The organism is Rhodohalobacter mucosus (assembly GCF_003150675.1).
Lineage (GTDB): Bacteria > Bacteroidota > Rhodothermia > Balneolales > Balneolaceae > Rhodohalobacter > Rhodohalobacter mucosus.
Genome location: NZ_QGGB01000003.1, coordinates 57,672 through 115,342 on the forward strand (window position 1 = coordinate 57,672; position 57,671 = coordinate 115,342).

The following is a 57,671-nucleotide window of genomic DNA, read 5'->3' on the forward strand; positions in this document are numbered from 1 at the left end:
CAGAGCTCAACGAAATGAATTTTCTTGAACTCTTTATCGAGGAGGAGCGACTTAAGGTGCTGGAGGCCATACAGAACGCCAACAACACGGGTGAACTGGAGGTGGAAACTGTGGTGCGATCGGGCGGTGAATTGTATGATTTCTATTTCAACGGAACCCTTATGACCATCGGCCAGCGCCGCTTTATCGTGGGTAACGGCGTCAATATTACCGAACGCAACCGGACACGGGACGAGCTGCAGCGTTCACTGGACGAAAAAGAAGTGCTCCTTTCTGAGATTCACCACCGTGTGAAGAACAACCTGGCCATCATCGCCAACCTGATCGATATTCAGCTCATCAACATCGATGACGAAACTATGACTGAGATCCTGCGCGAGACTCAGAACCGCATTTTTTCCATTGCGGGCGTTCATGAAATGCTCTACGATGTGAAAAACTTTTCTCAGATCTCTTTCAAGGAGTATTTGAGAAAGCTGTTTCGCCGGATTTTTGATCTTTATGAGGACAAACATCATCTCACCAGCTATGATCTGCGGGTAAAGGTAGAGTATCTGAATATCAACCAGGCAATACCGCTTGGGCTGCTGCTCACTGAGTTTATCACAAACTCCTTCAAGCATGGATTTGACAGAAATCATGCGGGACTCATCACCATAGAAATCACGGGCGGCTCCGATCTGATTCATGTGGTATACAAAGATAACGGGAAGGGATTTGAGACGGATATATTTGAAAACTCCTCATCAATGGGCATGATCCTGTCCCGCTCGCTGCTCAAGCAGCTGTCGGCTGAATACTCTGTAAACGGTGAGAACGGCTTTGAAATTTCCTTTTCCTTTACCACCCGCATGAGGGGGGCGCATTCGACGCTTAATTGATGGGGTGATAGTTGTCAGTGGTCAGTTGTTAGTTGTCGGTTGATTGTGGCATCAAAAATCAATTACTGACCACCAACAACAAACAACTGGCAACCAACAATTTTTTTGTCGGGATGATCCCGAGGCTTCGGGAAACCCCGAAGCACTGCTTCGGAAGAGAGGGTGGTAAGTGATCAGGTATAAATCACGTACTAAGGAAGGAATCTTGCGATCTAACCTATGCAAGTATAAGACCCTTCTCTTCGCAAGTTATAAAATTTGGTCGGGATGACAGGATTTGAACCTGCGACCTCTTCGTCCCGAACGAAGCGCGCTACCGGGCTGCGCCACATCCCGAGGGAAAAGACAGGACTTTATAATTAACCAATAGTCCTTTTATCACGAGAGAACTAAATATAAGAAACTATGCGCACTTAGGATAATGGGCTTCAAGTGTCAGCTGTCAGTTGATAATTGTATGTTGAAGGTTGCATGTGGAAAAACAGATTGGCCCTGGCATCAACCACCAACAACTAACAACCATAAACCAACAGCCATCAACCAACAACCATCCCATCCACACGCACTCAGCAATCACCCGTCAACAAACATGCTACTCACAGACCTCGGTGCAACGGGTTATCTTAACGGTACGTCTAAAACCGTTTGCCACATCGTGTAGGCTTCCTTTTCTGCTCCGTCTTCATTGATAATCCCAGTACTGATCCACAATTCTCCCAAATCCCTGACTTCAGCCGGAAAGGTTTCCCAAAGTTCGTCATAATCGCGGTGTGCCCACCAGATGACGTAACCGTACTCCTGCTCCTGTGCATTTAGAGCGAGTACTTCGAGGTACTCTTGTTGCTCCGGTTCATTTCCGGGAATAAATAAATTGAAGGATTCAACAGACAAATCTTCCGACAGATGACTTGTCTCAGCAAATACAATAGGCCTTTTGATATTTTCATGCAGAAAGTCGAAAGCGTTCTGGAAACCGTCCGCCGTATTCAGTCCTTTGAAAAAGGGGTAGAAGCTTATTCCCACAAATTCCATGGAATTTGCGTAGTCGCTGACTTCCTGAATATACTCTTCAGGGATCTGAACATCCGGCTGGTAGAAATTATGTAATGTAATGGACTCGGAAATTTGCAGCGCTGGAAATTCCCGGCTGATTCTCGTTTTAACGTTATCCATCAGCAATTTAAAAGAGTCCCACTTTTCAGGGGCATTTTTTAGCAGCTCATTCACTTCTATGGCAATCAGCAGATAGTCCGGGTTTAACTCCCGGGTGATGTAGGCAAGATGCTTTACATAGGCATCTTCGATATGCGTGTCATTCAGATCGATGTAGTCGGGGATGCTGCCGTCATAATCTGGTGCAAGATCCGCCCGGGCATTGTTCAAAATACTTACGGAGACGGTCAATTCAGTGCCGGGCAGCTTTTCCGTCTTTTTTGATTCAATCAGGTCAATGAAACCGTCAGGCAAGGGCAAATCATTGATCCATGCATTCCAGGGTATTTCGGAGTCGATATGTTCCGAGTAAATATCGGAATGGTCTTCAATAAACTGATATGTAGTGGAAACAGATTCAGACGAAGGTGCATAAGGCCAGGTGCTGAATCCCATGCTGAAGGCTCTTGAAGAATATTCACAAAAAAAGTCCTCCTCTTCACACACGGATGATGAGGTGATCTCTTCATTGCCGCATGCGGATACGAAGAGTATCAATGCAGCGGGTAAAAACAGTAGTAATACGATAGCTCTTTTCATGCCGGTGTGTAAAATAAGATCATTTTATCTGGTGTTTACCTTCATGTTATCGGCAATGTTCCGGAACCGGGCGGCTATTCGTTCACATCCGGAATTAATTCACCATCATAAAGCAGAAGGGGACCGAGAGAATCCCTGCTGCAATAGTCCGGCATTCAGCAGCTTTTTTAAGCCGAAAGAGTCCGAATTCAGTCGCATTACAGCATTTCAACGATCATCATGTAGTTACCGCATGTGTCGTCGAACATCGCAATTTTTGTAGTTCCCATTTCTGTGGGCTCCATGGTGAATTCAACCCCTTTGCCGGACAATCGCTCGTACTCTTCCTGTACATTATCCACTCTGAACTGCGTATATGGCATGCCGGCCTCTTTCACTGCGTTCTGAAAGACCTTTGCAGGCTCAAAATGATTGGGTGCAGGCTCAAGAAGCAACTCAGGACCATCTTGTTTTTCACCGGATACCACCGTTAACCATCTGTTTCCCTCACCCAACGGTAGATCCCTCTTCTTGATGAATCCCAATTTCTCTGTATAAAATTTCAGTGCTTTTTCCTGATCCCGGACTGGAATTCCTACAACTCTAATTTTCATGATCTTATGGATTATTGAAGGTTAATGGTGCAGGTAAAATTAAAAAGCAGCAGGAGATGTGCTTATTGAAAATTGCTGTTTTTGATATTCAGCGGGTGTAACGCCGGTTTTGGTTTTGAACAAAGTGATGAAAGAACTCAGGCTGTTATACCCTACAGCAAAACAGGTTTCGGTAACCGACATCCCTCTTCCCAGATACAATTTCGCATTTTCTATTCGGGTGTCAATCAGATATTGCCTGATAGTTATTCCGTAATATTGTCTGAAAAGTCGCAGCAAATGATACTTTGACGTTAAGTGCAGCCGGGACAATAAGTCTAAATCGACGTCTTTATGATAATTGTTTTTGATATACGCACGCGTCAAAATAACTGTTCTGATCTGTCCTTTATTGGAATAACAGTTCTCCTTAACTCTACCTATTTTTTCCAGGAAAAAACTCATTTCAGTCTGAGTTTCGTGAATGTTGTATCTGTAAGACGGTTCTGCAGCGTGCAACAAATAGTGAACGACAGAAAATGAAACCTTATCTGCTTACACTGTTTCTAACTATCGTTTTTTATGTATGTCTGATACCCGGGTAATGCAAAACAGTAAAAAACCAGGTGGTGCAATCGGATTTTGGCGAAACATCGACCGCATCAAATAGGGGGTAAAGCACCCACAGAATAATAACTTCATACTATTTTTCAAAGGTCTGCCAAATAAGGTTTTTGCTTTGATAGCGGTGATCATCTATATTAATGTTAACTACATTAACATCAATATAGCTCCATTCAATGGCCCGAACCTACGATATGTCCAGCCGTTCTCAGAAAGCTGCCGAAACTACGCAGAACATTATCGAGGCTACCGAGCGGCTTATTACAGAAACGTCATTGCAGGAGATCAGTCTTCGCTCCATTGCTCGGGAATCCGGGGTTACCGTTCAAACTGTGCTTCGTCATATGAAATCAAGAGACGGGTGCCTCCATGCTGTGGCAGAAAGGGTGTCATCCCGGGTAGAGATGCAAAGAGGTGTCTCTGAACCCGGAAATATTACAGAAGCCATTTCAAAGCTGGTTGAGCATTATGAAGAGGAGGGTAAACTGGTACTGAATCTGCTTGCTCAGGAACATAGCGGTGATTCCTTTGCCTCAGTCCTTACCAATGAAGGCAGGGCCTATCATCTGAAATGGGTGGAAAGATGTTTTGGTCCTCATTTATCTGGGAAGAGTTCTGAGATTTTTGATGGAATTGTGGTTGCCACTGATATCTATACCTGGAAATTACTGCGGCTCGATCTTGGCAGATCCATTGGCACGACAAATAAAGTTATCGTTGGCATGGTAAGAAGAATTCTGGGGGCGTCATGAAAACCGTACTGATCTACACATCTCCTGCGCGGGGTCACCTTTATCCGATGATGGATGTTGCCATTGAGCTCAGAAATGAGGGGTATGAAGTTATAGTTCAAACCCTGAGCAGTGAAAAAGATCATGTTGAATCCGAAGGCATCCAATTTGCACCCATTTCCCCGGATATTGAATCGCTGCATCTTCAGGATTACAGAGAAAACAACCCCATTTCACAGATCAGATCCGCTTTCAAAAGCTGGTTGTCAAGAGCCCCCTATGAAATTGAAGATCTCAGGACCAGCTGCAACGAATTTAATCCGGATCTGCTCATTGTAGATGTCAATACGTGGGGAGCCGGAGCCTATGCTGAAGCACGGGGCAATCCATGGGTTATGTTTATGCCGTATTGTCTTCCCATATTCTCTGATGACACCCCGGCTTTTGGGCCTGGATTTGCACCTCCCACCAATTTTCTGCATCGTTTCAGGGATCGTGTGGTGGATGGGCTGATTCAAAAAGCTGTAAAAAGCATTATCGACGAGTTGAATAACGTACGATCAAGCTTGCATGTACCCAGGCTTGAAAAATACGAAGATATTTTTTTCAGGCCTGACCTGGTGCTATACCGCACGGCTGAACCTTTTGATTACCCGCGAAAGGACTTCCCGGATAATATTCTTTCAATCGGACCCGGACTTTGGGCACCTCCGGGTAACAAGCCGGAGTGGATTGAGGATCTTCCTTCACCAAAAATACTGGTGAGCATATCCACAGAGATGCAGGATGACGGAGCCATCATCGAAACTGCACTGCGTGCCACATCCGGCCGGGAGGGAAGCGTAATTGTAACGACGTCTGCATTTGATCCTGACCGGTTTAATGCATCCCGTAATAATGTACATATCACCAAATTCCTGCCGCATGCCCAGGTTATCCCGGAAATGGACCTGGTCATCACACATGGAGGTATGGGGACCACACAGCGCGCATTGTCTGCCGGTGTTCCGGTTTGTGTGGTTCCATGGGGACGGGATCAGAATGAGACTGCCCGCAGGGTGGAGGTGAGCGGGGCCGGGGTCATGCTTTCAAAAAACAGGCTAAATAAGAAGCGACTTGGGAAAGCAATTCAAGAGGCCATGAACTGTTCGGAAGGAGCCAAAGAGATAGCTCAGGCCTTTAAGAGAGCCGGCGGCGCTAAACGGGCAGTAAAGGCTATTGCTGATTTGCATCCCGTTCAAAGCGTAGAAAAGTAATAATAAAGATGTGTAAGCCCTTCTTAAGTCAGGGAAATTCGAATCGGCAGGATTACGGTCCGTTTAAAATCCTTGTTATAGGTTTGAACTATTCAAGTTATTCACCGCCCCAACTCTAATCAGTTTCCCGGTACAGTGGGATCCTCCACATATTTTTTTCATAATCAATTTCTCCGCCTATCACTTCGGTTACAACCCGATCCGTAACAATCAGCCCTTTGCGGGCCATGTTTTCAAACGTGTCGATGCCATCATCTGGAAAGTTTTGCCTGGTTCTGTGAATATTGAAGCGATTGGAGAATGTTCTGCCGAAAGTTTCTTCAATTCCCTTCTTTCCGATCATAAACCCAATCAAACCACCCCACGTTGCGGTTGGATTATCAGAATCCCATCCCGCCAGGGTTCCAATTTTTATGGTTCTTTTTAAGTCGCCATCTCCATAGAACAGACTTACCAGGCTCGCTGCGAAATTTATTCCAGCCGCGAAGCAGCCATTGCAATACAAATTCTTTGAGGTGATATCATAACCATCTTCTTGATTTACCTGATATCTGTAATAGATTGAATCTCTTGCTTGTTCCCATGGAATTCCGGAATTGTACAGGTCCAATGAATAATCAAACATTTTTGCCGGATACGAATCATCGGGAAGAACCTCTCTCGCTTTCTGAGCCATCCATTGTATTCTGTGGCTCATAGCTTTATCGGTATTCAGTGACGCCAAAGAGTGCATGGTTACATAAAACAGGGCGATGTTTTCGGCTTCTTTCCTTGATGTGGTTTGTATGGGAAGGTGAGCCATTCGAGAAGCCACATCGGGCCTGGCCGGCGAGAACAGGCCGAATATCTCAGTGGTTAACTGAGCATCTATCATCGCATAATGTTCGTTCAGGTTCGGACTTCCCGTTTCGGGAGGAAGGATGCCATCCTGCATTAAGTCAAATGCTTTTTGATTGGATACCCATAAATAATTCTCTTCTTCAGACTTTATATGTTTTAACCAGCCATCCCGTATTTGCCCGGGAGACAGAAAGCTGCTCTCATGTGTATAGAGGAGATGTTGATACATGTATTCAATATCGGTATCGTCATCTGCCCCCCAGTCTTCATGAGTGTCTCTGAATACAAAATCAATTGTAGGGGACAATTCACTGGGAATACCTTCACTCCATATGCTGGGCTGATCGGGTTTACCCCAATCTGCACGCGTATAGAAATCTCCGGTTTTTATCTCTCCGACATTGCCAATTTTATCCATCTCAGTCACGAGCCCGGTCCAATTGGCAATAGACTGTCCCAACCAAAAGCCATATAGTTGATCTTTGTAGGTTTCTCTTGAGATCGTGACATATCTGTTTTTCTCTTGAAGAACGGTTGTTCCTTTTGTTTCCCCTTTTCCGGTTTCAGTTGTAAAGCCGGAGAATAAAAGAAGGAATAAAGAGAGTATGATATTGATGTTGAAAGCGGATCTTAACATTGCAATAGAACCGGTGCTGTTCAGGTTATGCGTTCATCGGGAATAAGATTACGGATTCTGCTTATGCATTTATCGGTTTGAAGTTTCTGCGTCGCAGGGAGAATTTGATTAAAGCATCGAAAATGATTCCGGGCAATCAATTTTCTGTCTAACCCTTCTGCCCGCAATTTAAAACGTATTTCCGGGTAATCATATGTTCCGATCAAAGACCGGATTAACGATCAATGAGCTGAAAATGGTTGACTCTCACCTCCATTTCTTTAGTAAATGTATCCAGGGAGAATTTGGTTTTTTCCGCAGATCCCGTGCTCATGGTGTTGATTGACTGCTGATTTTCCCTGATAGGGAAGAGCTGCGACTCCAATGTAAAGAAGGAAGTTGCACCCGTATTTTCAGTGCATACGTAAACGTTTGAACTCTGGAATTCATCAAAACATTTTTGGAAAAGTTTATCGAAACTTACATAGCGGGTTACCTCTGTTTTAAAGCCGGCAAGTTCTATCTCTTCAGCTTCTTCAAGGAATACGGTCTTACCTTCGTTAATTGAAATTTCTAAGCGGTAACTGCCTCCGGTACCCTCTGAAAAGTGAACTGTAAAACTGAACCCGTTCTGATCAAATTCATTAATTTCAATATGTTCGATGTGATGCATTCCCGCTGCCGGAGATTTCTGTAATTCTTCCTGATTTGATCTTTCTGATCCTGTATTGTCGGCCGACCATTCACTGATAATTCCGGATAAAATTAAGAAAATGATAAAGACGCCGAGTGCACCTAATGAGTATGTGGCTATTACGGTATAATTCTTCTCTTTACTTGATTTATAGCCTATCAGGATAAAATAAATGCCCGAAGCCACCAGCGGGATGCCTATAAAAACAAAAATAAGATACCAGTAGATGACAGACTGATCGGCTTTATCGAGGGCATCAATCACCGAATAGATGTAATAACCTATACTCGCTATTCCCAGAAAAAGCAAAAGAACACCCGCGGCTATAGAAATGACAATTATTGATTTTCGGGAGTGTGGCATCTTATTTGTGATATGGAAAATTCAGTCACGCAAAACCTGATGAAAACTTCAGTATAGTATTCACGATGAAGGTATAAACTAAATAAAAATATGACTACATGGCGGTTTGGTTTTCCCCTGCCGGGCCACTAACTCTGAAGTTCAGCAAAAAATCTGACCCGGTTAGCGGGAACCGGTGGTTACATCAATGGTTTTCATCAGGTGACACACTCTGTCGGATGAACGGCAATCTGGGATAATTCCCTTCTTCGTTGCGAATCAAACGACAGAAGCCGGAAACCTGGATCGCCTGGCGAAGCAGAGGCCTTTTGACAAATCCGTGCGTATATGGGTAACAGCAGCCGAAGCGCACATATTCTAACTCTGTTTAGTTATCAGACCATACAGCCAGTTCATTTCCAGATGGATCCATAAAATGAAAACGCCGGCCGCCCGGAAAAGAGAAGATATCCTTTGAAATGGTGCCGCCCGCATTTTCAATATCTGCTTTTATAGACTCCAGGTCTGCATGATATAGAACCACAAGTACCCCGTTTAGAATGGGATCTTCTGTCTTTTCAAACCCTCCATAGACACCGGAATCAGAAAAAGAGATGTAGGTGGGGCCGTAATTGGTAAACGTCCAGCCGAAGAGGCTATGGTAGAAGGTTTTGATCTGCTCCAGATCATGAGCTTTAAATTCGATATAGGAAATCTCATTGTTCTTCATAATGTGCACCCTCTGTTGTTTTGTTACATGACTCTTTGAAACATCTTATTGTGTATGAAAATGGCCGGATTGACCTGATAAGAAAACTCAATCCAGATCCATATCCAGACGTTGCCGTCGTTTCACCAGCGTAAGGATCGTGTACTCGGCCACTATCTCCTCATCCTGGTTGGTCACATGCACGTCAAACCATACCATGCCGTACGGTTCTTTATCGGTCTCGCGCTTCTGGCGAACGGTCTTCTTTTTTACAATCAGTTTGGCCTGAATGGTATCGCCTGGAAAGACCGGGGCTACAAACCGCAGGTCCTCCAGGCCATAGTTGAGCATTACGGGGCCGGGAGAGGGGTGAACAAACATACCGGCCGCTGCCGAGAGCACAAAGTAGCCGTGTGCCACACGCTTGCCGAAGAGTGAGTCTTTTGCCGCAACCTCGTCAAAATGGGCGTAGAAGTGATCACCGCTCAGGGATCCGAAATTCACGATATCGGCCTCCGTCACGGTTCGCCTGTGAGTGGTAAGTGCTTCTCCAACATGGAGATCTTCAAAATATTTCTTAAAAGGATGGATGTCGGCCTCCGTAGTTTCGGCTCCTTTCACATACTGATTGACGATATGCATCAGCGTGGTGGGCGATCCCTGCAGGGCTACCCGCTGCATGTTGTGAAGCACCGCCCGTGCACCGCCCAGCTCCTCACCGCCGCCGGCACGCCCGGGTCCGCCGTGCACCATGTGCGGCATCGGAGAGCCGTGCCCGGTCGACTCTTTTGCTGAATGGCGGTTGATGATCATAAACCGTCCGTGATAGGGGGCACAGCCCAATGTAATAATCCGCGCTGCATCATCATCGGCGGTAAATAGAGAGCCCACAAGCGAGCCGTCGGCCTTGTTGGCGATGGCGATCGCTTCATCCATATTTTTGTAGGGGAGGAGGGTGGTTACGGGACCAAACGCCTCGATCGTGTGCACGTCGTCCACTTCCACGGGTTTGTGGCACAGCAGCACGCGCGGAGTGGTGTAGGCGTCGGTGCTGCCATTGCCCGTGGTGTAGAGCGTGTCGGATACTTCCGTCAGCTTCTGCAGGTTTTGTTCAAACCGGCCGGCCTGATCGGCGCTTGCGAGCGGACCCATTTTTGTATCCTCCTTTGCAGGATCACCGATCGATGTTTTCTCCAGCCGTTTTTTCAGGGCGGCGGCCACGTCATCCACCAGCTCTTCCGGTATGATGGTACGACGGATGGCGGTGCATTTCTGTCCCGTCTTGACGGTCATCTCGTTGGCTACCTCGCGGATGAACAACCCGAATTCCTCCATGCCGGGGGTCACATCGGGCCCCAGGATGGAGCAATTCAGGGAATCAGCCTCCAGGTTAAAGGGTACGCTATGGGCAATGATGTTGGGATGGGCCTTCAGTTTTCGCCCGGTCAGCGCCGACCCGGTAAAGGAGACGCTGTCCTGGCTGCCCAGATGATCCAGCAAGTCGCCCGGCACATTGGCTGCAATAAACTGAACCGAACCCTCGGGAAGCAGCCCCGATTCGATCATCTTCTTAAAAACAGCATGAGCAAGATACGATCCGAGGGGAGACGGTTTGACTATGGATGGAACACCCGCAATGAAGGCCGGCGCAAATTTTTCAAGCATGCCCCAGACGGGAAAGTTGAATGCATTGATGTGAACGGCAACCCCGTGTTTGGGAACGCAGATATGCTGGCCGATAAACGTACCGCCTCGTGAGAGGCGCTCCATGCCGCCCTCCACATGAAAGGGGAGGTCGCTGAGCTCAATGCGGGCTTTGCTGGAGAGGGTGAACATGGATCCGATACCGCCTTCAATATCGATCCAGGAGTCCCTGCGGGTGGCTCCGGTATGGGTGGAGAGCGCATAAAACTCCTCTTTATGCTTCATCAGGTACTGGGCAAGAAACTTGATTTTAAATGCACGCTGATGAATGGTAAGTTCGCGAAGCGCGGGTCCGCCCACCGTTCTTGCATGCATGCACATCGCATCATAATCCAGGTCCGGCTCAACCAGCGTTGCAACCGGCTGGCCATCCACTGCACTGTGAAGTTCGGTTTCCTTTCCTTGTTCAATCCACTTGCCCTGTGCGTACGAGGTAACCTTCATGCTGTTAACAGATTTTGTGTTGGTAGACAGTTTATTTGCGGAAGATAGTAAAATAGGATGATCTCTGAATGGAGGTATACTATTTTTGAGTCTTGAGTATTGAGAAGGCTCCATTTCGCCAAGGCTACGAGGAGCAGGCAGGAGGCAGAAGGCAAAAGGCAAAAGGCAGAAGTGAATCCTAAACATTGTGCCTTGAACCCTGAAACCTGAAACCTGAAACTTGAAACCTGAAACTTGAAACCTGGGGCCTGAAACCTGCACCCTGCACCCTGCACCCTGAGCATCGCTCATCGCCAGTCGTGAATCATCTCTGTTCTTGACGCCTCAGCAGCTCAAAGTAGCGCTCAATAAGCCGCTGGTACTGTTCGGAAAAGCGTGTGTAGTTCGGGTCCTGAAGGCGGGAGCGAATCTCCTGTTCCAGCTCCTCCAGCGTCATCTCCGGTGGAAGCGTGCGGTCGTATGTGTTCGAAGCGGTACCTTCGCGCTCCTCCGATTCCCCGCGCTGCTGAAGCGATTGCTCGGTCTGCAGCATGCGTGAAAGGATGTTTTGCTGTCGCTGAACCATGATCGGATCACTTATGCCGCCCCTCATATCATTGATGGACTCTTCCATGTCTTCAACCATTCGCTGCAGATCGCTCAGTGCGCGATCACCGGGTTCGAGGGCTCCGCGCTGCTGCAGCTCCCTCAGCTGGCGGCGGATCTCATTCTGCTGGCGGGCCATCTGATCCAGCCGTTCCGACTGTTCACGCGTAAGGCGGTCGCCCTGCATATCGTTGATCATCTGCTGAAGCTGTTGGTTCAGCCTCATCTGGTCGCCCGACATCTGCTGAAGCTGTTCTGCCATCTGCTCCATGCTCATTCCCCCGCCGCCGGCCCCGCCGCCCTGCATATTCATCAGCTGATCAATCAGGGAAGCTATCATGGATGTGAGATCGTTCATCCCTCCGAGCGCTTCACGCGAGGTGACGCTTGATCCGCGTTGATTCCGCTCTACCATCTCGTCCAGGCTGCGCTCGAGCTCCCGCTCCACGTCGGCTTTTTTTTGATTAATGCGGTTGGGTATGCCGGGTATCTGCGATGAGATCGCAAAAAGAGTGTCGGCAACGATCGTAAACTGGTCGGATATGTTTTTTTGCTCCCGGGCCAGTTCCACAAAGCCCTGGCTGCGGCTTCTGGTTTCGGAAGCACTCTGGGTGAGGTGCTCCTGTGTTTCGGAAAGATCAAAAAGGGTGTAAAGAGCCTGCTGAAGGGCTGCGATATTAACCTGCATCTGCTGTCCGCTCATCTGCTGCATGGATGAACGGAACCGTTCCGACTCACTGCGCATCGATTCACTCAGTTGCTGCTGGCGATTTTGCAGCGACTCATCCGGTGCGGCATCGCTGTTCCCGCTTTGCTCTTCCGATTGTGCGGCCGCCTCACGGTTCAGATCCCTTGTTTCGTTACGAATCTGTTCCAGAGCAGACTGTGACTGCTCCTTCAGCTGCCGCAGGCTTTCTGCTGCATTTCGCGGTGGATTGCTGTCAAGTTCTTCAAGCTGCTCCTCCAGGCTTCCGAGGTCCGAGTCTACCGTCTCAAGCTCTTCTTCAAGCCGTTCAAGAGTCTGTCCTTCACGCGGTGCCGTCCGCTCAGCCAGATCTTCATAGCGGGCAGCGAGCTTGTCAAGGTCGCTGTTCATCTTGAGCCGTTTGAACAGCTCTGCAGTACGCTGAAGCCGTTCCTTATAGAGTTGTTCATTGAACTCCATGTTTTCAAGCGCCCGCTCAATCTCCTGCGGCGACATGTTTTCGAGCGCCTGCTGCATCTGTTCCATCGCTTCGCGCAAGGCCGGGTTGTCCAGCTCCTCCATCAGCTGCTGCAGTTCCCGGTAGGCCTGCCGGGTCTCTTCGGAAATGCGGTCGCTGCGGCTGAGTTCACTTCGTATCTGCTCAAACCGATTGGTCATCTCCCGTACAGACTCTTCGATCTCTTCACGGCGTTCGGAAATCTCCTCCATCATTCGCTGCTCTTCAAATCCGCCATCGGGGTTCTGTCTCAGTTTTTCAAGGAGCTCCCTGTATTCGGTCTCCATCTGTTCGAAATTCTCGCTGACCACGTCCAGGTCTTCCTGAACTGCACGTTCGTCCGAGTCAAGCTCGTCAAAAAATTCGGCAAGGGAAGGCACACTGAGAGTAAGAGTTTGGGATTCGCTCCACTTTGCTCCATTGTAACCGTCGTTATCCCATACCCTGACTCTGAATGTCAGTTCATCTCTGGGACGCAGTTCAAGATCTGACAGATCCCAGTCAAAACGTTCGGTTCTTCCGTTCCCGGGACGGTTCAGCTGGAGGGATCCTGAAAGAGGTTCATCCACAAAGGCCCTGGAAAGATCCCATCTCAACTCCGCCTGAGTAAGGCCAAAATCGTCAGACGCCCTGAAGAGAATTAACAGTTGCTCAGGGTTGGCGGTTACAACGGGTTCGTCCGGCTCCAGAATGGCTACGGAAGGGTAGATGTCGTCACGCATGGTAATGACAGTACGGAATCGGTTCGTGTTACGGAGGCCGTCGGCATCGGTAAGCCTGAACTCCAGAGTGTCACTATCAACCGGCGTCAGGCTTATGGTGTAGGCCCCTGCATTTTCAAGAGACGTTGGTTCCAGCTCCGTCCACTCTCCCTGAATGCGAATCTCTGCAGATTCAATTGCTTTGTTCGGTATAGCCTGCAGCTCGATTCGGGACCCATAATAGGCTGTTACCTGAGAAAAGGGATAGGAAAATTGTGACTGGTCAAGTGACGTGTAGGCGGGTGGTGTCACTGTTGCGGTAAGTTGTTCGAATCGTGGCTGCATTTCAACGGATGCCCGATAGGTTTCACTCAAAAAACCGTCCATTTCGAACCGATAGCTGATATCCGAGGTCAGCTCAAGGTTGTCTGAACGAAAAATGGATTCACTATTCGAACTGGCGGGTTCGGGATAAACCGGGCGGACCCGAAACTCCTCTTCCACATCAGTTTTAAAGGCAAGATAGAGTTCACGAGGCACATCACCGGAATGAAATAGTATGGAAGGAGCCACACTGGAGCCCTGCTCTATCGTTGTGTCGGCGGGTAATACCGTAAAGAGGTAGGGGTTGGGCCGTTCAAAATCCGCCCAGAACTGAACAGAACGGTCAAAGGCACCGCCGTATATGGAGGCGGATGATACCAGTGCCAGAAACCCGCCTGCAAAGAGAATCAGCCCCTTTTTAAACCGGATAACGGGCCGGGTGCCGTTTAAGAACCGCTTTAAGGATACGCTGAAAGTATTGCGGTCAAATCCTTCCAGATTGGTTTGAAGTGCTGATTGGTAAAATAAGGAGGAGTGCTCTTCCCGGCCCAGATAGAGATCAAGGGCGCTGTGAAGTTTCTTATCATGTATGCTTTCCAGAAACCGGCTGTAAAACGCATTGAATGATTCTGTTTTCCTGTTGTAATAGATTGTTGCTACAGATACGGCCGGAACAAGAAAGGCAAAGAGAATCCATCCGGTTTTAATCGTTGAGTCCAGGTACCATTCAGACTCCGCAAGGATGTATACAGAAAGCAGAAGCATCCATATTCCTGCACATATAAACATCGCAGCCTGCAGATAGCGCCGTCTGTAAAGCGAATGAGATTGGCGAAGCTTTTCAGCAATGCCGGATATCAGCTCTTCAGGTTGTTGGATGCCTTCGGGTTTCATGTATTGGTATTGGATTACATCTCCTCAATACGAGCAGGGTGTTCGGTCTTAACGTGGGCAGGCCGGCTTTATTCGATATCTGCCAGTGTTAGTGACCGGTCCATACTGAATTTACGGTCCTCTTTTTTTACGGTGATCACCTCATTCGAAGCATCATGCTCAAGAAAGAGAAACCAGCCTTTTTCGACTGCTTCATCAAGAAACGCCTCTTTCTCTTCCAGCGTTTGTACGGGCACCATGTCATACCCCATGACCCATGGCAGGGGCACGTGCGCAAAAGTGGGCAGCAGATCGGCCGCAAAGATCACGGTGCGTTTGCTGTCGGAAAGTACAGGCAGCTGCTGGCCGATTGTATGTCCGTCCATGGGCAGGGTTGTGAATCCATCTTCAAAAGTATGCCGGTCATTCACCAGATTCAGACGACCGCTTTTTTCTATGGGCTCCAGGTTTTCTGCAAAGAAACTGGCTTTTTCTCGGGCGTTTGGGTGATTCGCTGTTTCCCAGTGGCGTTTGTTGACATGGTATCTGGCGTTGGGAAATACTTCAGTCAGGTTCCCCGACTCATCGTATTCGGTTGTTCCACCGCAGTGATCAAAATGGAGGTGGGAGAATACCATATCCGTAACCTCTTCGGGTTGAACGCCCGCTTGACCAAGCGATGAAATCAGATCACTGTGTTCATAATCCAGTCCGTAAATTCCGATCATTTTTTCGCTAAACTTGTTTCCCGACCCGTTATCAACGAGATAGATTCTGCCTGTGTTCATCGATTTTACAAGCAGGCAGCGCATGGCCATGGGAATACGGTTCTTGTCGTCGGCGGGGATCTGCCGGCTCCAGAGTGTTTTTGGAACCACACCGAACATGGCGCCGCCGTCGAGCATGAAGCGGCCGCTTTCTATAGGATAAAGTTCAAGGTGTTCTAAAATCAGAGGTTTCATAGTGATCTGCTGCAAATTTGGCGTGGCTGATTAATTTAATTCTATGTCCAGCGGAATGGACGATTCATTTACGGCTGAACGTTTCCATTTATTCAAGTATCGAATACGCGCCTGCATAAATGTATTTCACACCGCTAAATGTAACGTTACAATAAGGTTTTTGCATAAAAAAAGCCGATTTCCTGGGAAACCGGCTTTGTGAAAATGAATCGGAAGATTGCTAAAAAGAGGGGATGGGATCGTCTCTGTACAGAGTGTCGAGCAGTGTGATGCCAATCATTAGTATGAAAAACGCTATGGATAAAAACAGCAGCATCAGGTTAAACTTGTCATCCCAGTATAGATTCATAAAAAAGAGAGCTACTATCGTGGCTTTTACAAGAGCCACCAGAATGGCCACTACAACATTCCACGGTCCGGGAATATGGATCCAGGTAACTGCCACCGTAATCACGGTGAGGACAAAGAGTGCGGCTCCGATCGTCCAGAGAAATTTTGCTGATGAAATATGATGTCCGCTCATAAGTTTCGTTGCTTTATCAGTCTTGGTTTCAGGTTAGTCGATGAGATACAGCAGTGGGAAAAGGAAAATCCAGATGATATCCACCAAGTGCCAGTAGAGGCCAGTAATTTCCACAGGAGTGTAGTATCCGCTGTGATAAACACCCTTTTTGGCTTTGTATACAAGCCAGATCATAAGGCCAATGCCGATTGTGACGTGAAGCCCATGAACGCCGGTCATCATGTAGTAGATACTGAAGAAGATATTGGCCTTCTCGTGTGCTATTCCCTCATATGTGTAATATTCACCGGGAAAAATGCCTTTATCGAACTTGTGCGTGTATTCAAAAAACTTGATAACCATAAATACAAATGCAAGGCCGATGGTGATGTAAAGATTGTATATGAGGCCCTTAATCTGGTTAAGCTGCGCTGAACGGATAGCCATGGCTACGGTCAGTGAACTCCCGATCAGCACGGCGGTATTAACGGCTCCCCAAAACGTGTCCAGCTCGGCAGAAGCCTGCAGATAGAGGTCCGGATACCATGCACGGTATACAATGTAGGCGGCAAAGAGCCCTCCGAAAAAGAGAATTTCAGTTACCAGGAAAATCCACATTCCCAGCTTTGCAGAATCAAACTGCTGATCGCTGTCTACAAAGTGATGCTGTATATGGGCTGTTTTTGGATCTGAAACAGCTGAATGTTCTGACATGTCGATGGTTTCTTAGTGTTACTTTGATTAGGCTTTTTCTACGGTACCCGTAGTTTCATGAACATCAGCAGTTTCATGGGTATGGTGACCGTTATGAGATGATGCAATACCAAGCTGAAATTCAGACATCGGCTTATGATAGTCGTACGGGCCGTTGATGACTACCGGCGTATGTTCAAAATTGTGCAGGGGCGGGGGAGAAGATACCTGCCACTCCATTGCCCGGCTGCCCCACGGATTGGAGGACGCGCGACGGCCTTTCAGAAGCGAGTGCAGCAGATAGAAGAACATGATCGTAAACCCAAGTCCTATTATGTAGGAGCCGATGGTGGAGGTAACATGGAAGCCCTGGAACTGGTCGATATAGTTAAAGTAACGACGCGGCATACCCTGCGAGCCCATAACAAACTGCGGGAGAAACGTCATGTTAAAGCCGACAAATATAATTCCTGCAGTTATTTTGGCTATGGTTTCATTGTACATTTTGCCAAACATCTTGGGCCACCAGTAGTGCAGGCCGGCCAGAAACGCCATCACCATACCACCCATCATCACGTAGTGAAAGTGGGCAACAACATAGTAGGTGTCGTGCAGGTGAATGTCCACAGCGAGCGATCCCAGCATAATGCCTGTAAAACCGCCAATCATGAACAGGAAGAGAAATATGATAGCATAAACCATGGGTGTTTTCAGGTCAATGGACCCCTTGTACATGGTTGCCACCCAGTTGAAAATCTTGATACCCGTCGGAATACCCACCAAAAATGTCAGAAAGGAGAAAACCATAGCCGCAAGTGAAGATTGACCGGCTGTAAACATATGGTGTCCCCATACCAGGAATCCGATAAACGCAATGGCCAGTGAGGAGAGTGCAATCGCCCAGTAACCGAAAATAATTTTCTTGGAAAACGTGGAGATCACTTCAGAGATCACACCGAAGCCCGGAACGATCATAATGTACACGGCGGGGTGGGAGTAGAACCAGAAAAAGTGCTGATAAAGCACCGGATCGCCTCCAAGGGCCGGGTCAAAAATACCGATACCCAGGGCACGCTCCATGGTGAGAAGCAGAAGCGTGATCGCCAGTACGGGAGTGGCCAGGATCTGAATGATGCTGGTAGCATAAAGCGCCCACATATTCAGGGAGAGCTTGTTCCATGTCATGCCCGGTGCCCGAAGCTTGTGGATGGTGGTCATGAAGTTAACGCCCGTGAGAATGGAAGAGAATCCGAGGATGAAAACCCCGAGAGTCATTGCCATTACGTTTCCGCCCGTGCTTGCACTGTAGGGGGTATAGAAGGTCCATCCTGTGTCTACACCGCCCGTAAAAATTGCAAAAAGCGTGAAAAGCGCTCCAATTACATAGATGTAGAAACTGGCCAGGTTTAACCGCGGAAAAGCAACATCCTTGCAGCCCAGCTGAAGCGGCAGAATAAAGTTGCCGAGCGCCGCCGGTACGGACGGTATCAGAAAGAAGAAAATCATAATGGCGCCGTGCAGGGTAAACACCTGATTGTAAACGTCGGCGTCCATAAAATTTTGTGATGGAGTAAGCAGCTCGGTTCTCAGAAGAAGAGCCAATACACCGCCAACAAAGAAAAATACGGCTACCGAGGCCAGGTACATCAGGCCGATCTTCTTGTGATCAACTGTGGTCATCCAGGCCCAAAGCCCTTTCTCTTCATTTAAATAGTGCTTATCCGGATTCTCTTCCGGCTTAAACCGCTTTACTTGCAGCTTTTTATATGCTGGTGCTTCTGTAGTTGCCATGTAGCTATTCTATGGTTTTGATATACTCAATAATTGCATCGACCTGCCTGTCGTTAAGTGAACCGGCAAATGCAGGCATCACCGGATCGTAACCCTCAACCAACTTGGCATTGGGTTCAAGGATACTCTCGCGGATATAGTTTTCATCTGCCGTAACGGTTTCACCGCTGGCAAGAGTTCGTTCGGAGCCAAAAAGTCCCTGAAACGAAGGCCCCAGAATTTCTGAACCGTCAACGGAATGACAGGTCACACAGGCGTACTGATTTGTAAGCTGTTCACCCCGCTCAACCGGATCCATATCGTCATTGGCGGCGCCTGCACTTGCCAGCCACGTTTCAAACTCCTCCTGTTCATGTACGATTACGGTTGCAAGCATATTGGAGTGGGCCCTGCCGCAGTACTCTGTACAGAAGACAACGGATTCCCCGGTTTCGTTAGCCTCAAACCAGAGACTGGAATAGCGGTTTGGAAGCACATCTCGTTTCACCCTGTAGTCAGGAACGTAAAAGGAGTGGATTACGTCATCGGAGCTCATGATCAGCTTTACCGGCCTGTTTACGGGTACATGCAGTTCATTAATGCTCACATTCCCGTTGTCGTAATGAAACTCCCAAAGCCAGCTCTTGCCAACCACTCTGACTTCATAGGCATCGGAGGGAACCGTTCTCAGGTTCACGTAACCCTGAAAACCCCAGGCGAAAACAATCATAACAAGAATGAGCGGAATCACGGACCAGGTGATCTCAAGCTTGCTGTTGTGGGAGATAACGGGCGTTACCTCATCGTCGGATTTACGCCTGTATTTCCAGGCAAACCAGATTATGGCTGCAGTGATACTGATGATGAATATCAGGCTGGCCACATTGATAAAGTAGAATAATGCATCCGTGATTTCAGCCGTCGGACTTTTCGCCGGCGGGAGCATGTATTCGATAAATCGCTTCATTTCTCAAATTCAATTTTAGATGTTCTGTCAGCGCCTTTTTCGCGTCGCCATAAAACGGTCAGAAATATACCGAGAATAATCACGGTAGCCAAGCCGCCAAGCTTCATTATGTTCATCGCAACGGGCACATAACTTTGGGAGGATGGATCGTAGGTAAAACAGTATAAAACAATCTGGTCGACGGGGGTGCCGATCTTTCCGTCGGCGGCTTCATACAGTCCGTTACGGAAATCAAATTCATTAAAATTAGTGCCATAGAGATAGCGTGTAATCACGCCCTCCGGGCTTATCATCATCACACTGGCAAGGTGCACGTACTCTTGTGTGCGTTCGTCCTTTTTGTAGCGGAACCCAATCGCATCCGTCAGCTGCCTGATCTGATCCTCACGGCCCGTAAGAAAATGCCAGCCCTCTTCAGCACCCTGACGATTGAGGTCGCCCAGGTAGGTGTCGCGGGTCTCTTTAGCCAGGGCTGGACCTTCATCCGGATCGATGCTGAAAGAAATTATGGTGTAGTCTTCACCGGGAGTCCATGCCATATCCTCGACCGCACTGAATACTCTGTCAAGCACCAGGCTGCACAGGGAAGGACATTCATAATAGAGCGGGTTCAATAGCAATGGCTTTCCACTTTGAATGAGATCACCGAGCCGGACAGAATCGCCATTTGAATCGGCAAATCGAAGGTCCAGGGGAATGGTGTCACCCAGTTTCTCATCTACGCCGATTTCATCAAGTATGGCCGGCCTGTTCTGGTTAAGCTGGGCGTGTGATACATCAAACATGAAAAACAGTGACCACGCAAAAATCAGTGTCAGCTTGTTTCTCATAAACTTCAATTGGTTACTCAGCTTCTTCGGCAATGAGGGTCATGGCACTGTCGATCGGTATGCGATAAATGCCTTCTTCCAGATCAACTACGCCGTATGAATCCAGGATTGCGCTGTCTCTTGCCTCAAGTTCGCTGATATTATAAAATTGGCTCTCTGAAGCCCGGCTTTGTTCCGCACTCGTAATCGTATAATTATAGACAGCCATAATGGCCAATACCGTTATGACGACAATCCCCGTACCGAAAAGGGACCAGAAGATCAGTCTTGGGTAGTTCAGCCTGTCGGGAACGGCTCCAAATGAAACCGATTCTGCGAAATCTTCATTGGCCTCCAGAGAGACGGTTTCTTCGCCTTCAGTAACGGACCTGGAGCCGGTTTCGCGTATCCATTTTTCGATCTCTTCCACCGTAATACCGTGTTTCTCCGCAAGTTCCTGCTTCGCAGAGGGATCCCCTGACTGAGCTTTCAGGGCTATGGCAGCTCTTTCTTCGGCAGTAAAGTTTTTCGGGTCAGAACTCATGTCAATCGCGCTAAAAATTAGTGATGATAGTGTTTGTTAAGCGACTCTGAGAGCTGCGGGTCATTGACCGGAACCATGTTATGGCTTCGAAACTTGTGAAAGAAAAGACCCATAAAGATTCCTCCGAGACCGATGAAGGTCGTCACATCGAGCCAGCTCAGGGTAAATCCGTGATAGTGAATAACAGGCATTACGATCCAGTGCAGTTCGATCAGGTGCATTGTTATAATAAGTATCGAAACAAACGTGAGAAGCTTTTTATTATGCTTTGGCTCCCTGTTAAGCAGCAGTATGAACGGCAGTATAAACCGTCCGATAAGAAGTCCATAGGTAATGAATGCCCAGCTGCCTTCCAGACGGTGATAGTACCAAAGCGTCTCTTCAGGTATGTTTGCATAGTAGATCAGCAAAAACTGACTGAATGCGATGTATGCGTAAAATACGGTAAACCCAAACAGCCAGGCTCCGAGGTCATAGATGTGTGCCTGGCCAATCGTGTTATTGAGGATACCTTTTTTCTGCATCCAGAGAACCATCAGAATGATCACCGGAAACAGCGCCTGAAAACTCATGGCAAAGAAATAGACGCCGAACATAGTGGAGAACCAGTGTGCGTCGAGCGACATCAGCCAGTCAAAACTTGCAAAGGCTACGGTTATGGCAAAGATAAGAATGCCGGGTGCGCTGAATTTCCTTAACAGAACAGTGAGCCCCCAATCGTTGGTCCGGTCCATTTCCACAGAGATTTTATGCAGCTTGTGGCCCAGAAAACCCCAGATTCCGAAATAGATAAACTGCCTGATTACAAAGAACGGCTCATTCAGGTAAGGAATTTTCCCAACCATGATAGGGTCGTTCATCACATACTCCGTGCTGGTCCATTTGTAAAGGCTGGTCATACCAAGCAGAATGGGGATCATGAAGACAGACCAGATACCGATATTGGCCAGAAAGGATTCCGGAATGCGCCGCATCACCGTGCCCCACGACGATTTGGTAACGTGGTGAATCATAACCAAAATCAGCGATGCCAGCGCAATACTGGTGAAAAACGTGAAGCTGGTCAGGTACGAGTAAAAGAATTGCTTGCTGTTCAGGAAAAATCCGAAACTGCTGGCTATGAGGCCAACGATGCCTATACCGTAAAAGGTTTTGGCGACATCCATTTGAGCCGGAAATTGGACTGAATCGGTTAATGTAGGACTACTTGAAGCCATGAAGTTTGTCTTTTATTCGCTCAGTGTTAATTGTCGGATAGAGTTTTAATAAACTCAATGATAGACTCTATCTCGCCTTCTGACAGATAGCTGTAGTTGGCCATTACGTTTTGATAGCCTTCAACAATTTTAGCGTCGGGCTGTACGATCGACTCGGTGATATACGCATCATCGGCAATGGCTGATGTTCCGTCCGTAAAGTTTCGTTCGCTTTCATAAAGTCCCGCAAAGGAGGGACCCACAACTGCAGACCCGTCAACAGAGTGGCAGGCATTACATGCATTTTGCACATAGAGACGCTCACCGCGCTGGGCCGTTACTTCTTCTTCTGCTGAAGCCGCCTCGCGCGCTTCAGCCATAGCCTGCTGACGCTCCTGTTCTTCTGTAAATTCTGATCTGAGCTCTGCCAGGTCAACATCAAATTGCTGCATTTGCTCTTCAGGAACATACTGGCTGCGCTGCAGTGCCCGTACATAGGTAACAATGGCCCACCGATCTTCTACCTTAATCTGTGATGCGTACGAAGGCATATTCCTAACGCCGTTGGCAATAGCTGAATAGATCTCACCATCCGGAAGGCCCCTTAGCCGTTCAGAATGAAATGTAGGGGCCGGTACATATCCGTAATTGCCCGTCATAACGATTCCGCGCCCGTCTCCGGTGCCGCCATGGCAAACTGTGCAGTAAATTTCATAGGAATTGCGTCCGCGTTCGAGAAAATCGCGGGTTACGTCCACGGGAATATAGTCCACAAACTCACCGTTCTCATCAAGGCCTTCAAAAATCTCAGATTCCTGACGGAGATTACCGCGGGCAACGGTGCCTTCCACAGGTGTTCTCATGGCTCTTCCGTCAGCAAAGAAACTGTTCTCCTCCTGGGCATTGAAGCGATCCTGAAAATCCATATTCAGGTTCGGATGTACCGGAGGTTTCTCCGAAGTCTGGCCCCTGCAAGACATAAGCGTCAGCGCAACCAGCGAAAGAGCAAATAAGCGGGTTATGGGTGTAAGCATAATTCGTAGAGTTCTGTGTGGAAAACGTTAAAGTATGGTTCTGATTTGCACCTTTCAATCCTCGTAAATCTCTTCAATGGTAGCAGCACCTGCATCCTGGAGCAGCTTCTGAACCTTTTCCGATTCGAATTGAGGATCTTCAGATTCAATGCAGACGAAAAAACCGTCGTCCGTTACTTTTTTAAAATTCTCAGAATTAAACAGCGGGTGATTCAGTTTGGGCAATCCATTCAGAAAAAACATCCCGAATACCGCCCCGAATGCCGATAAGAGAACGGTAAGTTCAAAGGTTACCGGTATCCATGCCGGCACATTCATAAGTGTTTTGCCGCTGATGTTGAGCGGATAGTCTACCACCATCATCCAGTAAATCATGGCCAGTGCACCGGAAAACCCAAGCAGTCCGTGACTGAGAACAATCCACCCCAGTTTTGATTTTTTAAGGCTCATGGCGCGATCCATTCCGTGAATCGGATACGGACTGAACGTGTCGTAATGTCTGTAGCCGTTCTGGTTTACCAGTCTGGCGGCATCCATCAGCTCTTTCGGTGTTTTGAATTCAGCAAGTACGCCGTACAGGTTGTTATTTGTTATTTGCTGGCTCATAGCGTGATAGTCTTAGGCTGATTCCTGTGTGGTAGTGGGTTCCGGTACCGTCACTTCTGGCTCTTTGTACTCCCCGGTTTCCTCGTCATAGTTGTGCGGGTCGGCTTGCGGCAGTACTGCTTTAAGCTCCGCCACGGCAACCATCGGCAGAAACCGCAGAAACAGGAGGAAGAATGTGAAAAACAGGCCGAATGTGCCCACATAGGTGATTACGTCCCAGAATGTGGGTGAGTAATACCCCCATGATGAGGGGAGAAAGTCGGTTGAAAGTGATGTAACCGTAATAACGAATCGTTCAAACCACATACCGATATTCACAACGATCGATATGATAAATGTAAAGGCAACGTTGCGCCGCAATTTCTTCGACCAGAAGAACTGCGGAGACAGAACGTTACATGTAATCATAATCCAGTATGCCCAGGCGTAGGGACCGGTTGCCCTGAGAATAAATATAGCCTTCTCATACTCAACGCCGCTGTACCATGCGATGAAAAACTCCATCAGATAAGCGAATCCAACCATCGTACCGGTAACCAGTATGATGATATTCATCTTCTCGATATGGTCGTCCGTCATGATATCCTCAAGTCCGTATATCTTGCGGCAAACGATCATCAGTGTAAGCACCATGGCGAAACCTGAAAAAACGGCCCCCGCAACGAAGTAGGGCGGGAAAATGGTTGTGTGCCAACCCGGTATGATGGATACGGCAAAGTCGAAGGATACAATGGTGTGTACAGAAAGCACCAGCGGAGTGGCCAGCCCGGCAAGAATCATGTACGATTTTTCGTAGTTCCACCAATGGCGGTTACTGCCCCTCCAGCCGAGTGCAAAAGTACCGTAGAGAACTTTTCCAACCTTGCTTTTGATGCGATCACGAACCGTAGCCAGGTCGGGCACAAGACCAACATACCAGAAAAGAAGGGATACGGTAAAGTAGGTTGAAACGGCAAATACGTCCCAGAGCAGGGGAGAGTTGAAATTGGGCCACATTGCCATCTGGTTCGGAATGGGAAATACCCAGTAAATAACCCAGATTCGACCTACGTGAATGGCCGGGAAGATACCCGCACACATCACCGCAAAAATGGTCATCGCTTCAGCAAAACGGTTAATGGCCGTTCTCCAGTTCTGCCGGAACAGAAAAAGGATCGCTGAAATGAGCGTTCCGGCATGGCCGATACCCACCCACCATACAAAGTTGATAATGGCCCAACCCCATCCAACAGGGGCATTCAGGCCCCAGATACCGGTTCCTTCCCAGATCAGATATCCGATTGAACCGAGAAGCGCAAGCAGCAGCAGATTGGCAAAACCAAATGCCACATACCACAATTTGGGTGTTGGACGGATATTGATATCCGTTATCAGCTCGGTAATGCTGTTGAAATTGTGATTTCCCTTCACCAAGGCAGGTTCCGGAACGTATTCGTACGTTTTACTCATGTTCAATCAGTTGCGATTATATATCCTGGCTGGCTTAAGCCAATTCTGAATTAGCATTTCGTAGTTTGGCAAGATAGGATGTTCGCGGACGAACATTTATCTCTTCAAGCATCACATAATTTCGGTCATTTTGCTTGTCGACTGACACCCTGCTCTGTCTGTCGGTCAGGTCGCCAAAACTGATGGCGTTGGCAGGGCACGCCTGCTGACAAGCCGTCTGAACGGTACCGTCAGCCGGTTTTTTGGACCCGGTGGCAATCTTTGTTTCAATCTTGGCCCGGTTCACGCGCTGCACACAGTAGCTGCACTTCTCGATCACACCGCGGAAACGGATAGTTACTTCCGGATTCATCGCCATCTGGATGATTTCCGGATCGTCGCCGGTTGTCAGATACTCTTTTGTATAGTTGAAGAAGTTGAATCGGCGGACCTTGAACGGACAGTTATTGGCACAGTAACGGGTACCGATACATCGGTTATAGGTCATCTGGTTCATGCCGTCTTCACTGTGTGTGGTGGCTGCTACCGGACAAACCTGCTCACAGGGGGCCAGTTCGCAGTGCATACAGGGTACGGGCTGATGATAAGCTCTTGGATTGTCCTGGTCACCTTCGTAGTAGCGGTCGGTGCGAATCCAGTGCATAATTCGGCGTCTGCCCACTTCCCGCTTGCCAATTACGGGGATGTTATTTTCTGCCTGGCACGCAATCGTACACACACCGCATCCGAAGCATGCATTCAGGTCAATGGCCATACCCCACTGCGGCTGATAATCCGGGCCGTACTGCTCCTCAAAAAGGGATATAGGCCCGCGTTCATCACCCTCTTCTTCAGCTTCCTCAATACCGGGTACTTCATACCCGTGAATACTTTTATATGTGGCAAAGTCCGGCTTCTCGCGGTACTCTTCGAGTGTTGCTGTACGGATCATGTCACGGCCCTCCAGGCTGTGGTGATCCTGAACACAGGCAATCTCATAGCTGCCTCCCGTAACTTCCACGCTGGCTTCCTGATAAAACATGGCGCTGCTGATACGCAGGGGATAGATATCTACGCCTACGCCGTCAGCAACACGGCCAAGATTCTGCCGTCCGTAACCCACGGTTAGTGTAATGGAGTCATCAGCGTGACCCGGTTGCACCCATGCGGCAATTTCAACGGACCCGGTGCCCGCCGAAATTCGAACGGTGGGAGTTTCATTGGAGTCAAAATCTCTTTCTGGTGGAATTCCAAGAGCCTGAGCCGTTGAGGGACTCATCAATGCCACATTGTCCCATGTGATTTTAGTCATGGGTTCAGGCAGCTCCTGCAGCCATCCGCTGTTTGCAAAACGTCCGTCAAACAGTGTGGCGTCAGGTTTGATGTTAATCTCTATTCCATTTATCCCTTCTGCACTCAGGGCAGGGGTGATTTCGGATGCAAAATTACCGGAAGGGGATACATTAACCGCTGCATACGGGTCGTTTTCGTCGAGGCCGTCGTGCAGAATCTGTTCCCAGCGTGTTTCAAAGTTTCCGGTCACAAAGCCCTGCCAGGTTTCCCGTACACGGTCATAGCCCGATGGCTGCTGTCCGTTTATAATAATGTCAAGCATCTCTATGTCACTGATGCCGTTGTGAAGCGGCTGGATTTGCGGCTGGATCACACTTCGGTGACCCGTGTAGGATCTGCCGTCACCCCACGATTCAAGAAAGTGAGCCCGGTTTACATGCCAGTCGCTTAATGCGGAAGTTTCGTCATAATAGAGGGAAAGGTGAATTTTGGTCCCGGTATTGCGCAGGGCGTCCTCAAAATCCATATCGGCAGGAGTATTGAACCCTGCATTGGTGCCAACCATCACCACTGTATCGTACAGGCCGGAGCGCATTCTTTCAACTGCTTCGGTGAAGGCAGTCATTTCATTTCGATTCTCCCGATAGGGCAGTGTGTGATATGTTACGGTAGAACCCGCATTATCGAGAGCGCGGTTCATGGCCGCAACCGCTGCATGTACCTCCGCTGAGTGTTCACGGCCGGCGGTCAGAATAGAATCACCGCGATTGCTTAGAAGCTCGTCTGCAAGCACACCGATCCAGTCATGATCGCTGAACGCATTATTTACGCCGCTGAAGGCAGACAAACCGCTCAGCGATTGAGAAAGACGTGATGCAAGCGCAAAGGTAAAGGGGGCAATTTCAGAGGTTTTGAGCCTCAGCCTGTGGTCGGCATATGAACCGGTATTTGTAAACGTGTTTTCCACGCAATAGAAACGCGACATATCATCGCCGGTGCCGGTCACTTTACGGGTGCCTGTAATTTTTACCGCATTTTCAACGCTGTTGTTGTCAGCGTGGGGGCTCATAAAATCATGGTCGAGAGAAACAACCAGGTTTGCGCGGTCGTAGTGATTTACAGCGCGCAGACGCCGGCCAAAGGCAATGCGTGTTCCTTCAAGGGCACTCGCATCCGAAAAAGGCTCATAAGAAACCCACTCCGCATTTGGAAAGAGGTTCAGGATATCTCCCCTCAGTCTGTGATACGTGGGAGAAGAGGTGTATTCATCAATAAATAGGATGTTTCGGCTGCGGTCGGCAAAATGCTCAGATGCGAACGCTATAAAATCTTCTTGTGATACCGTCTCTCCGTTTCGGCGCGGTGAGCGGGACCGGTCGGGATCATACATTTCCAGAATTCCGGCCTGCTGAAAAATACTGGTGCGTCCGGCACTTGCGGGATGGTCTGGATTCCCTTCAATTTTTGTGGGGCGCCCCTCATTATTTGTAACCAAAAGCCCGGTTACGGAATCCTGAAACGGCATAGATGTTGCGTAAAAGTTCGGATTACCTAAAACAACATCTTCGGGCTGACGGGTATAGGGCAGAATTTTCTGAACGGGTTTGCGGCAGGAGGCAAATCCTGCAAGCGCGATAGATGCGCCCATAACTCGAAGAAAGCTTCGGCGGGAGACCTGGTCGGTCATTTCTGTTGCGTTCTCCGGGAACTCCCTTTCGGTAAATTTTTTATACTCTTCGTTCTTGGCAAGTTCGCTTAAACTCTTCCAGTACGTGGTTTGGTTCGGCTGATCACTCATTCTTTACAGAATATTATTTAAAAATCGTTGGATTAAAGTTGCCTGTTCCGAAATCATATAAATTAATAGTGACATCCCTGGCAGTACGTCGGGGCATTGATATTGTGCTTGGCCACAAGTTCCAAACCAAGTTCCAGCTGATTATCCGCTACATATCCCATGGTGGTAACCTCTGATACGGGCCTGACATGTTTCTCCGGTTCCCTGTGACAGTCGAGGCACCATCCCATGCTGAGTGGTTCAGCCTGGTACACAACCTCCATACGATCGATTCGCCCATGGCATGATTCACAGCCTACCCCCACATTTACGTGGGCCGCATGGTTGAAATAGGCGTAGTCTGGCAGCATGTGCACCCGAACCCACTCAATCGGTTCACCCGTTTCCCAGCTCTGACGAACCGGCTCAAGTGTTTCCGCATCCGTTCGGATCTGGCTGTGGCAGTTCATACAGGTCTGCGTGGCGGGTATATTTGCATGCTTCGATTCGGCTACCTGTGTGTGGCAGTACTGGCAATCCATACCAAGCTGACCAACGTGCACTTTGTGGCTGAATGGAACAGGCTGTTCAGGAGCATACCCTACATCGGTAAATTCAGGAGAGAAAAAGTACCAGACTCCGAAGACTGCAGCGTTTAAAAAGACAATAGCACCAATGAGAATTCGTTTCGGGGCACCGTTTGCCCACTTGGGAAAAATCTGAGCCATAAATTCAGTTGAGAATGTTCAATTACTTGTAAGTATTCTGCCTGAGCAAAGCCGGCAAGAAGGTACCGAAAATCTTGAAAATCCTCATACCTTTCATGAATAATAGCCGGATATTTAAACTCATTCTAAATAGATGTTGAGCTTCGTATTTCAGGAAGCCTGATGGTGATTGAATATATGGCAAGCCCCATAAAAATGCAGAATTATCGGTTTTCTTTTTTCGTATTTGATAAACGGTCGATTCTACTGATTTTAACAGTGCCCCCACAGCCAAAAAGGACTGTACTCAAAGGTATTAGGAATGGTGATGAATGGTAAAATGGTTTACGGTTCGTAGATTTATGAATGGGCGGAAATCAATTACCTTTGAAAAAGGATGGAGACGACTGCCTGTTCTGTGCGTATTTCGGGCTTCTCTGCTTAACTTCATGATTACTTAACGTGAAGTTCGGATCATCCCCGTTAAATAAATTGCAATCGAACCTCCGCAGATCAGATAACGTATGTTCAGACTGATCTGCTGCCAAATTCAAACAAGGTTTTTGTCATTTTCTAACTCTGGTCAGCATGGATTCATCTTTAAATAAACAGTTAACCGTTCAATTTCTGAAAAATCTCAGCGTGCCCAAGGCATTAGGCATGATCATGCTCGTGAGCGTTGCGGCTTTTCTGTTTTTGATATGGCTGATCTATTTCAGGGATACCGCTGAGGATACTGCGGCATGGGTTGCCAATCTTCCGGCTCTCAATGCTGCATTGAATAGTGCGAGCACCGTGTTGATCATAGCGGGTTTTATCGCTATCAGGAAAAAGAAATATATAACGCACATGAAGCTGATGCTGACGGCGTTTATAACATCATCACTCTTTTTGATCAGCTACCTGGTTTATCATCATAATATAGGTCATGTACCTTTTCCCGGAGAGGGAAACATAAGAGTGGTCTATTTCACCATTCTCATTTCACATATCATCCTGTCTGCTTTTGTTGTACCGCTGGTTCTTACAAGCTACTATTTTGCTTTCTCCGGAAAATTCAAGACGCACCGCAAAGTTTCAAAGTGGACTCTTCCAATCTGGCTCTACGTATCGGTAACCGGAGTGGTAATCTTTTTTATGCTGAACGCATATGTATAGATTATCCTTCTTTAACGGGATAAAGCATTACAGTCACTATTCGAGTAAGGAAGGCTGCACAGGAAGTGAACCGGGCTAACGGTTAGATACGATAATTTAATGAAATAAAGGTCCCCATCGAGTACAACCTTGCATTTCCCCATCCAACTTCTCGCAAAGGGAGGCGTAAAAAGGGCTCCGCACGTAATGAAAAATTTTGATTCAGGTCAAACTCATACCCGACTGAAATCCCGGCACTGCTGAGCAAGTATGCTTTGTTTGTATTTTCATTATATCCCTCGAGTCCGCCGTTTACATTATCACTGTACTGGAAACTGTAATCTTCGTTTTGCATGTAATATGATGACAGTGTGGCCGAGCTGTATATCCGTGACCGGGTGAAGTTAAACAGATTGTACTTAAGCGTAACCGGAAGATCGAGCATCAGACAAGTGGCAATAATTTCAGAGGGGGAAGCTCCCGGCTGCCAGTAGTACGGGGGGTTGTATTCAGAGGCAGATGCACGGTAGTTTACTTCGGTTTGTATGACACCCAGGGAAATTGACAACCGTTTGGTAAGTGCATATTCAAGAATAGCTCCGGCTTTATAACCCGGTGTACGAAACCCTGAAACAGAACCGACCCCGGTCACATCCGGTGACATAACAAGTCCCGCAGTCATGCGTGATCGTTGAACCCGTTCAGATTGAGCATGCCCTGATTCACCTGATTGGCTAAAGAAAGTGGATCCATTCGGGCTATCCATTACAATAGTGGCTAGTCGGTCCGAATAAAGATCTATTTCAGGCTGATAGAACTGATTGTTAAACTCTGCATAAACAGGAAGCGGATTAATGGAAGAAGCATCCGTTAGATATTGCGCAATTTGTCCATCAGATTCCGAAGGATATGCTATTTCATCCAATTGTGATTCTGCTGGATCAGAATCGGAAATTATCTTTCCGGCATCACGACTGATGCCTGATTGGGTATCGGGATGGTGTTGTTCAGTGGCATCTGCTTCCGGGATCACCGAATCCGAATTAACTGTGACTTCGCTGCCAGAATTCCCGGATTCAATACCATCGTTCTGTTCGGATTGAGCAATTTGTTCGGGGAGCTCATTTTCTGTACCGGTACCCTGGAAAATGAAATAGCTGAAAACCATGATTAAAAAAACTGCAGCAGCAGCAATCAGCCTGATTCTGAACAGCCTTGCGGCTTTGGCATCCATCAAGTCAAGACCGGGTTCAAGAGCTTTCCAATCCGATTCCTGATATTCGATATCAAACTCGCCAGCTTTTTCACGAAAAAGCTGCTCCATCGGATCCATGTCATTATCGGTATCAGAGTGATTCATTAACCTTTTCTTGATTTATATTTTTGTTCAAGAGGATTCTGAGATTTTGCTTTGCCTTGTAAAGGTTCGACTTGGATGTGCCCTCGGTAATATTCAGCTGATCCGCAACTTCTCTGTGAGTGTAACCTTCAATCACGTAAAGATTGAAAACCATTCTGTAGCCCGGGGATAATTGCTGAATTATTTCAATCAGCTCCCGGTATGAAATGGCACTGATTACAGTCGACTCAATGGGAGACATCCCCTCCGAAAACTGCTCATGGTTTCTGAATGAGTCTCTTTGGGTCTTGTGGTAGTGGTTAATGGCTGTATTCAGCACAATGCGCCTGAACCAAGGTTTAAAAGGTCTTTCGGTATCATAACTGCTGATATTTTCAAAGACTTTCAGAAATGCGTCATTCAGTATCTGAGCGCCTTCATTTCTCGAATCAGCATACCGAAGGGTGATGCTCATTCCGTAAGCATAGAATTGCTCATACAGCTTCTTCTGGCTGCTGCGATCTCTTTTACGGCATCCCTTTATGATCGAGTCGAACAAATTCCGAATCTCTGTATTAATATGAAGAGGTCATCCAATAAAATGGTTACCTCTATCTACTGATACAAACTCATACAATAAAGGGTTGCCTCTCAAATTCTAATTTCTGGTCATTCTTAAATTTTCCTGCAACGGGTGCACAGCGGGATTCAATGTTTTGGAATCTAGAGCCTGAAAGTCCGGTGAATATTAAATCCAAACCTGATGTCGCCTTCCAGAAAACTTTCCCTATTGTTTGCCATGATAAATTGCTCATTATGCCACTGAGAGCTTGAAAGGTAAAGTTGAAAAACGTGTCCGCCGGTATTGATGTTGATTGCTACCGCTCCGGTATTTTTGGTTCCTGTATTCCGGTTTCCAATTACAGGCAGATATTCAGCACTCAATGAATATCGCTCTGACAGGTTATAGTCCATTAAGATACCGATCCCGTACAGCTGGTTCGGGTTTGTGGGGGCAACAGTATTAAAATGTGAGACCATGGGTGATACCTGAATGCTGAATTCATCGATTTTTTTGGCAATCATGGCAGTAATGAGATAGCTCAGCCGTTCATCTGTTTGAAGTCCGATATCAGGTGTCGTGTTTGCCGCCGCCGATAATTTCATGGCAAGGCTTAGAGGAACACTGCTTGACTCAGTCTGCCGGAGGAAGTGAACCTTTCCTCTGATGTCGACCACTTTATTGAACGTCATTCTTCCTATTCCAACGGAAAGATTGTCGAATACCCCGTAGTCCAGCCCGAGTCGTGTATTGGCTCCCTGGTCAAGACCGAAAAACTGTTCCACACCGCTGTTTACAAGCCCAAACGTATGGGCTATTGTGGTATATAAGTTGCCTTTAGGAATATTATATACCGTGGATATGCCAATATTTACAGGGGCCTGAAACTGAATGATTTTTTCATCTTCGGGAGCTGCCCGTTCCCGTTTGAGCTGCGCTTCGGTAATTTGGGGAGCAATCAGATTGATTGTAAGGAAAACTACTATGCTCACTGTCAACGGTTTCATCATCTTTCTCCTCAGTTATATACAGAGTCCCTGGCGCGGGGAGTCAATTCAGTATTAATATCAATTTCCTGGGTTTCATCTACGCGATAGAAAAGAATTCCGGGTGGCTCGATTTCATAATCATCCAGGTTTATGGTGAAAGAAGCTTTCAGATAGATGCTATCAACCTGTTTGCTGATCGTGCCTTCCACACTTTTTTCCCTTTGGATACCATTTATCGTAAAGGTTCCGGTAACCTCAACCGACTGATGTTCACCGGAGCTTAGATCCAGCGGATTGTCAAGTGTACCCGTAAACTCTGCAAAGGGATGGGTTTCCACATTTAGCGTTTTATACATATCGGAATCGCGCTTTCGGATGCCTGTTTTCAGAGTTTTTAAATCCAGGTAGAAGTCCACCAGGTTGCTGTCAGGATCTATCATGCCGGTCAGATGATCCGACTCACCGCTGAATGAGTGCAGGGGAACACTCGAGGTGAAGGTTACATGTCCCGATTCCGTGACGTAAACCGGACCCGATGTGTTAATGGCATGGTATCCGGCCAGGAGTAAAACGGCTGAGATCAGATGTCGTATCATTTTATGGGATGCTTACTGCGGTTCAACGACCACTATGGATGCGTTCATCCCGGGATGGGGTATGCAGTAGTAGTCAAACGTGCCGGTTTCATTGAATGTATATGAGAAGGTACTGCCCGGGGAGATGTTGCCGCTGTCGAACAAGCCATCATGGTTCCGGTTTGAACCGCTGGTTACGGTATGGACTTCACTGCTTTCGTTCTGCCAGGTGATCGTGGTTCCCCGTTCTATTTCGAGCGTGGCGGGAGTAAAAGCCCTGTTAACCATCCAGACCTCGTTGGGTCCCGGGCCTTCCATTCCGTTTCCGTTATCATCCGAATCATCTACACCACTGCTGGTACCGCTGCAGCTGAAAAACAGAAAGGATAGAAACAGACTGGTTGCAATAAGTGATAGTACAGAACTGAATTTGGACGAATTTTTTCGGGATAGTATCATATCTGATGGTTTTAGTTGGATTGAAGCCAGGCGTTTTAGAACCTGGGGAGTCTACTCAATCCATACAGTGACATCAGATAAAGGGTTGCCTGTTAATCAGAAATAGATTTTTTATCAATAAAATGTATAGGTGTACTTGACCAGCAGAACCCGGTTTTGGTAGGCTGGAAGGGCCGGTATAACCCTGTCGCGTTCAGTGTTCATCGTTTCGCTCAGTACAATCCATAAATCATGACCCTCCCTGAAATTATATCTGAAACGTGCATTGGTGCTGATGCGTCTGGATAGGAGGTTGTACTGGCTTAGGATCTGCAACGATACTTTTATATTCAGCGCCGCGAGTGCTCTCAAACGGAATACGTTCAGATATTCGCTCTGATTTCGGTCGGGAAAATTCAAATAGTTGATTTCGAATCCTCCGCTGAGCTCCAGGTGTCGCGACTGATTCCAGGTGGGACTCAGGGATACGGAATATTGATACCCGTCATAAAAAGTGAGCAGTTTTGCCGCAAGATCAGATCGCAGTGCCGTGGCGCTGTTCATTCTGTAATTGGCCTCGGCTCCGAAGAATGAGTAGCTGCCTGGATCAACAAACGTATCATCGCTGAAAAAGAGCGGCTGCCTCAGATCTTCATACCACCAGTTGGCGGTAAACCTCAGCTCGGTATTATTTTTAAAGTTAAAATCCCACGAATTTTCTACCAGCATGGATTCAACACTGCGATCTTCGTTCCGGAAAGTTACAAAATACCGTAGCTGGGGAGTGGTGACTCTCAGCGGTGATGTGGTACCATGAAAGAATCCGTAGTTGATGCGCGCATCATAAAGGGTGTAGTTGAATCTTGATTCGAATCCCATGGCAGGTTTGTAACCTTCACCCGATCGCTTTGCGGTAAACCGATAAAAGAATCCGCTGGATGTTTGGCGATGAAGATTAAAGCGGATAAGGCCATTGGAGAAAGGGCTGAATGCACCTTCTGCACCGCTGTCGAAGGTTGCCGCATACTTAAGGTCAACAAAATGATCGCCCGTGTAATTAAGCAGCAGATCAAAACCGGTACCGATATTGTACTCACCGTTTGCGCCAAGCCGGGTGGTAAGAATACCTCCTGCGTGCGATTCGGTACCGATATCCCGCCGTGTTCTCAGTACGCCAAAATTTTCTGAAGGCAGATTGATATCGGCTATTTTTTCGGTCTGCATATTCAGCATGCCAACCTCCCACTTGCCCGATCGGCCTGCAAGACGGGCGCCGCCGTAAATCCGAACGGGCTGACCCTGCGCCAGACCGATACGCCTGCTGTAGAAAAGTGTATTATTTCCCCCCAGGTTAAAATCAAAAATGTCGGACCGCTCCTGAAAAAACTGTCGCTTCTCAGGGAAAAAGAGCGGCTGGCGCGACAGGTTCACCTGCGCTTCATCCGCTTCCACCTGGGCAAAATCTGTATTCAGTGTTACATCCAGATTCAGGTTCGCCGTGACGGGATATCGGATATCGAGCCCTGCTTCGGTCGTGTAGTCTGTAGTGCGGGAGTACCTGTCTCCGTTATCATTGAGGCTGTAAAGCTGTTCCGCGCCACCGAGGAGGTAGGGTGTGATATAAATTGGCTTTTCATAGTCAATCCCTGTCATTCGCACTTTCTGAGCCTGAGAAGGTTTTGTAAATCCTCTTGACCACTCCGGAGCTATATCGGGAAAAATGTGCCGCTCAGCCTGTCGGGCCATCCATCGATAGGCAATAAGCCCCATGATCACTTCGTCGCTGTTGCTCTCTTTTGTGAAGCCAAGGCTTGAAAAAGGAACTCTGATTTCAACCTCCCACCCCTGATCCGTAATCCGCGCAGCTGCGTCCCAGTACGTAGTCCAGTTTCTGTTAATGGTATTCTCTCCCTCAGAATCCTTCGATATGAGCATATCGATCCGGTTTCCTGTCGGAGTTACGAAAAACCATTTTGCGTTTTCATTGTCATTAAAGGAGTCCAGGATAATGGCAAATGTTTCATCACCGCTGTAGCTGTTGCGATAAAGGCTGTTGGCTACAATTTTGTCCGGATCTGAGTCGTGAAGTACACCGGATAAATAGACAAACTCATTGTCATAGGCTGCGCGGACCAACGACTTTTCACTCATTTCGCCCCTGTGAACGGGTTGATACATCGTCATGGGAAGCGGAGCGATATCCGACCACGCCTCTTCATCCACATGTCCGTCAATAACAATATCACCGGTAAGTTTCGGAAGGTTCCATGCAGAGCCGTCCTGGGCACGGGCGGTTTGTGACAAGAACTGCAGGAAGAGAAGCAGGAGAAGGAGCAGGCAGTTTCGTATTTGAATCATCAGTTTTCTCAATTAATACATGTCATCTGGCCCAGTCCGGAACCATGTTCGGCTCTATTCCAAAAACCCATCCCAACAGGGTATAGCACGCAATGGTGAGCAAAAATGAAACAAAGATGTTCAGCCATAATCCTGCTTTTGCCATATCGGGGATGTTTACCTTGCCGCTTCCGTACACGATGGCATTGGGAGGCGTGGCAACGGGCAGCATAAATGCACAGCTTGCCGCAACGGCGGCCGGAATAACAAAAAGCATTGGGTTTTGTCCGATGCCAAGGGCCGAGGATGCCAGGATCGGTAGGAATGCCGCAGCAGTAGCCGTATTGCTTGTGATCTCCGTCAGAAACACCACAATGGCAATGGTACTCAGCAGCAGAAGAAACAGGGGTATCGCTTCCAGTCCGCTTACCGCTTCACCTATCCATGCAGCAAGGCCCGAAGAGCTGATCGCCATGGCAAGGCTCAATCCGCCTCCAAACAGAATTAGAATTCCCCACGGCAGTTCCTTCAGGTCACTCCATGTAATCAGCCTCCTGCCCGAATCGGTTCCGCCCGGAATGATAAAAAGGGAAACCCCTGCAGCTATGGCGATGCCTGCATCCGACAAACCCGGAACCGCACCGCTCAGTAGTGGTCTGAAAATCCATAAAAGTGCGGTAATCACAAATACGGCTGCAACGCGAATCTCCGGTTTTGTAACAGACCCAAGCTTCTCAAGCTGTGCCTCAATAATACCGCTGCCACCGGGCAGCTCTTTGAGCGCGATGGGATAAGTGAACTTGGTGAGCACCACAAACATCACAGGCAGCATAATAAGCATCAAGGGAACACCGACGAGAAGCCACTGCGCAAAACCAATTTCAATACTGTAGGTCTCAAACATAAAGGCCGCCAGAAGGGCATTGGGCGGAGTTCCTATAAGCGTGCCGATGCCTCCGATATTACACGCATAGGCAATAGCCAGAATAAGGGCGATCTGAAAATTGGCGACTCCGCTGCCCGATGCGGCTCCGGACCCATCAGGATCTTCTTCGGCAATTTGCAGCACCGACATGGCTATGGGAAGCATCATCAATGCGGTTGCTGTATTGCTGACCCACATACTCAGAAAAGCGGATGCAATGATAAAACCGATGATTATGGAGGTTGGTTTTACACCCACATAATGGACAATCCTCAAAGCAATGCGCCTGTGCAGGTTCCATTTCTGCATGGCAATGGCAATTATAAAGCCACCCATAAACAGAAATATCAATGGGTTTGCGTAGGGTGCCGTTGTGTCGGAGATAACGGCTATATCTAAAACGGGAAAAAGTACAATCGGCAACAGTGCGGTTGCATAAATAGGTATGGCTTCCGATATCCACCATGTAGCCATCAGGGCGGCAACGGCGGCTGTTTTCCAGGCAGCACCCTCCAGGCCTGCGGGCGCCGGCACCATGAGAAGCACCACAAAGAACACAATACCCAGGATAAAGCCGAGCTGATTTGAATCGAAAAACCGCAGATTCATTCCGTCATGTTATGTTTGGTAGATGGTTGTTTCAATATTCAGAGGATAGACAGCGCCAAAGCTGCCTACCCCTAAGGAAAGTTATCGGCTGTGTAAAAATTTAGAAACTGGTTGATTCAAAAATGGCTTTCATCATCTTCTCATACGCGGGAGTAAGCGTTATTGACCTTCGTTCCATCATTCGGCTCATGGCTTCAACGGCTTTTTCAAAATGGTAGGGCACCATGTCGTGCCCGCTTACCCAGCTGAATGAGGGGACATGTTTGGGGGGGTACCCGTCGGAGAAAAGGTTGCAGCATACACCGCAAAGAGTGCCTGTATTCAGCATCGAGTTGATACCCGTTTTACTGTGGTCTCCCATGATGGTACCGATAAATTGCTGGCCCGTATCTGTATCACGGCCCGTTTTCCAGTCGGATACTTTCACGGAGCTGTAGTTGTTTTTGAGATTCGATGTGTTGGTGTCGGCACCCAGATTGCACCACTGGCCAAAAACGGAATTACCCGCATATCCGTCGTGCGCTTTGTTGGAGTATGAATGAAATATAGAATTCGATATTTCACCTCCTACCTTGCAAACGGGACCGATTGTCGTGTCTTCGTATATCCTGGCACCCATTTTTACAACCGACTTTTCACATATGGCAGAAGGGCCTCTAATGATGGAATTGGCCATGATATGCGCATTTTTTCCGATGTAGATCGGTCCGTTATCTGCCAGCAGCATGGCACCGGGCTCAATTTTCGCTCCCTCTTCGATGTAGATTCTGTCAGGATTCGTGAAAACCGTGTGCGGAAAGATATCCTCTTCTCCATAAGCAATTTTACCTGAGATGCTGATGTCGAACAAGATCTGCTCACCGTTCATCTGAAAGAGCTCCCAGATATTTTTTAGGATGACAAGCTCCGTTTCGTGAAGCTCCTGTTGTGCACCCTTGAACGAGTTCAGCTGTATGCCCTTCTTCATCCAAGAGCGATGTGTTTTAAGATCCACCAGGGCGGCGACCAGTATGCCTTCGTGAGTGATATATTCCATCATGTCCAGATCCCTAACTCTATCAGCTAAAACGGGTAACGGCACATATCTCGGATTAATCCAAAGTACGCCGTCCGGTTTGTTTTTAAGTTCAGGTTCCGGGAAAACCCCTTTTAAATGTTCGCGCAGGGGACCGCAAAAATCCCGGTCTGACTTCAGGGCATACGACCACTTTTCTGCCAGCGTAAAAACTCCCACGCGCAGATCGTACATCGGCCGGGTAAGCGTAAGGGGATGAAAATTATCCAGGAACTCATCTTCAAACAGGCAGTAATCAATATTCATTATTAGAAGATTCTTGATTTTTTATCGGTTCAGTATTTGTAATTTAACGCAGCTTGAGAATAACAATAAATAGGTACAAAAAAGAAAAGGTATTATGTGCGGAATTGTAGGGTACGTTGGTGACAGAGATGCAGGAGATGTACTTGTTAAAGGACTGAAGCGTCTGGAGTACAGAGGATACGACTCTGCAGGCGTTGCCATTTTGAATGGTCAAATGAGCATTCAGAAGGGCAAGGGAAAAGTGGTAAACCTTGAAAAATTAATAAAAGTTAACGGGGTAAAAGGGAATATCGGGATTGGCCACACCCGTTGGGCTACTCATGGCGAGCCGAATGATGTGAATTCTCATCCGCACCTGAGCGAATCGGGCAAAGTAGCCGTGGTCCATAACGGCATTATCGAAAATTACGGGTCTCTCAAGAAAAAATTATCCGATAACGGAAGAACGTTCAAAAGCCAGACCGACACCGAAATTATCGCCCAGCTGATCGAGGAGATCTATTCAAAATCAAAAGATATATCGTTTGAGCAGGCAATCCGCCTTACGCTCAAACAAATTGTTGGCACATACGGCCTTGCAATCGTGAATATTGAGGAGCCGGGTAAAATCTATATTGCCAGAAAAGGTTCACCGCTGCTGCTGGGCATCGGTGACAATGAGATGTTTATTGCATCCGATGCCTCGCCAATTGTAGAGTACACCAATAAAGTGGTTTATCTGGATGATGGCGAGATGGCGGTGGTTGACCGGAGCAGCTATGAGGTAAAAACCATTGAGGATGTGAGCCTCACCAAAGAGGTTCATGAACTGGCAATCAGCCTGGATGAGATTGAAAAAGCAGGATATCCACACTTTATGCTTAAGGAGATCTTCGAACAGCCGAAAGCGCTGGCGGACTGTCTCAGGGGCCGCATCAATCCCAAAAAGGGAACCGTACAGCTTGGCGGTGTTGCAGATGTAATGGATCAGATTGTAAAAGCGAACCGAATTGTCATCGCAGCATGCGGAACCAGCTGGCATTCAGCTCTTGTCGGTGAGTACCTGTTTGAGTACCTGGCAAAGGCTCCGGTTGAGGTTGAGTATGCTTCCGAATTCAGGTACCGGGATCCGCTGATTGGTGAAGGCGACGTACTTCTGGTTATTTCGCAAAGCGGTGAGACGGCAGATACGCTTGCAGCCCTCAGAGAGGCCAGGGAGCGCGGTGCATTGGTGCTGGGAATCTGTAATGTGGTAGGGTCCACCATCTCCCGTGAGACGGATGCGGGTGTATTTACCCATGCGGGACCCGAAATCGGTGTGGCATCAACCAAAGCTTTTACGGCACAGGTGGTGGTGCTGACCATGATGGCACTTGAGCTTGCAATGCGAAAGGGTACAATCACCAAAGAGAAAGCCAAAAAGTATATTAAAGAGCTCGATCAGATTCCGGGTAAGGTGGAGCAGATTCTGAAGGAGTGTGATGAAACAACCCGTGAAATGGCTCGCCTGTTTACTTACGCCCCTAACTTTCTCTATCTGGGCCGAAGCTATAATTTCCCGGTTGCACTCGAAGGGGCGCTTAAGCTTAAGGAGATCTCATACATACATGCAGAAGGATATCCCGCAGCCGAGATGAAACACGGCCCCATCGCTCTTATCGACGAGATGATGCCTGTGGTGGTAATTGCCGCCACCGATCACACAAACGACAAGATGATATCCAATATCGAAGAGGTGAAGGCTCGCAAAGGACGAATTATTTCGATCATGAATAAAGAGAACAGCGATGTGGAAGAACTCTCTGAATTCTCGATCTCGATTCCATCCACCTACGATTGTTTTTCTCCGCTTCTCACGGTTATTCCTTTGCAGCTGCTTTCTTATTACATTGCCGTGAACCGGGGCTGCAACGTAGATCAGCCCCGAAATCTCGCCAAAAGCGTTACCGTGGAGTAAAGTGCGGATCTGAAGGGTGGCCTGAAACGATCTTGCGGGATTGAACCGTTATAGGTGATATGAAAATCGCGATAAAAAATATGGTTTGCCCACGCTGCATCGAATCGGTTGCCGGTATCCTTGCAGACATGTCTATTCCCGTGGAGGAAGTAGATCTTGGCTTTGCCCATACAGCCCGAAAACTAACGGATAATGAGCTGCATCTTCTTGACCAGAAACTTCTTTCAAAAGGTTTTGAAAGGGTTGAAGATCGTGAATCGGAGCTTGTGAACCTGGTGCGGGCGATGTTGATCCGGTACATTGATCATGTTGAGAATTCCGAGAATCCCAATAAACTTTCGGTATTTATTTCAGAGCATACCAGCTACAACTACTCCTACCTTAGTAACGTCTTTTCCGATCAGACGGGTATCACCATCGAAACCTGCCTGATACGGCTGAAGATTGAGCGTGTGAAAGAACTACTGCATTTCAGAAAATGGACGCTGAGCGAAATAGCGTGGAAACTGAAATACAGCAGTGTGCAATATCTCTCCAACCAGTTTAAAAAAGTTACAGGCCAAACCGTTACTGAGTATCTCAGGGCCAACATATCGGGGCGCAAGGCTCTGGATCAGATTTAGCCAAAAATTTTACACAACTGGATTTCCTTACTGTAACCCCGGAAAGGAAAATCATCCTATCTTAAAGGCCGAAACCAGCTGGGATGAACGTGAGTCCCGGAATGTGACTCAAACTCGTTTCATGTCCCTGTTACCCACAATGATCACTACCCGGGAGAGGGGCGATCAGCGGTACTCATTATGACAGGCTAACGCTCGCATTTAATTGATAGAAAAGCATGAAAAAACGTATAACAATCGATGGCATGCACTGTGCAGGATGTGTGAACTCTGTTGAAAAGGCGATCCGGAAAGTTGATGGTGTACAGAACGTATCGGTACAGCTTACCACAGAGTCGGCGTCTATAGAATACGAAGGAGTTTTCCCTGCGGAGAAGGTTAAAAAGGCCGTCGAAAATGCCGGCTATGAACTTGCTGAAGATCCCGCCGTAAAAGAGGTTGCTTTCGATATTGAAGGAATGCACTGTGCTGGGTGCTCGGCTGCCGTTGAAAAAGCTGCGTTAAAAACAGAAGGGGTTACGGATGCAAATGTGAATCTTGCTACCAACAGGGCATTTATTAGCTTTGATCCCGGCCGGACTGACGCCGATGAAATTGCAAAGCGTATCGATGACGCCGGCTATTCTGTGGTTCGGCAAAAAAAAAAGAGAATAGGTTAGAGGAGAAGAGGGAAAGAGAGGAAAAGAAGCTCTCGGATGCGCGTTCCCGGTTGACCAGAAGCTGGTTTGTCACGCTGCCGCTGATGATCTGGATGTTCCTGGAGATGATATTTGGGATCCATCTGCTGCCATCCCTGGCCATGGAACTGATCATGATCGCGGGTGCCGGCTATGTGATTTTCGGCCCCGGCCTGCCAACCCTCAGGAGCGCTTTTCGTTCATCACTGAGCCTGACACCCAATATGGACGTGCTCATTGCGCTGGGTACCCTCGCGTCACTCGCTACCGGCCTGATCGTGGTTGGTTCGGAACTGGGCCTGATTGAATCCCGCTTTTACAGTTTTACCGGCATTGCAGCAATGATCATGGCCTTCCACCTTACCGGACGATACATTGAAACCAAGGCCCGGGGCCGCGCTTCGGAAGCCATCACTAAGCTTCTCACTCTTGAGGCTAAAACCGCGCGGGTTATCAGGAACGGTGCGGAGAGAGAGGTACCTGTAAATGAACTTACGGTTGGCGATGTGGTGATTGTAAGGCCGGGTGAAACGATACCGGTGGATGGCGTAGTGGTGGATGGCAGAGCTTCCGTAGACGAATCGATGATGACCGGTGAGCCGTTGCCCGTGGTGAGAAAAGAGGGAGATGAGGTAATCGGAGGTACAATAAATGCGGAAGGATCCGTACGGGTGCAAACTGCCAGGCTGGGAGAAGATACATTCCTGAACAGGGTCGTCAGACTGGTTGAAGATGCGCAGGCTTCAAGGGTGCCGATTCAGGATTTTGCCGACCGCATTACGGCAGTGTTTGTGCCCGTTATCCTGGTACTTTCACTTCTTACCTTTACGGTATGGGTGCTTTTCCCAGAATCGATGCGAACTCTACTGCTATTTGCCGAAGGCGCAATTCCATGGATCATAACCGACCTTGATCCGGCCAGCCAGGCCTTTTTTGCCGCACTCGCGGTGCTTGTGATAGCCTGTCCCTGTGCATTGGGTCTGGCCACTCCCACAGCACTGATGGTGGGAAGCGGCCTGGGTGCTGAAAACGGAATTCTGATACGAAAAGGGGAGGCTATACAAAGGCTCAGTGAAGTAACTGCATTTGTATTCGACAAAACAGGCACTCTTACGGAAGGGAAACCGGAAGTGGAGAAATGGGTCACAATCGAAGGGGATGAAAACCGGCTGAAAAAGCTCCTGGCCGCAGCTGAAAATTTCTCTGAACATCCAGTCAGCCGCGCAATCATTCGATACACGGGAACTGAACAGATGCCGGAAACAGACCAGTTCCAGTCGTTTACGGGAATGGGGGTGCAGGCCCTTGTTCAGAATAGCACCGTACTGGCAGGGAACGAAGACCTGATGAAGCAGTTCAATGTTGACCTTGATCGTGCCGTAAGTGATGAAGCCGATCGTCTGAAACAGAATGGATATACCACGATTATCATGGCTGTGGATAACTCTGTGAAAGCACTGATCGGAGTAAGGGATGCAATAAAAAAAGAGACGCCCGCGATGATATCATCGGTCAGGCAAATGGGGTATAAAACCATGATGCTGACCGGTGATCAGGAGAAAGCGGCACGACAAATAGCAAACGAAGCTGGAGTGGATGAGGTTATTGCCGGGGTAAAACCAGACCAGAAGGCATCCGTTATCCGCGATCTTAAAAAGAGCGGGAGCGTGGTCGCAATGGTTGGTGACGGAATCAATGACGCGCCTGCGCTCTCCGAAGCGGATGTGGGTATAGCGCTGGGAACAGGAACAGACATTGCCATTGAGGCTGGAAGCATCATTCTGGTAGACGGAAATCCGGCGGGAATCGTCCGTGCTATCACTCTCAGCAGAGAGACCTTTAAAAAAATACGTCAAAACCTTTTCTGGGCTTTTTTCTACAATGTTGTGATGATTCCGGTAGCCGTTATCGGATGGATGCATCCTGTTCTTGCAGAAATTGCAATGGCGTTAAGTTCAATAAATGTAGTGGGTAATTCGAGAAGACTGCAGAAGAAAAAATTGTGATCTTTTGTGGATAAAAGAGGTCCTTATTTTTTTCTTAAAAATGTTTGTAACAAAAATTTCCCTCCATCTTCTTTAGAAATAGAGATAATCAGTTGAGGAGACCGATATAATTATCCACAAAAAAAATGTGGATAACTTGATCTTTTCAGAAGAAATCCGTAAATGTGGGTCGCGTCTCTATTGGGTAAGTTGAATTGCTAAATAAACTCTCGTTCCAAAAAAATGAAAAACTGGAAAACACTACTATTTAAGGTTGCTCTTCTTGTGGTGATTGCTATCGTGGCATTTACCGGGTAAAATTAGAATTATCTGTTACGCTAAATTCTCATCACTATCCGTGATCTCCATTCACTACATTAACTGTACACTTTTCAACAAATTGACAGACTGTAATGAATGGAGATTCTTTTTTTTCCCGACATCCCGGCCTGGCTGAACAAATATCAAGACACCTCTTTAATGCGGTCGTTATTTATTCGTTTGAAAGCGGAGAGCCGGCCTCTGTCTACGCAAATCCCCTTTTTTACAAACTGACAGGAGCCTCTCCGGACGACATTATTGGCAAACCTCCCCAGCTGTCGTTCAATCACAGCCGTACACCATCCGATCGCTACCTGGATTTTATGAACCATGTTTTGGAAAGGAAACCTGTACATGGGGAACTTCAGCTGTTTACAGAAAATGAACAGTCTCTGTGGGTGACGGCCAGGTCGGTGCCTCTCACAACTCCAGGTCAGAATCCGCCGGCTCTTTTAGTTGTGCTCAACGATCTGACCCAACTCAAAAAAAAGGAGAGGGAACTGGAACAGGCTCAACGCACTGCAGATGAGTCAGCCCGGGTGAAAGAGAAGTTTCTCGCGAAAATGAGCCATGAGATGAGAACACCCATAAACGCAGTGCTTGGCATGGCGCAGCTGCTGGAAGATACACCGCTGAACCAAAAACAAAAAGAGTTTGTCGAGGAGCTTCGCCTCTCTTCCGAGAATCTGCTTGCTATGGTGAATGATATTCTGGAATTCAATATGATTGACTCAGGCGGGCTGCAGCTCAATCACCGGCCATTCAATATCAGAAAACAGCTGCAGCTTCTTGTGGATAAACTCACAGAAAGAGCAAAAGAGAAAGGACTGTCAATGGAGCTGGTGATTTCTGAAAAGGCTCCTGAAAAAGTCGGCGGCGATCCGGTTCGGCTGAGTCAGATTCTTATGAACCTCATAGCCAATGCAATCAAGTTCACCAAATACGGAGGGGTGAAGGTACTCGTGCGCTCCGAAGAACATTCCAATGAAAAAGTGCTCATTGAAATTAAAGTGAAGGATACGGGCATCGGCATCTCACCGGAACTGATGAGCAACATTTTTGAAAACTTTCCGCGGGCATCGGGTATCACCAATTATACATACGGAACTACAGGCCTGGGGCTCTCCCTTGCCAATGAGCTTACTCGGTATATGGGAGGGAAACTGGATGTGGAGAGTGTGGTTGGAACCGGATCGGTATTTACAGTATCCATTCCATTCGAGAAAATCGGTAAAACCAAAGAAAGCGGGGAAGCGGAACCTTCCCGCAATAAAACGGATGATGATAAAAGTCTGGAAGGAAAGCGCATCCTGGTGGTGGATGACTACATGGTGAACCGCAGGATTGTAAAAGGCATGCTTGAAAAAGAGGGGTGCAGCGTTGACCAGGCCGCAGACGGTGAAACCGGATTGAAAATGATCCGTGAAGGCGAATACGATATCGTTTTTATGGATGTACAGATGCAGGGCATGGACGGGCTGGATGTAACGCGTAAAGTTCGTGAGGAGGAGGCTGAAAGCGGCAGGCACCTGCCCATCGTGGCAATCACAGCCTCCGTACTCGATAAGGATATCATCGCTTGCAGGGAGGCAGGCATGGATCATTTTATCGGGAAACCGTTTAACAAGAACGATCTGATTGAAGCTGTAAAGACAGACTATTCCTCAGAGACTACGGCCAAAAAGACAAGCCCTCCCGAAACAGAAACAGATTCAGAAACAGATATTGAAGACCGGATAAACCTCTCGGTACTCTCGGAAATGGCGGGCGGCAACCGGGAGATGATGGACGATATGATCGACCTGTTTAAAACACAGACACCTGAATTGCTGAGGAAAGCTGATGATGAAATAAGACAGGGTGAATTTCTGGCTGCCGGTAAAACGGTACATACCCTTAAACCTACTTTCACCTACATGGGGCTTGATCGTGCCTTTAATCTGTCTGCAGAGATAGAACGCCTTGCTGCGGATCATGATGAGAATGAAGAGGTTGATGCAGATACATTCAGGGAAAAATTCGCAGAGCTGAAAACAGGAATAGAGAATGCCCTGAGCAAGATCGGATCCTGATTACTATTTGGGCATTGATACCCGGATCATTTCAACATGGGGTATGCCGTCCAGTATATACTCATCGCCGTCCGCCTCAAACCCAAGGGATTCATAGAACGTCAGAAGATAAGTTTGAGCTTCAATCCTGATTGTATTTTGGCCTGATTTCTCAGCAATACCGATTGCCCGCTCTACCAGTTCTTTTCCAATACCGCGGTTCCTGTATGATGACGAAACGGCTATTCTTCCGATTGATAATTCCGGATACTTGACTCCGGGGGGGACCAGCCTTGCACACCCTATAACCGTATCTGCCTCGGATAAAACAAGCTGAGAAGAGTGCTGATCCAGGTTGTCGATGTCTTCGTATATACAATCCTGCTCAATAATAAACACATCCTGGCGAAGCTTCAGCAGCCCGTATAAAATATGCGGGGGGATTTTATCAAAAGCCTCATAATAGACCCACTTCATGCGCAACGATAACTTTTTTCTGTTAATTTCGTACTGCGTGGAAATGTAACGAAATCCCGCTTCTATGTTAAAAGTACTTCTCATCAATTCCGTCGTTATCTTTTTTGCAGCCTATCTGCTTGAAGGCGTTAAAATGAAAAATTTTCTTACCGCCATAGGGGTTGCAGTGCTCCTGGGACTCATAAATATGTTCATCAAACCACTGATCGTCTTCATCACACTGCCTCTCACAATTCTTACACTGGGCCTTTTTATTCTGGTTATCAATGCCTGGGTTCTGATGCTTATCGATAAACTTGTTGACGGGCTGGAAATTAAAAGCTTCTGGTGGGCCGTTGGCTACAGCCTTCTCATATCCATTCTCAATTCCATTCTGCTGAAAGTTTTCTGATAGTCGTACCCTGAGCGGAATAATGTGTATTGTATTCGATTGAGTTGTGCTGATTTGTTATTTTAACGAAGCTTACAACCTGTTTCCGCAGACTATTTAAAAACCCGTATCTACAGAATGATCACAAAAACAGTAAAAGTACTGAATGAATCAGGTCTGCACGCCCGCCCTGCTTCGAAACTTGTGAAAACAGCTTCAGGTTTTGAATCTGATTTTTTCATTAAGATGTACGGTTACAAGGTTAACGGAAAGAGCATCCTGGGGGTGATGACGCTGGCAGCAGAATATGGTGCGGAGATGGAGCTCATTTTTGACGGGCCGGATGAAGATGAGGCGCTGGAAGCTATAAACCGCCTTTTCGATTGTAAATTTGAATCAAATTCAAAATGAGCAACTCACACAGAACCGTACACATGAAGGGTACACCGGCTTCTTACGGGGTCGGAATTGGTTCTGCATGGATTCTCGAGGAAAAAAAGGTATCCGTACGCCCTAACAGAATTCTCGATAACGAGGTTAAGGAAAACCTGGAACGGTTTGAACGAGCAGTGGAGGAGCTTCTGGAGGAATATTCCGAGATGCGCGATTCAACCTCAGGTGATGCAGCCGATATACTTGAAGCGCAGATCCAGACTCTCAAAGATCCCGAACTGCATAAGCTGATCCGGAGGAAAATCAGCGAAAATCATTTTGAAGCTGTTTATGCCATCTTCAGCTCGTTCAACGATTATGTGCAAATGATCGAATCGGTTGGTGTATCCTGGACCGACGACCGCACCATCGACATTGTGACCATCCGGGATCAGCTGATCGCTGCCCTGCGAAAAAAACGTAAGGAGCTTTCCGTTCCGCAGGGTGCCGTAGTGTTTGCCAATGAGCTGTCGCCGACCGTGTTGATAGAGCTTACCCGAACAAATATTTCAGGAATCGTTCTGCACAAAGCCGGACTAACGTCACATGCGGTTATCTTGTCGCAGTCGATGGGGATTCCATGCGTTGTAGGGGTAAACTGGAAGGCTCTCAATATTTCCGGCAATTGTGAGGTTTTAATTGATGGTGAAACGGGAGAAGTTGTATTTCATCCGAGTGATGCAGAGAAAAAGGAATTCATTACCCGAAAGAAAAAAGAGAAGAAAAGGGTCAAAGAGCTTCTAAAAGCTGCCGCTTTGCCCCATGAAACCGGATGCGGTTCATCCTTTACGCTGCGCGCCAACGTGGAATTTCTGGAAGAATTACCGCGGATCAGCAAGCACGGTGCAAAGGGAGTGGGGCTTCTCAGAACCGAGACGCTGTTGTTTCAGCGAAATTTTGAAGTTCCTGCCCAGATCGAATTTTATGAAAAGGTACTGCAGGCATCGGGCACCGATCCGGTAACCATACGCCTGTTTGATGCGGGCGGCGACAAACTGCTTGAAGAGGCAGAAGAAGAGCCTAATCCGTTTCTTGGCTGGCGCGGTATCCGCCTTTTGCTCCATCAGCGAAAACTGTTGCGCAACCAGATAGAAGCCATCTGCCGGGTTTCAGGCAACTATCCGGGAAGGGTGAGCATACTCGTGCCTATGGTCACTGATTTGAATGAGATCACCCGGGTGAAGGAAAAAGTGTCGAAGATCATAGCGGAACTCAAATCCGATGGTGCGGATGTGGATGAAGAAATGAAGGTGGGGATTATGGTTGAAGTGCCTGCTGTTGCGCTGATGGCTGAGGAAATTGCACCCTTCGTAGATTTCTTCAGCATCGGAACAAACGACCTTACGCAATATACCCTGGCAGTTGACAGGGGTAACGACAGAATTTCTGAGCTTTTTGAGCCGTTTCATCCGGCTGTATGGAAGCTGATCCGCATGACGATGAAAGGAGCCGAAAAGCATGGGATTCCTGTATCCGTCTGTGGGGAATCGGCTTCAATTCCGGGCGCCGCCGCAGCCTTCATAGGACTCGGGATTACAGACTTGAGTATGACAACCAATGCGCTTCTCCCCGTAAAAGAACTTCTTTGCAGCCGGTCTCTGCAAGAGATGAAGGAGCTGGGCGTGAGGGTGGCAGCATCCCGAAGCACGGATGAGGTAAAAGAACTGTTTCAGCAATTCACGGAAAAAGGAACTGTTAAATAACAGTAAATCTAAGTCAATTCACCCGCACTCTCTGCCATCTTAATCCGGGAAACGATTCCATAGTTTAACAGAAAAAGGTAGTGTTAACTTTAAATTAACTTAGTTAACAGTAAATTGGACATAAGCAGAATTAATCAGTTGATAATCAATGTATAGCTAAATAGTTTGTAGTAAAACCTCAAACCAGGCAAACGCGTTATGATCAAGCAGCAATTCACACCCAAGAGAACCGTATGTAAAGTAACATTCTCCATCCCGGAAGAATGGGCAAACTCCAGCGCCGAGATTGTTGGAGATTTTAATGAGTGGCAAACAGGCGCCGATTCACTCACAAAAAACAAAAATCGCTGGGAAACAACTCTTCGCCTGAAACCCGGTACCGAATACCGGTTTCGATATCTGCTGGATGGAGAGAGATGGGAGAATGATGATGCGGCAGATGCGTATATTCCAAACGAGTATGGAAGTGACGATTCTGTTGTGAGAACCGGAACATAATCCGATGAAACAACCTTTTGATGTGGATTTATTGAATAGCAGGCTCAGCTCATCCTGGCTTGGCCGCAAATTTATTCACATGGATCAGGTTGAATCGACCAACTCTTATCTGAAAAAACTGCCGGGCGACAAGCTTGTTCACGGTACCGTGCTTCATACCGATCACCAAACGGGCGGCAGGGGGCAGTATAAGCGAATATGGCACTCAGGTCCTAACCAGAATCTGACCTTTACCATCGCTTTCAGGCCGTCTCATGCAGACCGGGTTCCGCTTCTTACACTTGCCTGTGCCCATGCAGTCTCTGAGGCGCTCAGTGGCTTCAGCAACGAGCCGGTACTGATTAAGTGGCCGAATGATCTCATTGCAGGCGGTAAAAAGCTGGGTGGGATTCTTACAGAATGCATTTTTTTGGGAAACAAACCGGATCGCATTTTGATTGGATTGGGCCTCAATATCTTCAAGGAAGGCTATGAGGGTGTTAGCCCGGAGCAGGCAGTGTGCCTGGAAGAACTGAACGATGAATCTGCCGAGCTCAAAAGGGAAGAGATTCTCGCAAAGTGCCTGAAGGCTATAGAGAAAGCCTATTTGCAATGGGAGAAGCAGGACCCGCAGCTTCACAACACGGTCAGCAGGAGGTTGATTGGCTATGGGCAGTGGGTTCGCATTGCCATTAACGGCCGGCCTGAGGACGGACGATTTAAATTTTTGGGAGTAAACAGAGAAGGTGAGCTTACAGCCTTGAATGAGGAGCTGGATGTGAATACATTTAAGCATGGGCAAGTTCGAATCCTCACCGGTAACGAAGACGTTTCTTAGTGCACACCAAAAGTTCCTGACAAAGGAAAACAGAATCATAGTGGGTGTAAGCGGAGGGCCTGACTCTATGGCACTTCTCTACCTGCTTCATCGAACCGATACCGATTCCGTAGCTGTACACTGCAATTATGGTTTGCGGGGAAAGGATTCTGACAAAGACCAGGAACTGGTTGAAGAGATGTGCAAGCTGTGGGAAATAGAGTGTGTTGCAGTCAGGCCCGAGATTGACAAAAACTCCGGCAACTTTCAGAATAAAGCCAGGGATGAGCGCTACAGAATTTTTGAAGAGTTAAAGAGCGAGTACGGAGCCGACTACATTGCAACCGCTCATCACAGGGACGATCAGGTAGAAACCATCCTGCAGAAACTACTCAGGGGAGCGGGTATGGGATCGTGGAAAGCGATGAGCCCCCTGGACGGTGAGTTTTTCAGGCCACTGCTGGATATACCGAAATCAGAAATTTTGAATTTTGTCCAGCTGATGAATGTGCCGTTTCGGATGGATGGCTCGAATGAAGAGTCGACCTATGCAAGAAACTTTCTGCGTCACGCTTGGTTCCCCGATCTGAGCCGGCTTTTCCCCGGATGGAAAGAGAACCTGCTTAGATTGCCCGATCGTGCTGATGAATATACAGCTATGGCAGACACCATTCTTGCAGGCTGCCTGAACGGTACAACCCGGCTCAACCGTGATAGATTTTTGAGTCTGCCGGATACCATACGGCAGGGAATAATGCACAGGTTTCTCGAAAAATCGATCGATGGTCTGAGTGTATCCGCTGCATTTCTAAATACCCTGAATACGCTCGATTCCCTCCAGACAGGAAACCGAATCAGTATAAACGAACGGTACGATCTACTTCGGGACAGAGATGAATTTGTGCTCAGCGATACAGAAACGGCAGAATCTTCTTTTCAGAAGGTGGTTATACAGCAAAACCATCTTCAAAAAATATTCAGGGCAAATGGACTGATTCTGAGAATTGAAAACTTTAACGGCTCTTTCGATAACCGCTCCCTGAAGCTGGATAGTGAGAAGGTTGCATTTCCGGTTACGCTGCGCCGCTGGAAGGAGGGAGACCAGTTTACACCGCTGGGAATGGACGGAACCCAACGTATTTCGGATCATCTTACCAACAGAAAAATATCATCTGCTGAGAAATCGGATGCGTTTGTATTAGAATCGTTTGATGGGGTGATTGTTGCCGTTATATTTCCGCACTCTGCAGCAGACGGGCAGATAGGCACAATTTCCGAGCAGGTCAGATGCAGCGACAATACCCAAACCACAGTTACAATCAGAAAATCATAGACAAACGCATGGAGCTTTATCATCCTGAAACCGTTCATGTAAACGGCCAAGAGTTCAGGGTTTATCTCACCCACGAGGAGATACAGCAGCGAATCAGACAGATCGGCAATGAACTCAGTAAAACCTTCCATGATAAAAAACCCATTTTTATCGGGATACTGAACGGATCGTATATTTTTCTGGCAGACCTCATGCGCTATGTAAGCATACCCTGTGAGGTTGATTTTCTGAAACTGAGCAGCTACGGAGATGAAAAAGTATCATCCGGGGAGGTGCAGGAACTGAAAGATATTGACGCGGAAGTGAAGGGGCGACATGTAATACTGGTAGAGGATATCATCGATACCGGCCTCTCCATGAACTATCTGATCGACAAGCTGAAGCGCATGGGCCCTGCATCCCTCACTGTTGTAACACTGCTGCATAAAGCGGAGGCCACGGTGCATGATGTGCAGATCGATCATGTGGCATTCCGTGTCCCTAACCTCTTTGTGATTGGTTATGGGCTCGACTACGCACAGGAAGGCCGTAATCTTGCACAGATCTATATTCCCGCGGGTGCGCCGGATGAAAACGGCGATGCAGCGGATGAGATATAAAGCGGATTTTATGCAACTAACTGTTGCATAGGCGGGGAAAAGGTCCCTATATTTAATGCTCTTTGACAGATGGTCTGCACGACCAGATAAATCGACCCGGAGAGATGGCTGAGTGGTCGAAAGCGCTCCCCTGCTAAGGGAGTATACCCCCTTAAAGGGTATCGAGGGTTCGAATCCCTCTCTCTCCGCTTCTACAATTTTGCAGGTCGTTCCCGGCCTGCGGCAATCTCTGCTAAAGGATGCCGGCTGAAAAGCCGTCATCCTTTTTTTATAATGTATTGTTACCCGTCAATGCCTCTTGCTTAATGCGGGCTTTATACTGATAGACTCATGTTTGATCTCATTCCCGAAGCATACGTTCCGCTTTTTATCTTTTTCGCACGCATTCTGGATGTAAGCACAGGCACGCTTCGCATTATGTTTGTCTCAAAAGGAATGAAAGGAAAATCCACGATACTGGGTTTCATCGAGGTATTGATATGGATCGTTATCGTGGCACAGATTTTTCAGAATCTGAATAACTGGATGAACTATGTGGCTTTCGCCGGTGGATTTGCGGCAGGCACCTATATCGGTATGTACATCGAGGAGAAGATGAAAATGGGTGTGCAGATTTTCCGCATTATTGTAAACCGGGAGAGTTCAGGCCTGGCCGAAGTGTTGAAAAGTGCTGATTTTCGGGTTACAACCATCGATGGGGAGGGAAAATACGGGCCGGTAAAGGTGCTGTTTACAATTGCGAAGCGCAAACGATGGCATGAACTCGCAGATCTTGTAAATGAACATGCACCCAACGCTTTTTATTCGGTAGAGGATGTGAAGCACGTTTCAATGATGGATGAGGAGATGCAGCCCTATAAACAGGATCTGATTACACGGATGCTTAAACTGAAGAAAAGCATCTGACATCTGCCTCTATCTCTATTCTGAATCTTCATCCAGCCATGCAACGCGCTGACTGGATGTATGGGGAGATGTCATCACCTCCCGGTACAGATCTGTTCGTCGTGCGTTCTTATAGCGGTAACCTCCAGCCTGATTAAGCTTGTCGGTTGTTGCTTCCGCCAGAATCATGTCGTCGCCCAGTTCCGTGCATTCAGCAAGTATGTCACCAAATGGATCCAGGATCATCGAACAACCGTTTTTGAGCTGATCGTGATCCATGCCAATCGGGTTTGTAAACACAACGTAGGCGGCATTGTCATAGGCCCTGGATGGGAGCCACTTCATGAGCCATTCACGTCCTTTCAATCCGTTAAACTCTGCCCTGAGAGAGGTTGGGTCTGTTTTTCGGTTTTTCCATAATGCCGGATCCACGAAGCCTGCACCCGGACGCGTGGATGGCGTACACATGGTTACATGAGGCATGAATATTATATCGGCACCCAGCAGATTGGTGGCCCGTACGTTCTCCGGGATATTATTGTCGTAACAGATCAGAATTCCGCAGGTCCATCCGTTCAGCTCAAAAAGGGTGTAGGAGTTGCCGGCGCTGAGATCCGGGTGGATGAACGGGTGCAGCTTTCGGTGAGAGGCAACCGGCCCGTTTTTATCTGCGCAGACGTAGGTATTGTAGATCCGGTTCTCATCATCCCGTTCAAATAAGCCGGCCAGGATCGTGATCCCGTTCTTTTTGGATAACTCTGAAAGGCGTCTGATGGACGGTCCGCCGTCGACGGGTTCGGCCAGCTCCAGCATCTCATTCCTGTTCAGCGTGCGCGCAACCGTGTATCCGGTAATACAGCATTCATGAAAGGCAATTGTATCGGCACCTGCAGTTGCCGCTTCAGCGCTCATGGCATCAATAACGCCAAGATTATACTCTTTGTCGAGGCTCCGGTGTTCAAACTGGGCTGCAGCTATTTTGAAGGGCTTCATTGGAAATAAAAAAGGTTCATTTTCCTGTTAGATGCACCAAAATAGGAAAATGAACCCGAAATACCGTTATGACCGTCTTGTTGTGTGTCAGGACTTTACAAAAAGGACTTCTGAAAAACCGTTTTTCTCCAGTCCGGGTCCGGAAATCGTATAGCTGTTTGCAAGGTTTGATCGGGAACCTTTAAGGCATGTTGCGGACTGTTCACGATTTCCGGACCGTATGATAACCTCACTCAGGTTTTCAAACTGGTTAAAATCTATCATATGGTGAGCGGCGGTTCCTGCTTCTGAAGCATTTTCAGAACAGAAAGCAGAAGCGATCTGGTTGTCATTTTTCATGTCGCTGTATCCAGGAAACAGCGGATAAGTTACTTCTACAGGGCTATTTGTACCGCTTAAATTGATTTCGATCTCTGCAAGCGTGGTAATTGACCACATCGGATTACCCTCTTCATCAATCATGCTGTTTGAAATGAGCGTATCAAGATCCGAATCTGAAAGTTTCGCAAGTGCAGCGCTAATCTCATCCCTGGAAAAAGTAACAGGAATATCAAAACGATTCAGAAATGACGTAATCTCACCGGATGTAAGGCCGTTCTGATTGTAGGATGGCACAGCCTGAAAAGTAACGGCAGAGGCCGAATTCAGCGTTGTATCCGTGACGGCCAGTTCAAAGCTATTCAGTGTTGCATATATATCGTAGGGCAGGGCACCGAAAGAACTTTCAGACTGAAGCGATACGGCTTCAATTTTGGTCTGAAGGGTAACGGTTGTACCATCCTGAACGGATGCACCGGGTGTAAACGAAAAAACGGCGAAATCACTGTTCAGTTCAAGGCGGCTGTCTGCAAATACATCATCATTGCTGCTCATGAGCTGAACGCCGGGGACCGGCAGGCCGAATGTCCCCTCAAATTGAATTTGTGTATACTGAGCCCCATCGCTAAATCCCCCCTGGAATGCAATTCTCTCCGCATGGGGCTTCAGTAACACAAAAAGCATAAAGGCCGGAACAAGATATTTTGAGATAAACTTTTTCATAACAGGTTGTATTGATATCAGAGACTTTGTTTGAGTAACTGTTATCAATGTAGCCCTGCCAGACCCCGCAAACACTACCCGAACATGTGGTTGTTCATGTAGTGAAGCATTTACTGAAATGACATATAACCAATTTTATCAATTAGTTATAAAATTTAAGGCCTTTTTCGTGGATGAGAAAGATACGGGCTGGCGCAGTGCCTTTAGAAACCCCATTTGAGGGCTCAGGAACCCATCAAAGTGATGACGATCCGCCGTGAACCGCCTCTGTTGCGATGTTCACACAAATAGATACCCTGCCAGGTTCCCAGATTAAAACGTCCGTTGGTAACGGGTACTGTAACAGAGTGGCCCAGAATGGAGCTTTTCAGGTGGGACGTCATATCATCCGGGCCTTCCAGGGTATGTTCAAACAGTGAGGTGTCTTCGGGAACCATGCGGTTAAAGTGTGTTTCGAAGTCACGACGCACAGATGGATCTGCGTTTTCGTTAATGGTAAGCCCTGCACTGGTATGCTGAATGAAAATGTGTGCAACTCCATGCTGAATTTCCCTGATCTCGGGTAGGTGGTCCAGGATTTCTTCCGTGATCAAATGAAAACCTCTTGGCCGGGATTTAAGGGATATTTCTTTTTGGATCGTACTCATGGATTACCCGAACAGTCCGGATATGACTCCTCCGTCATGACTGATGGTTTGACCTGTTACATACCCGCTTTGGCCGGAAAGCAGCCAGACAGCCAGTGAGGCCAGCTCTTCGGCTTTACCCATCCTGCCGACGGGCACATTTTCTTCCATCTCTTTTTTTGCACGATCATACGAAATTCCGCGGACGCTGCTGTTGTTTTTAATGACGCGCTCAATTGCAGGGGTTTCATGAGATCCGGGTGCCAGTACATTGACAGTGACGCCGCTTTTTGCGATTTCAAGCGCCAGTGATTTGGCAAAACCCACCACGCCTGCACGGTAGGCATTGCTTAACACCAGTGAGGGGAGAGGCTGTTTAACCGACTGACTCTCAATAAAGAGCATTCTGCCGTATTCATTATCCCTGAAAACCGGGGCCAGGCGCAGTGCAAGGTCAATTTTCCAGCGCATTACAAGCTGCCAGGCCGAATCCCAGTCTTTCATGTCGGTCTGTAGGGGAGTTCCGGTTGGCGGTCCGCCCGCGTTAAAAACAATTCCGTGTGTTTTCAATGAAGCCACGGTCTTTTCAATCTTGTCGAGCGTTTCGCTGTAGATCAGGCTGCCTTCAATGATTTCCGTTTTATTTGCGAAGTGGCTGAACTTTTCATTCAGAAGTTGTCCGCGCCTCGCTACCAGAACAACATCCGCCCCCTCTGTGAGCAGCTGTCGGGCAATGGCTTCACCAAATCCGCTGCTGGCACCGCATACCACAAAGCGCTGATTATCCAGGTTCAAATTCATTGCGAGTGGATTTTGATGTGCATGATTTTCTGAAAATCAATTTTTTATGGAGATGAATCAGTCGGGACAATTGATGTAGCTGAACTCAATGTTTTGTCCGGAAGGAAGCGTCTGAATAACAGGCTTGTTGCTTTCGCTGTATTGGTAACTGAAC

Annotated in this window: 52 protein-coding genes and 2 tRNA genes (2 of these 54 cut by a window edge); 18 read left to right on the forward strand and 36 right to left on the reverse strand. The window is 47.7% G+C overall.

Annotated features, from left to right (window positions below; genetic code table 11):
* Positions 1 to 881, forward strand: partial view of a PAS domain S-box protein gene (locus DDZ15_RS03410; protein WP_109644908.1) — the 3' end only. Its footprint begins 1,402 nt before the window's first position; only the last 881 of its 2,283 coding nucleotides appear in the window; its start codon lies beyond the left edge, outside the window; the stop codon is at positions 879 to 881.
* Between the two features lie 259 nt (positions 882 to 1,140).
* Here DDZ15_RS03410 and DDZ15_RS03415 read toward each other — a convergent pair.
* From DDZ15_RS03415 to DDZ15_RS17050, 4 genes are all read right to left on the reverse strand, one after another.
* Positions 1,141 to 1,217: transfer RNA gene (locus DDZ15_RS03415), tRNA-Pro, on the reverse strand.
* A gap of 282 nt (positions 1,218 to 1,499) precedes the next feature.
* Positions 1,500 to 2,633, reverse strand: coding sequence for a glycosyl hydrolase 53 family protein (locus DDZ15_RS03420; protein ID WP_199222868.1), 1,134 nt, complete (start codon positions 2,631 to 2,633; stop codon positions 1,500 to 1,502).
* Positions 2,634 to 2,830: 197 nt separating this feature from the next.
* The gene (locus DDZ15_RS03425) at positions 2,831 to 3,226 is read right to left on the reverse strand and encodes a VOC family protein (RefSeq protein ID WP_109644910.1); all 396 of its coding nucleotides are present in this window, start codon (positions 3,224 to 3,226) and stop codon (positions 2,831 to 2,833) included.
* 39 nt (positions 3,227 to 3,265) lie between these two features.
* Complete coding sequence (locus tag DDZ15_RS17050) at positions 3,266 to 3,670, reverse strand: helix-turn-helix domain-containing protein (RefSeq protein WP_109644912.1); 405 nt, start codon at positions 3,668 to 3,670, stop codon at positions 3,266 to 3,268.
* Positions 3,671 to 4,005: 335 nt separating this feature from the next.
* Here DDZ15_RS17050 and DDZ15_RS03435 point away from each other — a divergent pair, with 335 nt between their 5' ends.
* Positions 4,006 to 4,581, forward strand: a complete 576-nt coding sequence (locus tag DDZ15_RS03435) for a TetR/AcrR family transcriptional regulator (RefSeq protein WP_109644914.1) — start codon at positions 4,006 to 4,008, stop codon at positions 4,579 to 4,581.
* The gene (locus DDZ15_RS03440) at positions 4,578 to 5,816 is read left to right on the forward strand and encodes a glycosyltransferase (protein ID WP_109644916.1); all 1,239 of its coding nucleotides are present in this window, start codon (positions 4,578 to 4,580) and stop codon (positions 5,814 to 5,816) included. Before DDZ15_RS03435 ends, DDZ15_RS03440 begins: the two co-directional genes overlap by 4 nt.
* Positions 5,817 to 5,931: 115 nt before the next feature.
* Here DDZ15_RS03440 and DDZ15_RS03445 read toward each other — a convergent pair whose 3' ends face one another.
* The 18 genes from DDZ15_RS03445 to DDZ15_RS03530 form a co-directional block, all read right to left on the reverse strand.
* Positions 5,932 to 7,293 carry an ADP-ribosylglycohydrolase family protein gene (locus tag DDZ15_RS03445; protein ID WP_109644918.1) on the reverse strand — a complete coding sequence of 454 codons (1,362 nt, stop codon included), beginning with the start codon at positions 7,291 to 7,293 and terminating at the stop codon, positions 5,932 to 5,934.
* Positions 7,294 to 7,507: 214 nt separating this feature from the next.
* Positions 7,508 to 8,329 (reverse strand): hypothetical protein, encoded by an 822-nt coding sequence (locus DDZ15_RS03450; protein WP_146198507.1) that lies wholly within the window; start codon positions 8,327 to 8,329, stop codon positions 7,508 to 7,510.
* Between the two features lie 367 nt (positions 8,330 to 8,696).
* Positions 8,697 to 9,038: a VOC family protein gene (locus DDZ15_RS03455; protein WP_199222869.1), complete on the reverse strand. Its 342-nt coding sequence runs from the start codon at positions 9,036 to 9,038 to the stop codon at positions 8,697 to 8,699.
* An 87-nt stretch (positions 9,039 to 9,125) separates the two neighbouring features.
* Positions 9,126 to 11,165: a phenylacetic acid degradation bifunctional protein PaaZ gene (gene paaZ / locus DDZ15_RS03460; protein WP_109644922.1), complete on the reverse strand. Its 2,040-nt coding sequence runs from the start codon at positions 11,163 to 11,165 to the stop codon at positions 9,126 to 9,128.
* Between the two features lie 304 nt (positions 11,166 to 11,469).
* The gene (locus DDZ15_RS03465) at positions 11,470 to 14,871 is read right to left on the reverse strand and encodes a DUF4175 family protein (RefSeq protein ID WP_109644925.1); all 3,402 of its coding nucleotides are present in this window, start codon (positions 14,869 to 14,871) and stop codon (positions 11,470 to 11,472) included.
* A gap of 68 nt (positions 14,872 to 14,939) precedes the next feature.
* Complete coding sequence (locus tag DDZ15_RS03470; RefSeq protein WP_109644927.1) at positions 14,940 to 15,812, reverse strand: MBL fold metallo-hydrolase; 873 nt, start codon at positions 15,810 to 15,812, stop codon at positions 14,940 to 14,942.
* Between the two features lie 220 nt (positions 15,813 to 16,032).
* Positions 16,033 to 16,335 (reverse strand): cytochrome C oxidase subunit IV family protein, encoded by a 303-nt coding sequence (locus DDZ15_RS03475; RefSeq protein WP_109644929.1) that lies wholly within the window; start codon positions 16,333 to 16,335, stop codon positions 16,033 to 16,035.
* Between the two features lie 33 nt (positions 16,336 to 16,368).
* On the reverse strand, positions 16,369 to 17,028 hold the full coding sequence (locus DDZ15_RS03480) for a cytochrome c oxidase subunit 3 family protein (RefSeq protein WP_109644931.1): 660 nt from the start codon (positions 17,026 to 17,028) through the stop codon (positions 16,369 to 16,371).
* Positions 17,029 to 17,055: 27 nt separating this feature from the next.
* Positions 17,056 to 18,798 (reverse strand): cytochrome c oxidase subunit I, encoded by a 1,743-nt coding sequence (ctaD, locus tag DDZ15_RS03485; RefSeq protein WP_109644932.1) that lies wholly within the window; start codon positions 18,796 to 18,798, stop codon positions 17,056 to 17,058.
* A gap of 4 nt (positions 18,799 to 18,802) precedes the next feature.
* Entirely contained in the window at positions 18,803 to 19,744 is a 942-nt protein-coding gene (coxB, locus tag DDZ15_RS03490; RefSeq protein WP_109644934.1) for a cytochrome c oxidase subunit II, read from the reverse strand.
* Entirely contained in the window at positions 19,741 to 20,574 is an 834-nt protein-coding gene (locus tag DDZ15_RS03495; RefSeq protein ID WP_109644936.1) for an SCO family protein, read from the reverse strand. The genes coxB and DDZ15_RS03495 overlap by 4 nt, the downstream gene beginning before the upstream one ends.
* Positions 20,575 to 20,587: 13 nt before the next feature.
* On the reverse strand, positions 20,588 to 21,097 hold the full coding sequence (locus tag DDZ15_RS03500) for a hypothetical protein (RefSeq protein WP_109644938.1): 510 nt from the start codon (positions 21,095 to 21,097) through the stop codon (positions 20,588 to 20,590).
* Between the two features lie 17 nt (positions 21,098 to 21,114).
* Positions 21,115 to 22,314, reverse strand: a complete 1,200-nt coding sequence (locus DDZ15_RS03505; protein WP_109644940.1) for a hypothetical protein — start codon at positions 22,312 to 22,314, stop codon at positions 21,115 to 21,117.
* Between the two features lie 26 nt (positions 22,315 to 22,340).
* A complete protein-coding gene (locus tag DDZ15_RS03510; protein WP_109644942.1) occupies positions 22,341 to 23,327 on the reverse strand; it encodes a c-type cytochrome in 987 nt (328 codons plus the stop codon).
* A gap of 54 nt (positions 23,328 to 23,381) precedes the next feature.
* Positions 23,382 to 23,933: a DUF3341 domain-containing protein gene (locus tag DDZ15_RS03515; protein WP_109644944.1), complete on the reverse strand. Its 552-nt coding sequence runs from the start codon at positions 23,931 to 23,933 to the stop codon at positions 23,382 to 23,384.
* Positions 23,934 to 23,945: 12 nt separating this feature from the next.
* Positions 23,946 to 25,382, reverse strand: coding sequence for an NrfD/PsrC family molybdoenzyme membrane anchor subunit (gene nrfD, locus DDZ15_RS03520; RefSeq protein ID WP_109644946.1), 1,437 nt, complete (start codon positions 25,380 to 25,382; stop codon positions 23,946 to 23,948).
* Between the two features lie 34 nt (positions 25,383 to 25,416).
* The gene (locus DDZ15_RS03525) at positions 25,417 to 28,452 is read right to left on the reverse strand and encodes a TAT-variant-translocated molybdopterin oxidoreductase (RefSeq protein ID WP_109644948.1); all 3,036 of its coding nucleotides are present in this window, start codon (positions 28,450 to 28,452) and stop codon (positions 25,417 to 25,419) included.
* Between the two features lie 62 nt (positions 28,453 to 28,514).
* Positions 28,515 to 29,159 (reverse strand): cytochrome c3 family protein, encoded by a 645-nt coding sequence (locus DDZ15_RS03530; RefSeq protein WP_109644950.1) that lies wholly within the window; start codon positions 29,157 to 29,159, stop codon positions 28,515 to 28,517.
* Positions 29,160 to 29,726: 567 nt separating this feature from the next.
* Between DDZ15_RS03530 and DDZ15_RS03535 the strand changes: the two genes are divergently transcribed.
* On the forward strand, positions 29,727 to 30,296 hold the full coding sequence (locus DDZ15_RS03535) for a DUF420 domain-containing protein (RefSeq protein ID WP_109644952.1): 570 nt from the start codon (positions 29,727 to 29,729) through the stop codon (positions 30,294 to 30,296).
* 82 nt (positions 30,297 to 30,378) lie between these two features.
* Here DDZ15_RS03535 and DDZ15_RS03540 read toward each other — a convergent pair whose 3' ends face one another.
* From DDZ15_RS03540 to DDZ15_RS03575, 8 genes are all read right to left on the reverse strand, one after another.
* A complete protein-coding gene (locus DDZ15_RS03540; protein WP_109644954.1) occupies positions 30,379 to 31,635 on the reverse strand; it encodes a hypothetical protein in 1,257 nt (418 codons plus the stop codon).
* Positions 31,622 to 32,173, reverse strand: coding sequence for an RNA polymerase sigma factor (locus tag DDZ15_RS03545; protein WP_278336120.1), 552 nt, complete (start codon positions 32,171 to 32,173; stop codon positions 31,622 to 31,624). Before DDZ15_RS03545 ends, DDZ15_RS03540 begins: the two co-directional genes overlap by 14 nt.
* Before the next feature lie 164 nt (positions 32,174 to 32,337).
* Positions 32,338 to 33,186 (reverse strand): DUF5777 family beta-barrel protein, encoded by an 849-nt coding sequence (locus DDZ15_RS03550; RefSeq protein ID WP_109644956.1) that lies wholly within the window; start codon positions 33,184 to 33,186, stop codon positions 32,338 to 32,340.
* An 8-nt stretch (positions 33,187 to 33,194) separates the two neighbouring features.
* Positions 33,195 to 33,761: a YceI family protein gene (locus DDZ15_RS03555; RefSeq protein ID WP_109644958.1), complete on the reverse strand. Its 567-nt coding sequence runs from the start codon at positions 33,759 to 33,761 to the stop codon at positions 33,195 to 33,197.
* A gap of 12 nt (positions 33,762 to 33,773) precedes the next feature.
* A complete protein-coding gene (locus tag DDZ15_RS03560) occupies positions 33,774 to 34,199 on the reverse strand; it encodes a cupredoxin domain-containing protein (protein WP_109644959.1) in 426 nt (141 codons plus the stop codon).
* Positions 34,200 to 34,313: 114 nt separating this feature from the next.
* Positions 34,314 to 36,536: a carbohydrate binding family 9 domain-containing protein gene (locus tag DDZ15_RS03565; protein ID WP_146198508.1), complete on the reverse strand. Its 2,223-nt coding sequence runs from the start codon at positions 36,534 to 36,536 to the stop codon at positions 34,314 to 34,316.
* A gap of 22 nt (positions 36,537 to 36,558) precedes the next feature.
* Entirely contained in the window at positions 36,559 to 38,049 is a 1,491-nt protein-coding gene (locus DDZ15_RS03570) for an SLC13 family permease (protein ID WP_109644963.1), read from the reverse strand.
* A 100-nt stretch (positions 38,050 to 38,149) separates the two neighbouring features.
* Entirely contained in the window at positions 38,150 to 39,370 is a 1,221-nt protein-coding gene (locus tag DDZ15_RS03575; protein WP_109644965.1) for a putative sugar nucleotidyl transferase, read from the reverse strand.
* 94 nt (positions 39,371 to 39,464) lie between these two features.
* On the opposite strand from DDZ15_RS03575, the gene glmS reads away from it, so the two are divergent.
* The 5 genes from glmS to DDZ15_RS03600 all read left to right on the forward strand — a co-directional run bounded on the left by glmS (position 39,465) and on the right by DDZ15_RS03600 (position 46,984).
* Positions 39,465 to 41,306: a glutamine--fructose-6-phosphate transaminase (isomerizing) gene (gene glmS, locus DDZ15_RS03580; RefSeq protein WP_109644967.1), complete on the forward strand. Its 1,842-nt coding sequence runs from the start codon at positions 39,465 to 39,467 to the stop codon at positions 41,304 to 41,306.
* Positions 41,307 to 41,365: 59 nt separating this feature from the next.
* Positions 41,366 to 41,929: a helix-turn-helix domain-containing protein gene (locus DDZ15_RS03585; RefSeq protein ID WP_109644969.1), complete on the forward strand. Its 564-nt coding sequence runs from the start codon at positions 41,366 to 41,368 to the stop codon at positions 41,927 to 41,929.
* 218 nt (positions 41,930 to 42,147) lie between these two features.
* Positions 42,148 to 42,588: a heavy-metal-associated domain-containing protein gene (locus DDZ15_RS03590; protein ID WP_109644971.1), complete on the forward strand. Its 441-nt coding sequence runs from the start codon at positions 42,148 to 42,150 to the stop codon at positions 42,586 to 42,588.
* Positions 42,589 to 42,638: 50 nt separating this feature from the next.
* Positions 42,639 to 44,612: a copper-translocating P-type ATPase gene (locus DDZ15_RS03595; protein ID WP_109644973.1), complete on the forward strand. Its 1,974-nt coding sequence runs from the start codon at positions 42,639 to 42,641 to the stop codon at positions 44,610 to 44,612.
* Between the two features lie 392 nt (positions 44,613 to 45,004).
* Positions 45,005 to 46,984, forward strand: coding sequence for a PAS domain-containing hybrid sensor histidine kinase/response regulator (locus DDZ15_RS03600; protein ID WP_109644975.1), 1,980 nt, complete (start codon positions 45,005 to 45,007; stop codon positions 46,982 to 46,984).
* Positions 46,985 to 46,987: 3 nt separating this feature from the next.
* Here DDZ15_RS03600 and DDZ15_RS03605 read toward each other — a convergent pair whose 3' ends face one another.
* Entirely contained in the window at positions 46,988 to 47,524 is a 537-nt protein-coding gene (locus DDZ15_RS03605) for a GNAT family N-acetyltransferase (protein WP_199222870.1), read from the reverse strand.
* On the opposite strand from DDZ15_RS03605, the gene DDZ15_RS03610 reads away from it, so the two are divergent.
* The 9 genes from DDZ15_RS03610 (at position 47,505) to DDZ15_RS03650 (ending at position 54,077) form a co-directional block, all read left to right on the forward strand.
* Positions 47,505 to 47,831 carry a phage holin family protein gene (locus DDZ15_RS03610; RefSeq protein ID WP_109644977.1) on the forward strand — a complete coding sequence of 109 codons (327 nt, stop codon included), beginning with the start codon at positions 47,505 to 47,507 and terminating at the stop codon, positions 47,829 to 47,831. The genes DDZ15_RS03605 and DDZ15_RS03610 overlap by 20 nt on opposite strands.
* 117 nt (positions 47,832 to 47,948) lie before the next feature.
* Complete coding sequence (locus DDZ15_RS03615) at positions 47,949 to 48,221, forward strand: HPr family phosphocarrier protein (RefSeq protein ID WP_109644979.1); 273 nt, start codon at positions 47,949 to 47,951, stop codon at positions 48,219 to 48,221.
* Positions 48,218 to 49,945, forward strand: coding sequence for a phosphoenolpyruvate--protein phosphotransferase (gene ptsP, locus DDZ15_RS03620; protein ID WP_109644981.1), 1,728 nt, complete (start codon positions 48,218 to 48,220; stop codon positions 49,943 to 49,945). Before DDZ15_RS03615 ends, ptsP begins: the two co-directional genes overlap by 4 nt.
* Before the next feature lie 198 nt (positions 49,946 to 50,143).
* The gene (locus tag DDZ15_RS03625; protein ID WP_109644983.1) at positions 50,144 to 50,443 is read left to right on the forward strand and encodes an isoamylase early set domain-containing protein; all 300 of its coding nucleotides are present in this window, start codon (positions 50,144 to 50,146) and stop codon (positions 50,441 to 50,443) included.
* 4 nt (positions 50,444 to 50,447) lie between these two features.
* Positions 50,448 to 51,260, forward strand: coding sequence for a biotin--[acetyl-CoA-carboxylase] ligase (locus DDZ15_RS03630; RefSeq protein WP_109644985.1), 813 nt, complete (start codon positions 50,448 to 50,450; stop codon positions 51,258 to 51,260).
* Positions 51,217 to 52,572, forward strand: coding sequence for a tRNA lysidine(34) synthetase TilS (tilS, locus tag DDZ15_RS03635; protein ID WP_109644989.1), 1,356 nt, complete (start codon positions 51,217 to 51,219; stop codon positions 52,570 to 52,572). Before DDZ15_RS03630 ends, tilS begins: the two co-directional genes overlap by 44 nt.
* A complete protein-coding gene (hpt, locus tag DDZ15_RS03640; protein ID WP_242978864.1) occupies positions 52,527 to 53,171 on the forward strand; it encodes a hypoxanthine phosphoribosyltransferase in 645 nt (214 codons plus the stop codon). Before tilS ends, hpt begins: the two co-directional genes overlap by 46 nt.
* Before the next feature lie 98 nt (positions 53,172 to 53,269).
* Positions 53,270 to 53,359: transfer RNA gene (locus DDZ15_RS03645), tRNA-Ser, on the forward strand.
* 142 nt (positions 53,360 to 53,501) lie between these two features.
* A complete protein-coding gene (locus DDZ15_RS03650; protein WP_109644993.1) occupies positions 53,502 to 54,077 on the forward strand; it encodes a DUF2179 domain-containing protein in 576 nt (191 codons plus the stop codon).
* 15 nt (positions 54,078 to 54,092) lie between these two features.
* Here DDZ15_RS03650 and DDZ15_RS03655 read toward each other — a convergent pair whose 3' ends face one another.
* From DDZ15_RS03655 to DDZ15_RS03675, 5 genes are all read right to left on the reverse strand, one after another.
* Positions 54,093 to 55,049, reverse strand: coding sequence for a nitrilase family protein (locus DDZ15_RS03655; protein WP_109644995.1), 957 nt, complete (start codon positions 55,047 to 55,049; stop codon positions 54,093 to 54,095).
* A gap of 87 nt (positions 55,050 to 55,136) precedes the next feature.
* Positions 55,137 to 56,090 carry a hypothetical protein gene (locus DDZ15_RS03660; RefSeq protein WP_109644997.1) on the reverse strand — a complete coding sequence of 318 codons (954 nt, stop codon included), beginning with the start codon at positions 56,088 to 56,090 and terminating at the stop codon, positions 55,137 to 55,139.
* 224 nt (positions 56,091 to 56,314) lie between these two features.
* Positions 56,315 to 56,737 carry a secondary thiamine-phosphate synthase enzyme YjbQ gene (locus tag DDZ15_RS03665; protein WP_109644999.1) on the reverse strand — a complete coding sequence of 141 codons (423 nt, stop codon included), beginning with the start codon at positions 56,735 to 56,737 and terminating at the stop codon, positions 56,315 to 56,317.
* Positions 56,738 to 56,740: 3 nt separating this feature from the next.
* Entirely contained in the window at positions 56,741 to 57,517 is a 777-nt protein-coding gene (locus tag DDZ15_RS03670; RefSeq protein ID WP_109645001.1) for an SDR family oxidoreductase, read from the reverse strand.
* Between the two features lie 57 nt (positions 57,518 to 57,574).
* Positions 57,575 to 57,671: the final stretch of a hypothetical protein gene (locus DDZ15_RS03675; protein WP_109645003.1), read on the reverse strand. 698 nt of this gene lie beyond the right edge of the window; 97 of the gene's 795 nt are visible here — the last part of the coding sequence; its start codon lies off the right edge, out of view — the gene reads right to left on this strand; its stop codon occupies positions 57,575 to 57,577.

Excerpts from the sequence above, each read along its gene's own strand:
- DDZ15_RS03420 (WP_199222868.1), bottom strand. The coding sequence starts at position 2,633 with ATGAAAAGAGCTATCGTATTACTACTGTTTTTACCCGCTGCATTGATA.
- DDZ15_RS03425 (WP_109644910.1), bottom strand. The coding sequence starts at position 3,226 with ATGAAAATTAGAGTTGTAGGAATTCCAGTCCGGGATCAGGAAAAAGCA.
- DDZ15_RS17050 (WP_109644912.1), bottom strand. The coding sequence starts at position 3,670 with ATGAGTTTTTTCCTGGAAAAAATAGGTAGAGTTAAGGAGAACTGTTAT.
- DDZ15_RS03435 (WP_109644914.1), top strand. The coding sequence starts at position 4,006 with ATGGCCCGAACCTACGATATGTCCAGCCGTTCTCAGAAAGCTGCCGAA.
- DDZ15_RS03440 (WP_109644916.1), top strand. The coding sequence starts at position 4,578 with ATGAAAACCGTACTGATCTACACATCTCCTGCGCGGGGTCACCTTTAT.
- DDZ15_RS03445 (WP_109644918.1), bottom strand. The coding sequence starts at position 7,293 with ATGTTAAGATCCGCTTTCAACATCAATATCATACTCTCTTTATTCCTT.
- DDZ15_RS03450 (WP_146198507.1), bottom strand. The coding sequence starts at position 8,329 with ATGCCACACTCCCGAAAATCAATAATTGTCATTTCTATAGCCGCGGGT.
- DDZ15_RS03455 (WP_199222869.1), bottom strand. The coding sequence starts at position 9,038 with ATGAAGAACAATGAGATTTCCTATATCGAATTTAAAGCTCATGATCTG.
- paaZ (WP_109644922.1), bottom strand. The coding sequence starts at position 11,165 with ATGAAGGTTACCTCGTACGCACAGGGCAAGTGGATTGAACAAGGAAAG.
- DDZ15_RS03465 (WP_109644925.1), bottom strand. The coding sequence starts at position 14,871 with ATGAAACCCGAAGGCATCCAACAACCTGAAGAGCTGATATCCGGCATT.
- DDZ15_RS03470 (WP_109644927.1), bottom strand. The coding sequence starts at position 15,812 with ATGAAACCTCTGATTTTAGAACACCTTGAACTTTATCCTATAGAAAGC.
- DDZ15_RS03475 (WP_109644929.1), bottom strand. The coding sequence starts at position 16,335 with ATGAGCGGACATCATATTTCATCAGCAAAATTTCTCTGGACGATCGGA.
- DDZ15_RS03480 (WP_109644931.1), bottom strand. The coding sequence starts at position 17,028 with ATGTCAGAACATTCAGCTGTTTCAGATCCAAAAACAGCCCATATACAG.
- ctaD (WP_109644932.1), bottom strand. The coding sequence starts at position 18,798 with ATGGCAACTACAGAAGCACCAGCATATAAAAAGCTGCAAGTAAAGCGG.
- coxB (WP_109644934.1), bottom strand. The coding sequence starts at position 19,744 with ATGAAGCGATTTATCGAATACATGCTCCCGCCGGCGAAAAGTCCGACG.
- DDZ15_RS03495 (WP_109644936.1), bottom strand. The coding sequence starts at position 20,574 with ATGAGAAACAAGCTGACACTGATTTTTGCGTGGTCACTGTTTTTCATG.
- DDZ15_RS03500 (WP_109644938.1), bottom strand. The coding sequence starts at position 21,097 with ATGAGTTCTGACCCGAAAAACTTTACTGCCGAAGAAAGAGCTGCCATA.
- DDZ15_RS03505 (WP_109644940.1), bottom strand. The coding sequence starts at position 22,314 with ATGGCTTCAAGTAGTCCTACATTAACCGATTCAGTCCAATTTCCGGCT.
- DDZ15_RS03510 (WP_109644942.1), bottom strand. The coding sequence starts at position 23,327 with ATGCTTACACCCATAACCCGCTTATTTGCTCTTTCGCTGGTTGCGCTG.
- DDZ15_RS03515 (WP_109644944.1), bottom strand. The coding sequence starts at position 23,933 with ATGAGCCAGCAAATAACAAATAACAACCTGTACGGCGTACTTGCTGAA.
- nrfD (WP_109644946.1), bottom strand. The coding sequence starts at position 25,382 with ATGAGTAAAACGTACGAATACGTTCCGGAACCTGCCTTGGTGAAGGGA.
- DDZ15_RS03525 (WP_109644948.1), bottom strand. The coding sequence starts at position 28,452 with ATGAGTGATCAGCCGAACCAAACCACGTACTGGAAGAGTTTAAGCGAA.
- DDZ15_RS03530 (WP_109644950.1), bottom strand. The coding sequence starts at position 29,159 with ATGGCTCAGATTTTTCCCAAGTGGGCAAACGGTGCCCCGAAACGAATT.
- DDZ15_RS03535 (WP_109644952.1), top strand. The coding sequence starts at position 29,727 with ATGGATTCATCTTTAAATAAACAGTTAACCGTTCAATTTCTGAAAAAT.
- DDZ15_RS03540 (WP_109644954.1), bottom strand. The coding sequence starts at position 31,635 with ATGAATCACTCTGATACCGATAATGACATGGATCCGATGGAGCAGCTT.
- DDZ15_RS03550 (WP_109644956.1), bottom strand. The coding sequence starts at position 33,186 with ATGATGAAACCGTTGACAGTGAGCATAGTAGTTTTCCTTACAATCAAT.
- DDZ15_RS03555 (WP_109644958.1), bottom strand. The coding sequence starts at position 33,761 with ATGATACGACATCTGATCTCAGCCGTTTTACTCCTGGCCGGATACCAT.
- DDZ15_RS03560 (WP_109644959.1), bottom strand. The coding sequence starts at position 34,199 with ATGATACTATCCCGAAAAAATTCGTCCAAATTCAGTTCTGTACTATCA.
- DDZ15_RS03565 (WP_146198508.1), bottom strand. The coding sequence starts at position 36,536 with ATGATTCAAATACGAAACTGCCTGCTCCTTCTCCTGCTTCTCTTCCTG.
- DDZ15_RS03570 (WP_109644963.1), bottom strand. The coding sequence starts at position 38,049 with ATGAATCTGCGGTTTTTCGATTCAAATCAGCTCGGCTTTATCCTGGGT.
- DDZ15_RS03575 (WP_109644965.1), bottom strand. The coding sequence starts at position 39,370 with ATGAATATTGATTACTGCCTGTTTGAAGATGAGTTCCTGGATAATTTT.
- glmS (WP_109644967.1), top strand. The coding sequence starts at position 39,465 with ATGTGCGGAATTGTAGGGTACGTTGGTGACAGAGATGCAGGAGATGTA.
- DDZ15_RS03585 (WP_109644969.1), top strand. The coding sequence starts at position 41,366 with ATGAAAATCGCGATAAAAAATATGGTTTGCCCACGCTGCATCGAATCG.
- DDZ15_RS03590 (WP_109644971.1), top strand. The coding sequence starts at position 42,148 with ATGAAAAAACGTATAACAATCGATGGCATGCACTGTGCAGGATGTGTG.
- DDZ15_RS03600 (WP_109644975.1), top strand. The coding sequence starts at position 45,005 with ATGAATGGAGATTCTTTTTTTTCCCGACATCCCGGCCTGGCTGAACAA.
- DDZ15_RS03610 (WP_109644977.1), top strand. The coding sequence starts at position 47,505 with ATGTTAAAAGTACTTCTCATCAATTCCGTCGTTATCTTTTTTGCAGCC.
- DDZ15_RS03605 (WP_199222870.1), bottom strand. The coding sequence starts at position 47,524 with ATGAGAAGTACTTTTAACATAGAAGCGGGATTTCGTTACATTTCCACG.
- DDZ15_RS03615 (WP_109644979.1), top strand. The coding sequence starts at position 47,949 with ATGATCACAAAAACAGTAAAAGTACTGAATGAATCAGGTCTGCACGCC.
- ptsP (WP_109644981.1), top strand. The coding sequence starts at position 48,218 with ATGAGCAACTCACACAGAACCGTACACATGAAGGGTACACCGGCTTCT.
- DDZ15_RS03625 (WP_109644983.1), top strand. The coding sequence starts at position 50,144 with ATGATCAAGCAGCAATTCACACCCAAGAGAACCGTATGTAAAGTAACA.
- DDZ15_RS03630 (WP_109644985.1), top strand. The coding sequence starts at position 50,448 with ATGAAACAACCTTTTGATGTGGATTTATTGAATAGCAGGCTCAGCTCA.
- tilS (WP_109644989.1), top strand. The coding sequence starts at position 51,217 with ATGGGCAAGTTCGAATCCTCACCGGTAACGAAGACGTTTCTTAGTGCA.
- hpt (WP_242978864.1), top strand. The coding sequence starts at position 52,527 with ATGCAGCGACAATACCCAAACCACAGTTACAATCAGAAAATCATAGAC.
- DDZ15_RS03650 (WP_109644993.1), top strand. The coding sequence starts at position 53,502 with ATGTTTGATCTCATTCCCGAAGCATACGTTCCGCTTTTTATCTTTTTC.
- DDZ15_RS03655 (WP_109644995.1), bottom strand. The coding sequence starts at position 55,049 with ATGAAGCCCTTCAAAATAGCTGCAGCCCAGTTTGAACACCGGAGCCTC.
- DDZ15_RS03660 (WP_109644997.1), bottom strand. The coding sequence starts at position 56,090 with ATGAAAAAGTTTATCTCAAAATATCTTGTTCCGGCCTTTATGCTTTTT.
- DDZ15_RS03665 (WP_109644999.1), bottom strand. The coding sequence starts at position 56,737 with ATGAGTACGATCCAAAAAGAAATATCCCTTAAATCCCGGCCAAGAGGT.
- DDZ15_RS03670 (WP_109645001.1), bottom strand. The coding sequence starts at position 57,517 with ATGAATTTGAACCTGGATAATCAGCGCTTTGTGGTATGCGGTGCCAGC.